The 41,830-nt window shown below is 54.8% G+C and carries 44 protein-coding genes, 1 other RNA gene and 1 pseudogene; 40 read left to right on the top strand and 6 right to left on the bottom strand.

The genetic code is table 11. The features are described from left to right. Window positions 1–117 precede the first annotated feature (117 nt). A complete protein-coding gene (locus B5F94_RS11600; protein ID WP_242965666.1) occupies window positions 118–570 on the bottom strand; it encodes a YhcH/YjgK/YiaL family protein in 453 nt (150 codons plus the stop codon). Window positions 571–730: 160 nt separating this feature from the next. Between B5F94_RS11600 and B5F94_RS11595 the strand changes: the two genes are divergently transcribed. The 6 genes from B5F94_RS11595 (at window position 731) to B5F94_RS11570 (ending at window position 5,592) form a co-directional block, all read left to right on the top strand. Then, window positions 731–1,438: an N-acetylmuramoyl-L-alanine amidase gene (locus B5F94_RS11595; RefSeq protein WP_087330292.1), complete on the top strand. Its 708-nt coding sequence runs from the start codon at window positions 731–733 to the stop codon at window positions 1,436–1,438. 52 nt (window positions 1,439–1,490) lie between these two features. Further along, complete coding sequence (radA, locus tag B5F94_RS11590; protein ID WP_087188761.1) at window positions 1,491–2,855, top strand: DNA repair protein RadA; 1,365 nt, start codon at window positions 1,491–1,493, stop codon at window positions 2,853–2,855. 177 nt (window positions 2,856–3,032) lie between these two features. Beyond that, entirely contained in the window at window positions 3,033–3,239 is a 207-nt protein-coding gene (locus tag B5F94_RS11585; protein WP_087188762.1) for a DUF1858 domain-containing protein, read from the top strand. Between the two features lie 54 nt (window positions 3,240–3,293). Continuing rightward, complete coding sequence (locus tag B5F94_RS11580) at window positions 3,294–4,007, top strand: tRNA (adenine(22)-N(1))-methyltransferase (protein WP_087330290.1); 714 nt, start codon at window positions 3,294–3,296, stop codon at window positions 4,005–4,007. After that, complete coding sequence (locus tag B5F94_RS11575) at window positions 3,995–4,792, top strand: Nif3-like dinuclear metal center hexameric protein (RefSeq protein WP_087269578.1); 798 nt, start codon at window positions 3,995–3,997, stop codon at window positions 4,790–4,792. Before B5F94_RS11580 ends, B5F94_RS11575 begins: the two co-directional genes overlap by 13 nt. 71 nt (window positions 4,793–4,863) lie before the next feature. Beyond that, window positions 4,864–5,592, top strand: a complete 729-nt coding sequence (locus B5F94_RS11570) for a YebC/PmpR family DNA-binding transcriptional regulator (protein WP_087269581.1) — start codon at window positions 4,864–4,866, stop codon at window positions 5,590–5,592. A 45-nt stretch (window positions 5,593–5,637) separates the two neighbouring features. Here B5F94_RS11570 and B5F94_RS11565 read toward each other — a convergent pair whose 3' ends face one another. Further along, the gene (locus B5F94_RS11565; protein ID WP_087330288.1) at window positions 5,638–6,276 is read right to left on the bottom strand and encodes a MerR family transcriptional regulator; all 639 of its coding nucleotides are present in this window, start codon (window positions 6,274–6,276) and stop codon (window positions 5,638–5,640) included. 107 nt (window positions 6,277–6,383) lie between these two features. Beyond that, window positions 6,384–6,834: RNase P RNA component class A (gene rnpB, locus B5F94_RS11560), an RNA gene on the bottom strand. A 117-nt stretch (window positions 6,835–6,951) separates the two neighbouring features. Here rnpB and murD point away from each other — a divergent pair. The 8 genes from murD (at window position 6,952) to ligA (ending at window position 16,143) form a co-directional block, all read left to right on the top strand. Next, window positions 6,952–8,343 carry a UDP-N-acetylmuramoyl-L-alanine--D-glutamate ligase gene (gene murD, locus B5F94_RS11555; RefSeq protein ID WP_087330286.1) on the top strand — a complete coding sequence of 464 codons (1,392 nt, stop codon included), beginning with the start codon at window positions 6,952–6,954 and terminating at the stop codon, window positions 8,341–8,343. A gap of 31 nt (window positions 8,344–8,374) precedes the next feature. Next, the gene (locus B5F94_RS11550) at window positions 8,375–9,388 is read left to right on the top strand and encodes a M42 family peptidase (protein WP_087330298.1); all 1,014 of its coding nucleotides are present in this window, start codon (window positions 8,375–8,377) and stop codon (window positions 9,386–9,388) included. Then, the gene (locus B5F94_RS11545; RefSeq protein ID WP_087330284.1) at window positions 9,385–10,410 is read left to right on the top strand and encodes a M42 family metallopeptidase; all 1,026 of its coding nucleotides are present in this window, start codon (window positions 9,385–9,387) and stop codon (window positions 10,408–10,410) included. The genes B5F94_RS11550 and B5F94_RS11545 overlap by 4 nt, the downstream gene beginning before the upstream one ends. 4 nt (window positions 10,411–10,414) lie before the next feature. Continuing rightward, the gene (locus B5F94_RS11540; protein ID WP_087330281.1) at window positions 10,415–11,413 is read left to right on the top strand and encodes a M42 family metallopeptidase; all 999 of its coding nucleotides are present in this window, start codon (window positions 10,415–10,417) and stop codon (window positions 11,411–11,413) included. A gap of 79 nt (window positions 11,414–11,492) precedes the next feature. Further along, window positions 11,493–12,740, top strand: coding sequence for an aminotransferase class I/II-fold pyridoxal phosphate-dependent enzyme (locus B5F94_RS11535; RefSeq protein WP_087330279.1), 1,248 nt, complete (start codon window positions 11,493–11,495; stop codon window positions 12,738–12,740). A gap of 50 nt (window positions 12,741–12,790) precedes the next feature. Then, window positions 12,791–13,468, top strand: a complete 678-nt coding sequence (gene yunB, locus B5F94_RS11530; RefSeq protein WP_087330277.1) for a sporulation protein YunB — start codon at window positions 12,791–12,793, stop codon at window positions 13,466–13,468. A gap of 61 nt (window positions 13,469–13,529) precedes the next feature. Next, the gene (locus B5F94_RS11525; protein ID WP_087330275.1) at window positions 13,530–14,219 is read left to right on the top strand and encodes a VanZ family protein; all 690 of its coding nucleotides are present in this window, start codon (window positions 13,530–13,532) and stop codon (window positions 14,217–14,219) included. Continuing rightward, a complete protein-coding gene (ligA, locus tag B5F94_RS11520; protein ID WP_087330272.1) occupies window positions 14,161–16,143 on the top strand; it encodes an NAD-dependent DNA ligase LigA in 1,983 nt (660 codons plus the stop codon). The genes B5F94_RS11525 and ligA overlap by 59 nt, the downstream gene beginning before the upstream one ends. A gap of 72 nt (window positions 16,144–16,215) precedes the next feature. Here ligA and B5F94_RS11515 read toward each other — a convergent pair whose 3' ends face one another. Next, window positions 16,216–17,130: a zinc ribbon domain-containing protein gene (locus B5F94_RS11515; RefSeq protein ID WP_087330270.1), complete on the bottom strand. Its 915-nt coding sequence runs from the start codon at window positions 17,128–17,130 to the stop codon at window positions 16,216–16,218. Between the two features lie 264 nt (window positions 17,131–17,394). Here B5F94_RS11515 and B5F94_RS11510 point away from each other — a divergent pair, with 264 nt between their 5' ends. From B5F94_RS11510 to B5F94_RS11475, 8 genes and pseudogenes are all read left to right on the top strand, one after another. Further along, the gene (locus B5F94_RS11510) at window positions 17,395–18,183 is read left to right on the top strand and encodes a type III pantothenate kinase (protein WP_087330268.1); all 789 of its coding nucleotides are present in this window, start codon (window positions 17,395–17,397) and stop codon (window positions 18,181–18,183) included. An 84-nt stretch (window positions 18,184–18,267) separates the two neighbouring features. Then, window positions 18,268–18,852, top strand: coding sequence for an ECF transporter S component (locus B5F94_RS11505; RefSeq protein WP_087330267.1), 585 nt, complete (start codon window positions 18,268–18,270; stop codon window positions 18,850–18,852). A 381-nt stretch (window positions 18,853–19,233) separates the two neighbouring features. Beyond that, window positions 19,234–20,133: a DUF6017 domain-containing protein gene (locus tag B5F94_RS11500; RefSeq protein WP_087330265.1), complete on the top strand. Its 900-nt coding sequence runs from the start codon at window positions 19,234–19,236 to the stop codon at window positions 20,131–20,133. Between the two features lie 6 nt (window positions 20,134–20,139). Next, window positions 20,140–20,628, top strand: a complete 489-nt coding sequence (locus B5F94_RS11495) for a PcfB family protein (RefSeq protein WP_016147945.1) — start codon at window positions 20,140–20,142, stop codon at window positions 20,626–20,628. After that, window positions 20,625–22,211 (top strand): annotated as a pseudogene (locus B5F94_RS11490) (type IV secretory system conjugative DNA transfer family protein); the annotation flags it as partial. The gene B5F94_RS11495 and the pseudogene B5F94_RS11490, both read left to right, overlap by 4 nt. Window positions 22,212–22,313: 102 nt before the next feature. Beyond that, entirely contained in the window at window positions 22,314–22,697 is a 384-nt protein-coding gene (locus tag B5F94_RS11485) for a TnpV protein (protein WP_075877599.1), read from the top strand. 14 nt (window positions 22,698–22,711) lie between these two features. Continuing rightward, window positions 22,712–22,894: a hypothetical protein gene (locus tag B5F94_RS11480; RefSeq protein WP_055149758.1), complete on the top strand. Its 183-nt coding sequence runs from the start codon at window positions 22,712–22,714 to the stop codon at window positions 22,892–22,894. 12 nt (window positions 22,895–22,906) lie between these two features. Beyond that, complete coding sequence (locus tag B5F94_RS11475) at window positions 22,907–23,209, top strand: hypothetical protein (RefSeq protein WP_015559844.1); 303 nt, start codon at window positions 22,907–22,909, stop codon at window positions 23,207–23,209. Between the two features lie 80 nt (window positions 23,210–23,289). On the opposite strand, the gene B5F94_RS11470 is transcribed toward B5F94_RS11475, so the two are convergent. Continuing rightward, window positions 23,290–24,138: a helix-turn-helix domain-containing protein gene (locus B5F94_RS11470; RefSeq protein ID WP_015559845.1), complete on the bottom strand. Its 849-nt coding sequence runs from the start codon at window positions 24,136–24,138 to the stop codon at window positions 23,290–23,292. A gap of 362 nt (window positions 24,139–24,500) precedes the next feature. Here B5F94_RS11470 and B5F94_RS11465 point away from each other — a divergent pair, with 362 nt between their 5' ends. From B5F94_RS11465 to B5F94_RS11410, 12 genes are all read left to right on the top strand, one after another. Further along, window positions 24,501–24,794, top strand: coding sequence for a hypothetical protein (locus B5F94_RS11465; protein ID WP_015559847.1), 294 nt, complete (start codon window positions 24,501–24,503; stop codon window positions 24,792–24,794). After that, window positions 24,778–25,083, top strand: a complete 306-nt coding sequence (locus tag B5F94_RS11460; RefSeq protein WP_015559848.1) for a hypothetical protein — start codon at window positions 24,778–24,780, stop codon at window positions 25,081–25,083. The genes B5F94_RS11465 and B5F94_RS11460 overlap by 17 nt, the downstream gene beginning before the upstream one ends. A gap of 494 nt (window positions 25,084–25,577) precedes the next feature. After that, window positions 25,578–26,822, top strand: a complete 1,245-nt coding sequence (locus B5F94_RS11450) for a serine/arginine repetitive matrix protein 2 (RefSeq protein WP_087330263.1) — start codon at window positions 25,578–25,580, stop codon at window positions 26,820–26,822. Between the two features lie 48 nt (window positions 26,823–26,870). Further along, the gene (locus B5F94_RS11445) at window positions 26,871–27,524 is read left to right on the top strand and encodes a CHC2 zinc finger domain-containing protein (protein ID WP_079697854.1); all 654 of its coding nucleotides are present in this window, start codon (window positions 26,871–26,873) and stop codon (window positions 27,522–27,524) included. Next, complete coding sequence (locus B5F94_RS11440; protein WP_087330261.1) at window positions 27,484–28,842, top strand: virulence-associated E family protein; 1,359 nt, start codon at window positions 27,484–27,486, stop codon at window positions 28,840–28,842. Before B5F94_RS11445 ends, B5F94_RS11440 begins: the two co-directional genes overlap by 41 nt. A gap of 267 nt (window positions 28,843–29,109) precedes the next feature. Then, window positions 29,110–29,277 (top strand): hypothetical protein, encoded by a 168-nt coding sequence (locus B5F94_RS16730; protein ID WP_204247491.1) that lies wholly within the window; start codon window positions 29,110–29,112, stop codon window positions 29,275–29,277. A 72-nt stretch (window positions 29,278–29,349) separates the two neighbouring features. Further along, complete coding sequence (locus B5F94_RS11435) at window positions 29,350–31,002, top strand: recombinase family protein (protein ID WP_075877594.1); 1,653 nt, start codon at window positions 29,350–29,352, stop codon at window positions 31,000–31,002. A 135-nt stretch (window positions 31,003–31,137) separates the two neighbouring features. Beyond that, window positions 31,138–31,350 carry a helix-turn-helix domain-containing protein gene (locus tag B5F94_RS11430; RefSeq protein ID WP_075877593.1) on the top strand — a complete coding sequence of 71 codons (213 nt, stop codon included), beginning with the start codon at window positions 31,138–31,140 and terminating at the stop codon, window positions 31,348–31,350. Continuing rightward, window positions 31,337–32,824 carry an Eco57I restriction-modification methylase domain-containing protein gene (locus B5F94_RS11425; protein WP_075877592.1) on the top strand — a complete coding sequence of 496 codons (1,488 nt, stop codon included), beginning with the start codon at window positions 31,337–31,339 and terminating at the stop codon, window positions 32,822–32,824. Before B5F94_RS11430 ends, B5F94_RS11425 begins: the two co-directional genes overlap by 14 nt. Further along, window positions 32,821–33,744: a BsuBI/PstI family type II restriction endonuclease gene (locus tag B5F94_RS11420; protein ID WP_075877591.1), complete on the top strand. Its 924-nt coding sequence runs from the start codon at window positions 32,821–32,823 to the stop codon at window positions 33,742–33,744. The genes B5F94_RS11425 and B5F94_RS11420 overlap by 4 nt, the downstream gene beginning before the upstream one ends. A gap of 49 nt (window positions 33,745–33,793) precedes the next feature. Continuing rightward, window positions 33,794–35,374, top strand: a complete 1,581-nt coding sequence (locus B5F94_RS11415; protein WP_075877590.1) for an ATP-dependent nuclease — start codon at window positions 33,794–33,796, stop codon at window positions 35,372–35,374. Next, a complete protein-coding gene (locus B5F94_RS11410; RefSeq protein ID WP_075877589.1) occupies window positions 35,359–36,483 on the top strand; it encodes a UvrD-helicase domain-containing protein in 1,125 nt (374 codons plus the stop codon). Before B5F94_RS11415 ends, B5F94_RS11410 begins: the two co-directional genes overlap by 16 nt. Before the next feature lie 408 nt (window positions 36,484–36,891). Here B5F94_RS11410 and B5F94_RS11405 read toward each other — a convergent pair whose 3' ends face one another. Continuing rightward, window positions 36,892–37,401, bottom strand: coding sequence for a GNAT family N-acetyltransferase (locus B5F94_RS11405; protein WP_087330260.1), 510 nt, complete (start codon window positions 37,399–37,401; stop codon window positions 36,892–36,894). Window positions 37,402–37,489: 88 nt separating this feature from the next. Here B5F94_RS11405 and B5F94_RS11400 point away from each other — a divergent pair, with 88 nt between their 5' ends. The 6 genes from B5F94_RS11400 (at window position 37,490) to B5F94_RS11375 (ending at window position 41,634) form a co-directional block, all read left to right on the top strand. After that, window positions 37,490–37,906 (top strand): MarR family winged helix-turn-helix transcriptional regulator, encoded by a 417-nt coding sequence (locus B5F94_RS11400; RefSeq protein WP_204247490.1) that lies wholly within the window; start codon window positions 37,490–37,492, stop codon window positions 37,904–37,906. Window positions 37,907–37,916: 10 nt separating this feature from the next. Next, window positions 37,917–38,102: a cysteine-rich KTR domain-containing protein gene (locus B5F94_RS11395; protein WP_087330256.1), complete on the top strand. Its 186-nt coding sequence runs from the start codon at window positions 37,917–37,919 to the stop codon at window positions 38,100–38,102. A 526-nt stretch (window positions 38,103–38,628) separates the two neighbouring features. Beyond that, window positions 38,629–39,069 carry an RNA polymerase sigma factor gene (locus tag B5F94_RS11390; protein WP_087330254.1) on the top strand — a complete coding sequence of 147 codons (441 nt, stop codon included), beginning with the start codon at window positions 38,629–38,631 and terminating at the stop codon, window positions 39,067–39,069. Beyond that, entirely contained in the window at window positions 39,050–39,301 is a 252-nt protein-coding gene (locus B5F94_RS11385) for a helix-turn-helix domain-containing protein (protein ID WP_087330252.1), read from the top strand. Before B5F94_RS11390 ends, B5F94_RS11385 begins: the two co-directional genes overlap by 20 nt. Window positions 39,302–39,686: 385 nt before the next feature. Beyond that, window positions 39,687–39,860 carry a transposon-encoded TnpW family protein gene (locus tag B5F94_RS11380; protein ID WP_087330250.1) on the top strand — a complete coding sequence of 58 codons (174 nt, stop codon included), beginning with the start codon at window positions 39,687–39,689 and terminating at the stop codon, window positions 39,858–39,860. A gap of 91 nt (window positions 39,861–39,951) precedes the next feature. Beyond that, entirely contained in the window at window positions 39,952–41,634 is a 1,683-nt protein-coding gene (locus B5F94_RS11375) for a recombinase family protein (protein WP_242965664.1), read from the top strand. Window positions 41,635–41,830 lie beyond the last annotated feature (196 nt).

Below are 41,830 nucleotides of genomic sequence, written 5' to 3'. Positions count from 1 at the left end.
GGGTAGCCCGAGAAAGAAATGCAGTCGGCAAACCTTTCGGGGCCCCTTAAGGGGCTTCGTCCGTATCAGGCCCTTATAGGGCCTACTCAAGCCTCCGGCTTAGCCGGAGGTTTTGACTCAGTTCAGCTTTACCTTGGCCACGATGACCTTCACAGGCACGGGGGACTCCAGGGCCACACGGGGGGCGTGGAGATCCTGGGGCCAGACGATGTAGAAGGTGCCGGGCCGGACGGTGAGGGTGTCCCAGTCGGTGGTGAAGAACTGGATATCAGGGGTGTACTCGCTGAGCTGCTTCAGGGGGGCGTCGGGCAGGGAGTAGCCCATGCCCTCGGTGCCGGATACCACATACTGAATATCGGCGTAGTCCCGGTGGCACTCCAGTTTGCAGTCGGCGGGGAGCTTGGTGTCCACGTCAAACCGGGTGGCGTACACGTTGTCGCCGTCGATGTCCACTCTCTGGCCGGGGGTCAGGGTATCCGGGTCCACCTTGGCCAGCCACTCCAGGGCCTGCTGGAACCGCTGGCCCAGACCGTAATACAGGGGCGCGTTTTTCATTTTATCAATGACCATTGGGCTCACCTCCATGGTTGTTGCTTCCATCTTAGCCCCTGGGCGGCAAAAAGGCAACAGAAATTTGGACAAGCCGGGCGCTTCATGGTAGAATAGCAGGGACAGTTTCTTCTATCCCGCCCCGCCGCCGCATATCCTTCCTTGAAAAGGGGGGAGCGGTATGAAGCGGATCGGACAGTGGGCCCTGCTGTGGGTGCTGGCTCTGGCCACCGCCGGTTATCTGGTGTTCTGGCCGGGAGGCACGGTACAGACCGCGGGGCCTATGGACAGCGGACGGCCTGTTCTGGTGCTGGACGCCGGCCACGGCGGGGAGGACGGGGGCGCGGTGTCTCTCACCGGCGTGCCGGAGAGCCAGATCAATCTGGCCATCGTCCAGAAGCTGGACCTGCTGCTGGGGCTGTGCGGCCAATCGCCGGTGGTGCTGCGGCAGGAGGATATATCTCTCCACGACTCGGAAGCGGATACATTAAGAGAGAAGAAGGTCTCTGACCTGAAAAACCGGGTGGCGATGGTGGAGGGGACGGAAAACGGGGTGCTGCTGAGCATTCATCAGAATATGTTCACCAACGCCAAGTACCACGGGGCACAGGTGTTTTACGCCCCCACCCAGGGGAGTCAGGAGTTTGCCGTCCACACCCAGGAGGCGCTGCGGCAGACGGTGGACCAAACCAATGAGCGCCAGGCCAAGCCCATCCCGGACACGGTCTACCTCATGAACCATATTACACGCCCTGCCATTCTGGTGGAGTGCGGCTTTCTGTCCAACCCGGAGGAGGAGGGCAAGCTGCGCTCGGAGGGCTATCAGCTCCAGCTGGCCGCCGCTCTCACCGGGGCGTGGCTGCAATATGAGGGCAATTTTACATCGTAACGCCGCCGTACAGGGCGGCTACACCAAAGAATAAAGGGAGGATCATCCACCCATGAAAGCAAAGACCATGTTTTACTGTACTGAATGCGGCAACGAGCTGCCCAAGTGGGCGGGCCAGTGCCCCGCCTGCAAGGCGTGGAACACCATTGTGGAGCAGCCCGCCGAGACCAAGCGGAAGAGCTCCGCGGCCGTGGCCACGGTGGGGGAGCGGCGGGGCAGCATCAAACCCCGGCTCATGGACGAGGTGGAGACCACCCGGGAGCTGCGGTTCCAGACCGGCATGAACGAGCTGGACCGGGTGCTGGGGGGCGGCGCCGTTCAGGGCTCCCTGGTGCTGGTGGGCGGCGCCCCGGGCATCGGCAAGTCCACCCTCATGCTCCAGATCTGCCAGAACCTATGTAAGTTTGCCAAGGTGCTCTACGTCTCCGGCGAGGAGTCCGAGCGGCAGATCAAGCTGCGTGCCGAGCGGCTGGGGGTGCGGGGGCAGGAGCTCTATCTGCTGGCGGAAACCAACCTGGACGACGTGGTGGAGGCGGTGACCGCCCTCCAGCCCGACGTGCTCATCGTGGACTCCATCCAGACCATGTACAACGGAGAGCTGTCCGCCGCCCCCGGCAGCATCGGCCAGGTGAAGGACTGCACCATGGCCCTGATGAATCTGGCCAAGGGCAGGGGGGTGACGGTGTTTGTCATCGGCCACGTCAATAAGGAGGGCTCCATTGCCGGACCCAAGGTGCTGGAGCACATGGTGGACTGCGTGCTCTACTTCGAGGGGGAGCAGCAGAACTCCTACCGCATCCTGCGGGCGGCCAAGAACCGATTTGGGGCCACCAACGAGATCGGCGTGTTCGAGATGGGGGACGCCGGTCTCACCGAGGTGCCCAACCCCTCGGAGATGCTGCTGGCCGGGCGCCCCCAGGACACCCCCGGCACCTGCGTCACCTGCGTCATGGAGGGGGTGCGGCCGGTGCTGGCGGAGGTCCAGGCCCTGCTGGCCCCCACCAGCTTCAACGTGCCCCGGCGCACCTGCAACGGCTTCGACTTCAACCGGGCCAACCTGCTGCTGGCGGTGCTGGAGAAGCGGGGCGGGCTGATGGTCAGCTCCTGCGACGCCTACATTAACGTCATCGGCGGCCTCAACCTGGACGAGCCCGCCGCAGACCTGGCTATGGTGGTGGCTCTGGCCTCCTCCTTCCGGGACCGGCCGGTGCCCGGCGACCTGGCCGCCATCGGGGAGGTGGGCCTCACCGGAGAGCTGCGGTCGGTAAACGCCCTGGGTCAGCGGCTCAGCGAGGTCCACCGGCTGGGCTTCACCAAATGCCTGGTGCCCCAGCGCACCGGGGCCAAGCTGGAGGTGCCCGACGGGCTCCAGCTCATCAAGGTCCGGAACATCCGGGAGGCCCTGGCCTTTTTATAAAGGAAGCCTTCCCCTGGGGGAAGGTGGCATTTGCGGAGCAAATGACGGATGAGGGGAAGGCCGGGTGAGTATCGAACCATCTCTCAGAATTTTTGGATAAAAAGCAAGTCTCTCTTGCAAAAAGGGAGAAAATCGGATATACTACCAATATCCTAGAAATTTGGAGGTATTCCCTTTATGGCTCAGATTACCAAAGATACCATCATCGGCGATATCCTGGACATCGCTCCCGAGACCGCTCCCATCTTCCTGTCCATCGGTATGCACTGCCTGGGCTGCCCCTCTTCCCGGGGCGAGACCGTGGAGGAGGCCTGCATGGTCCACGGCGTGGACGTGGACGAGCTGCTGGCCAAGATCAACGCCAGCGTGGGCGCTGCTCAGTAACAACCGTAAAAAAGGAGCGGTCAGACCGCTCCTTTTTTCGTAGGAGGTGAAGGGATGCGTCCCATGGAACTGACTCCCCGGCTGCGCTCGGTGGCCCGGCTGGTGCCCCAGGGGGCCAAATTTGCCGACATCGGCACCGACCACGCCTATCTGCCGGTGTGGCTCCTTCAGCGGGGGATCATCACAAAGGCTCTGGCCTGCGACCTGCGGCAGGGGCCTCTGGACCGTGCCCGGGCCACGGCGGAGAAATACGGCCTGACCGAGCAGATGGACTTCCGGCTGTGCGACGGCCTGGCGGGGGTGCGCCCCGGCGAGGCCGACACCATCGCCATCGCCGGCATGGGGGGCGAGACCATCGCCGCCATCCTGTCCGCCGCGCCCTGGACGTGGCGGGAGGACTGCCTGCTGCTCCTCCAGCCCATGAGCGCCCAGCCCCAGCTGCGGCTGTGGCTCCAGGAGCACGGCTACACCATTGCCCGGGAAATCCTGACCCGGGAAGGGGATACCATTTATACGACCTTCCAGGTAAAGGCCGGACCCATGCCGGAGCTCACCGCCGGTGAGCTGTGGGCAGGCCGGCAGAGCAGGGGGGAGGCCGACCCTCTGCGGAGCGAATACTTAAACCGGCTCATTGACCAGACCGGCCGGGCGGTGGAGGGGCTGCGCCGCTCCACCCGGAGCGCCGACGCCGGGCGTCTGGACGAAATGGAGCGGGCCCACCGGGGCCTGCTGGAACTGCGAGAGGAGTGGCTGTCATGGCAACCGTAAGAGAGATCTATCAGTATCTGGATGGGCTGGCCCCCTTTTCCCTCCAGATGGACTTTGACAACGCGGGCTTTCTGGTGGGCCGGGGGGACCGGACCGTGGACAAGGTGCTGGTGAGCCTGGACATCACCGAAGAGGTGGTGGCTGAGGCCGCCCAGCTGGGGTGTCAGCTCATTGTGTCCCACCATCCGGTGATCTTTTTCCCCGCCAAGTCGGTGACCGACGCCACCCCTGACGGGCGTATCCTGCTCTCTCTGGTGGAGCACAACATCGCCGCCGTGTGCGCCCACACCAACCTGGACGCGGTGTGTGGGGGCGTCAACGACGCTCTGGCCCGCAAGCTGGGTCTTACCAACATTGAGCAGCTCAAGCAGGACGGGGTGGATTCCTCCGGCCGCCCCTACGGCATCGGCCGGGTGGGCAACACCGCCGGAGTGCCCATGTACGCCCCCGCCTTCGCCGCCTTCGTGAAGGAGACGCTGGGGGCAAACGGGGTGCGCTTCGTGGACGCCCGCCGCCCGGTACGCCGGGTGGCCGTGGGCGGCGGCGCCTGCGCCGATATGCTCAAGGACGCTCTGGCTCTGGGCTGCGACACCTTTGTCACCGCCGATGTGAAGTACAACGGCTTCCTGGACGCCAAGGCTCTGGGGGTCAACCTCATCGACGCCGGCCACTATCCCACCGAGCAGGTGGTGGTGCCTGTGCTGGCCAAGTGGCTGACCGACGGCTTCCCCAAGGTGGAGGTGCTCACCACCCAGACCCATAAAGAGGTGTTTTCCTACCTGTGAGGGCTTGTCAAGCCACAGAAAAAGTGATAAACTAGATGCGCTGATTTTCGACGAGAAGGGAACGAGTACCAATGTCAGGACATTCCAAGTGGCATAATATTCAGAAGACCAAGGGCGCGGCCGACGCCAAGCGCTCCCAGATCTTCACCAAGATCGCCCGCGAGATGATCGTGGCCGTCAAGACCGGCGGCAGCGGCGACCCCAACAACAACTCCCGCCTGGCTACCGTTATCGCCAAGGCCAAGGCGGCCAATATGCCCAACGACAACATCAAGCGCACCATCGATAAGGCTCTGGGCTCCGGCAACACCGACAGCTACGAGAACGTGGTGTATGAGGGTTACGGCCCCTCCGGCGTGGCCGTCATCGTGGACGCCCTCACCGACAACCGCAACCGCACCGCCCCCGAGGTCCGTCACCTGCTGGACAAGTACGGCAAGGGCCTGGGTGCCACCGGCTGCGTGTCCTGGTCCTTTGACCGCAAGGGCGTCATCATCATCGAGAAAGAGGACCTGGACGAGGACACCGTCATGATGGACGCTCTGGACTGCGGCGCCGACGATATGCAGGTGGAGGACGAGGTCTTTGAGGTGTACACCGATCCCGATTCCTTCGGCACTGTGCTGGCCGCCATGGAGGAGAAGGGCTACACCTTCGTTCAGGCCGCCGTGGAGATGGTGCCCCAGAACTACGTCAAGCTGGAAAATGAGGACGACATCAAGAACATGGAGAAGCTCATTGACCTGCTGGAGGACAACGACGACGTTCAGAACGTCTGGCACAACTGGGATCAGGGCTGAGTTTATAAAAAAGGAGCCTGCCGCATTTGCGGCAGGCTCCTTTTCTCATGGAATATATTCCAAATGCCGGCAGATCCATTTGCCCGCCTTGCTGCCCAGCACCAGAGCGATGGGCAGGGGGATCACAACAAAGAGCAGGACAAAGACCAGCGGATTCCAGGCAGCGGCTTGCAGCAGGACAGAGTAATCGGAGAAGTGATCCAGCAAAAAGACGTAGAGCCGCAGCATAAGATAGGCCGCCTCCAGCATACAGACCGCCTCCACGCCGGTAACCCAGCTGTTGGGACTTCCATGGACCCGGTCGGACTCCGGGATGGGACGGCCCTTGACCTCCCGCTCCAGCAGGGCGGCGTAATCCTCCAGGCCGCTGGCCTGGGCGGTGTCGGTGAAGCGCAGCTTGTCGTAGGCGTCTATGGCCGCCTGGAGCCGCTGCCGGAGGGAAAAGGCCGCCCCGGAGGCGTTCTTCTGAAAATCCTCGATCATGGCGCGGATCTCCTCCAGGGTGAAGCCCGCCTTCCGCAGGGTGGAGATGGCTTTCAGCCGGTCCACGTGGTTAGGGGAGAAGTCCAGCCAGGTCCGTCCGCCCCGGCGCTGGGCCAGGGGAACCACCAGTTTTTCCTGAACGTAGAACCGCGCCGCACGCTCTGTCAGCCCGGTCTGGGCGCATACTTCCTTCATTTTCATGGGCCATCCCTCCTTGGGTAAGGACAGTTTACCATCTGACGTAAGGGAAGAGTCAAGGGATTTTGCAAAAAAAGATGGCCCGGAGCTGCACGCTCCGAGCCGCCGTATCTGCAAGTAAGCCTGTAAGCCGGGTTCTGTCCTTTAAGACAGCCATCTATCTCGACGCACCGTTGCCGGTACGCTCAAGCCGCCTCCCCGGGACGGCCGGGCCGGCCTATTGTCCCTCCACGGCGTTGCTCCGGATAGAGTTTACAGCGATGGACGCTTGGCACGCCATCGGGTGAGCTCTTACCTCGCCTTTCCACCCTTACTGGCCGGTCGCCTCCATCTGAAGGCGGTCCTGTTCCTAGTTTCGGAAAATGGGTGTATCACGTCGGCCTGCGGCCGCCGTGATGCATCCGCCTCCACATGGAGGCAACCGGCCAGCGGTCTATTTCTGTTGCACTTTTCCTAGGGTCGCCCCCGGCGGGTGTTACCCGTTATCCTTGCCCTATGGAGCCCGGACTTTCCTCACCCACGGGCCTTTCGCCCCGCAGGCGCGGCTGTCCAGCTTGCTTGCCCGACTATTTTACGCTATCTTGCCCGGATTGTCAAATCAAAAGCGCTCAGCGTTTGCATTTTCTCTTCAGGTGGGATATAATAAATTGGTTAAACTATGAAAAGGGAGGAACTGTTATGAAGCGTTCCACCATACAGGAATATCTGGCGGGTCTGAAGGGCAAGCGGGTGGCCGTCATCGGCATCGGCGTGTCCAACACCCCCCTGATCAAAATGCTGCTGCGGGCGGGTGTGAAGGTCACCGCCTGCGACAAAAAGCCCATGAGCGCCTTCGCCGGTCTGGCCGAGGAGCTGGAGAGCCTGGGCGCCACCCTGAAGCTGGGGGAGGACTACCTGGAGGACCTGGACTTTGAGGTCATCTTCCGCACACCCGGTATGCGGCCCGACCTGCCCCAGCTGGTGGCCGCTCAGCAGAAGGGGGCCATCCTCACCTCTGAGATGGAGGTCTTTTTCCAGGTCTGCCCCTGCCGCACCATCGCCGTCACCGGCAGCGACGGAAAAACCACCACCACCACCATCATCGCCGAGCTGCTCAAGGCGGCGGGGGAGACCGTCTATGTGGGCGGCAACATCGGCAAGCCCCTGCTGCCCGACGTGGACGGCATGGAGCCGGGGGACATCGCCGTGCTGGAGCTGTCCTCCTTCCAGCTGATGACCATGGACCGGAGCCCCAACATCGCCGTGGTCACCAACCTGGCCCCCAACCACCTGGACGTCCACAAGTCCATGGAGGAGTACATTGAGGCCAAGGAGAACATCTTCCTCCATCAGAGCGAACAGGATCTGCTGGTGGTCAACGCCGACAACGAGATCACCCACGGCTTTGCCGGGGAGGCCCAGGGCCGGGTGGCCATGTTCAGCCGCCTGTCCGAGCCCGCCCGGGGCGCCTTCCTGCGGGATGGGGCGATCTGGGTCCGCAACGAGATGCACGAGCGCCCGGTGCTGCCGGTAGCCGACATCCTGCTCCCCGGCACCCACAACGTGGAGAACTATATGGCGGCTATTACCGCCCTGGACGGCCTGGTGCCCGATCCGGTGGTGCGGGACTTCGCCCAGAAGTTTGCCGGAGTGGAGCACCGCATTGAGCTGGTGCGCACCCTGAACGGTGTGAAGTACTACAACGACTCCATTGCCTCCAGCCCCTCCCGTACCATTGCCGGCCTGCGCTCCTTCCACCAGAAGGTGATCCTCATCGCCGGCGGCTACGACAAGCACATCCCCTTCGACGTGCTTGGCCCTGAGATCATCGGCCATGTAAAGGAATTGTTCCTCACAGGCGATACCGCGGAGAAGATCAAGGCCGCCGTGGAGAACTGCCCTGATTATCTCCCCGCCGCCCTGCCCATCACCGTCATTGACGGCTTTGAGGAGGCGGTACTGGCCGCCCACAAGGCCGCCAAGCCGGGTGACGTGGTGATCCTGTCTCCCGCCTGCGCCTCCTTTGACAAGTTCAAGAACTTTATGGAGCGTGGCGCCGCCTTCAAGAAGATCATTTATGGATTGTCATAAATAGCCTCATAAGGAGGAGTTACATTTGGATATGAAAACTGTGCTGGAGACCCTGTGCGGCTGCACGGCGCCCTCCGGCTTTGAGACCCCGGCGGCACAGGCCGCCCAGGCCCTGCTGGCCCCCCTGGTGGACGAAACCAGCATCGACCGCATGGGCAACCTGATCGGTGTGCGCCGCTGCGGCAAACCGGACGCCGGGAAGGTTCTGCTGGACGCCCATCTGGATGAGATCGGCCTCATCGTCACCGGGGCGGAGGAGGGTTATCTCCGGTTCCGCACCATCGGCGGGGTGGACCCCCGGATGCTGCCCGGCCGGGAGGTGACCATCCTGACCCAGCCCCCCATGGTTGGCATGGTGGCCAGCCCCGGCCCCGAGCAGGACGACGAGAGCAAGTCCGTGCCCATCGCTGAACTGGTGATAGACGCCGGTCTGACCCAGGAGCAGGCGGAACAGCTGGTGGGCACCCCCATGGTGTACCGGGGCTCCTGCTTCCCTCTGGGGGAGGACCAGATGTGCGGCAAAGCCATGGACGACCGATCCTGCTTTGCCATTCTGCTGCGCTGCATGGAGCTGCTGAAGGATAAGGAACTGGACATGGATGTGTACGTTATGGGCTCCACCCGGGAGGAGGTCTCCGGTGTGGGCGCCACCGTGGGCACCTGGGCGGTACAGCCCGACTGCTGCATCGCCGTGGACGTGACCCACGGCCGCACCCCCGACGGCCCCGCTGACAAGACCTTCCTGCTGGGGGGCGGCCCCGCCATCGGTGTGGGCCCCAACATGGCCCGCTGGATGACCCAAAGGCTGCTGGACAAGGCACAGGAAAGGGAAATTCCTTTCCAGCAGGAGGTCATGAGCGGCCACACCGGCACCAACGGCTGGGAGATGCAGATCAGCCGGGAGGGCGTGGCCACGGCGGTGCTGTCCCTGCCCCTGAAATATATGCACAGCCCCATTGAGGTGCTGTCTCTCACCGATCTGGAGCACACCGCGGCCCTGCTGGCCGCCTTTGTGGAGGATCTGGGAAAGGAGGGGCAGCTGTGAAGGAACTGCTGAGAAGACTGTGCGCCCTGCCCGGCGTGTCCAGCTGGGAGGACCAGGTGCGGGACTGCGTGATGGAGGTGGCCGGTCAGTACGCCACCGAACTGCGGGTGGACGCCATGGGAAATGTGATTGCCTTTAAGGAGGGCGCCAAGGCCACCGGCAACAAGCTGCTGCTCACCGCCCATATGGACGAGGTGGGCCTGATGGTGCGCGCCATCACCGACGAGGGCTACCTGAAATTCGACACGGTGGGCCACATTGACCGCCGGGTACTGCTGGGCAAGCGAGTGCTGGTTGGGCCCAGGCTGCTGCCCGCCGTGGTGGGCTTGAAGGCCTACCATCTGGTGAGCCGGGACGAGGAGAAGAACGTCCCCAAGCTGGACGAATTCTACCTGGACATTGGAGCCAAGAGCAAGGAAGAGGCGGAAAAGCTGGTCCGTCTGGGCGACGTGGCCGCCTTTGACAGCACTCCTGAGCTCTTCGGGAACGGCCTGCTGAAGGGCCGGGCCCTGGACAGCCGCATCGGCTGCGCCGTGCTGCTGTGGCTTATGCGGGAGGAGCTGCCCATGGACTGCACCTTCGTGTTCACCGCCCAGCAGGAGGTGGGGGCAAGAGGTGCCTTCGGCGCCGCCTTCTCGGTGCAGCCGGAGATTGCTCTGGTGCTGGAGGGAGCTCCCGCCGCCGATCTGGCCGGGGTGCCCGCCCACAAAAAGGCCTGCGCCCTGGGCAAGGGCGCGGTGCTCCCCATCATGGACAAGGGCGTTATCGTGGACCGGAAGCTCTTCGAGACCCTGCGGAAGCTGGCGGAGGAGCGAAACATCCCCTGGCAGCTCCGGGAGGCCACCACCGGCTCCGGCGACGCCATGGCGGTCCAGCGGGCCGCTTCCGGCGTGCGTACGGCGGTGATCGCCGCCCCCGTGCGCTACCCCCACACCCCTGCCACCCTGGCCAGCGCCGAGGATATCGAGGCCATGCTCCAGCTGACCCGGGCATTCATCAACCATCTGTCCAAGGAGGACTGACCATATGGATATTTTAGAGATCATGCAGGCCCTCAACGCCTGCCACGGCCCCTCCGGCAACGAGGGCCAGGTGGCTGCTGCCATCCGGACCCTGGCCGCCCCCTATGTGGACGAGATCACCACCGACGCTTTGGGCAACCTGATCTGCCACAAGCAGGGCACCGGCCCCCGGGTGATGTTTGCCGCCCACATGGACTCCATCGGCTTCATCATTACCCACATCGACGAGCATGGCTACCTGCGCTTCGGCCAGGTGGGCGGCCTGTCTGCCCACGACCTGCCTGGCACCCCCGTCCGGTTCCGCAACGGCACCCGGGGCGTGGTGGCGGTCCAGGGAAAGGTGGAGCCCAAGGACTGGAAACTGGATCACCTTTACATTGATATCGGCGCCAAGGATCAGGCCGATGCCAAGGCCATGGTGCAGGTGGGGGACACCGCCGTATTTGACACCACTCCCTTTGTCAGCGGCCGCAAGATTTTCTCCCCCTATCTGGATGACCGCATCGCCTGTGCCATCCTGCTCTCCGCCATGGAGCGCATCAAGCACGCCGGCAACGACCTGTACTTCGTCTTTACCGTTCAGGAAGAAGTGGGCCTGCGGGGCGCCCGCACCGCCGCCTACGGCATCGCCCCTGACTACGGCATCGCCGTGGATGTGACCGACTCCGACGACATCCCCGACGCTCCCCACGAGTGCTCCAGCGTGGCGGGGAAGGGCGCCGCCATCAAAGTGATGGACAGCTCGGTCATCTGCCACCCGGCAGTGGTGAAAACCCTGGAGGATCTGGCACAGGCAAGGAATATTCCTTACCAGCGGGACATCCTCCGCTTCGGCGGTACCGACGCCGGCGCCATCCATCAGAGTCGCTCCGGCGTGTACACCGGCGGGATCTCGGTGGCCACCCGGTACGTCCACACCCCCATGGAGGTGGCCGACCTGGACGACATCGAGGCCTGCGTGGCCCTGACCGCCGCCTTCGCTCAGGCCAAGCTGGAGGCGTAATTTCTCTGAAAATGGTGGGGCATCTCCGACGTCCCGCCAAACCCACAAACCATAGATAGAACAGGATGGATCAAGGAAAATGTCTTTACAGATCAGCGACAAAGTAAAAGCCCTGGCGGCGCAGGCCCAGGCCGACCTGGCGGAGCAGTTTGCCCGCATCGACGCCATCGCCGAGGAGAACACCCAGAAGGTGCTGGCTGCCTTCCAGAAGCACCGGGTGGCTGAGGCCCACTTCGCCGGTACCACCGGCTACGGCTACGACGATCTGGGCCGGGATACCCTGGACCTGATCTACGCCGACCTCTTCCACACCGAGGACGCTCTGGTGCGGGTGCAGTTTGTCAACGGCACCCACGCCATCTCCTGCGCCCTCTTCGGCGCCCTCAAGCCCGGCGACATTCTGGTGTCCGCCGTGGGCGCCCCCTACGACACCATGCTGGGGGTTATCGGCGTGGTGGACAAGGGCCCCGGTTCCCTGAAAAGCTACGGCATCGAATACAGGCAAGTAGATCTGGTTGACAACGCCCCCGACCCGGTGGGGCTGGCGGAGGCCGTACGTGACCCCCGGGTGAAGGCGGTGCTCATCCAGCGGTCCCGCGGCTACGCCACCCGTGCCTCTCTGTCAGTGGCCGAGATCGGCTCGCTGGCCAAGGTGGTCAAGGACAACAACCCCAACGCCGCCGTGCTGGTAGACAACTGCTACGGCGAGTTCGTGGAGACCATCGAGCCCACCCAGGTGGGTGCCGATCTGGTGGTGGGCTCCCTCATCAAAAACCCGGGCGGCGGTCTGGCTCCCACCGGCGGCTACATCGCCGGACGCCATGACCTCATTGAGGGTGCCGCCATGCGGCTCACCACCCCCGGCATCGGCAAGGAGTGCGGCTCCACCTTTGGGGCCAACCGCAGCCTCTATCAAGGACTTTTCCTTGCCCCCCACACCACCGCCCAGGCCGTCAAGACCGCCGTCTTTGCCGCCCGGATCATGGAGCTGCTGGGCTACCAGGTGGAGCCCGCCTCTGACGCGGTGCGCCACGACATCATCCAGATGGTCCATTTCGGCTCTCCCGAGCCCCTGAAGAAGTTCTGCAAGGGCATCCAGTTCGGCGCTCCCGTGGACTCCTACGTCACCCCCGAGCCCTGGGATATGCCGGGCTACGACTGCCCGGTCATCATGGCCGCCGGCGCCTTCATCCAGGGCGCTTCCATCGAGCTGTCCTGCGACGCCCCCATGCGGGAGCCCTACACCGCCTACTTCCAGGGCGGCCTCACCTATGAGAGCGGCAAGGCCGGCGTTATGCTGGCGGTAGAGGAACTGCTCAAGGATTAAGGCATAGGACGAACCGGCCCCCGCATAGCCTGCCCTGAGGGGGTGAGGCCATGAGGCGGTCCTTGCGGATGTGGTCCCCCCGCCGCAGATTCCATGTCCGGCGGCGGGGGGGAGGCCTGCTGCTGGCGGCTGCGGTGGGGATCGGTCTGGCGCTGCTGGTGATCTGGCTGCTGGACGCCGCCCTGCGGCCCGCTGTCACCACCCTGGCCACCGTTCAGGCCCAGAACAAGATCACCGGTATCGTCAACGACGCGGTGACTGCAACCCTGGCCGACCAGGGAGTGGCCTACGCCGACCTGGTGACGGTGGAGCGGGACGAGAGCGGCAAGGTATCCCTGCTGGCGGTGGACTCTGTCAAGCTGAATACCTTGCGTACGCAGATCCTGCAAGAGGTTCTGGAACAGGTGGAGGGACTGGACGCTCAGGAGCTGGGGGTGCCGCTGGGCAGCCTCACCGGCTTCTCCACCGCCTCCGACTGGGGGCCCACGCTGCCAGTGGGTGTACTGACGGCGGCGGTACCCAAAGCGGAGTTCTCCAACCGGTTTACCGCCCAGGGCATCAACCAGACCCTGCACCAGATCATGCTGGACATTACAGTGGAGGTCACCCTCCTCATCCCCGGCGGGCGGGCAGAGACCAGCGTCACCGCTCAGGTGTGTGTGGCCGAGACCCTGCTGGTGGGGGAGGTGCCAGACACCTATCTGGGGCTGCCCGCTGCCGGTTCGTAAGAAAAGCGTAAGACACGGCCTCTTTTCCCTGTGGTATGATAAGGGAAAAGGAGGCGATTGTATGGACGACCTGCTGTGGTATCTGGAGATTACGCTGGATTATATCAAACAGATGCTGCCCTGTATGGCCATAGCCGCGGGCTGTTTTCTGGCCCTGCTGCATCACAGAAGGCGGGGGCTGTACCGCCGGGGGCTGCAAAGTGGCGTGGTGCGGGAGATCGGCCTCTTGGCGTTTGTGCTCTTCTGCGCCGGACTGGCGGCCCTGACGGTGTTTCCGTCCAACTTCTGGACGGTATCCCACTGGCAGGAGGCCTTTCAGGGGCTGCGGCCCTTTTTCCCCATCACGCCCCTGAGCGAATCGGTGCAGTATATCGGCTGGACACCCACCCTGTTCCGGGGAGACAGACTGGGTGCGTGGGGCTTCTACATGGTGCTGGCCAACGCCCTGATCTTTGTGCCCATCGGCTTCTTTGCCAACCTGCTGTGGCGGAAACCCCGGTGGTGGAAGGGGCTGGTGGTGGGCTTCTGCGTGTCCCTTACCATCGAGTTTTTACAGCTGTTCGTCAACCGCTCCACCGATGTGGACGACCTGATCCTCAACACCACGGGGGCTTTCCTGGGCGGGCTCATTGCTCTGCTGCTGGGCAAGCTGGCCCCCAAACTCACCCGAAAATTCCAAGTGGAGGTCCGCCATGGACGAGAAACAGGAGATCCAAAGCCTGCGCCGGGAGCTGGAGCAGGCCAACTATGAATATTACGTGCTGGACAACCCCAGCATGAGCGACTACGACTTCGACCACAAGCTGCGCCGCCTGGAGGAGCTGGAGGCCAAGTACCCCGAGCTGGTGACCCCCGATTCGCCCACCCAGCGGGTGGGTGGCAAGGTAGCCGACGGCTTCGCCGAGGTCCACCACCGGGTCCCCCTGGAGAGCCTCCAGGACGTGTTCTCCTTTGAGGAGCTGGCCGACTTCGGCCAGCGGGTCCAGGACGCCCTGACAGGCGGGGTGGAGTACGACGTGGAGCCCAAGGTGGACGGGCTGTCGGTGGCGCTGGAGTACGAGAACGGCCTCTTTGTCCGGGGCGCCACCCGTGGTGACGGCCAGGTGGGGGAGGACGTGACCGAGAACCTCAAGACCATCCCCTCCATCCCCCTGCGTCTGCCCGAGGCGCTGCCCTCCCTCATCGTCCGGGGCGAGGTGTTTATGCCCAAGAAGAGCTTTGAGCAGCTCAATGCCGACCGGGAGCTGCGGGGCGAGGCCCTCTTTGCCAACCCCCGCAACGCCGCCGCCGGTTCTCTGCGGCAGCTGGACCCCAAGATTGCCGCCTCCCGCAAGCTGGACATCCGGGTGTTCAACGTCCAGTGGGCCGAAGGCAAGACCTTCACTACCCACACCGAAACCCTGGAATACTTGCAGGAACAGCGCTTTAAAGTAATTCCCCATTACACCTGTCATTCCATCCAGGAGGCGGCGGAGCGCATTGCCGCCCTGGGGGACGGCCGGGAGGAGTTCCCCTTTGACATCGACGGCGCTGTTGTAAAGGTAAATAACCTTGCAGACCGAACCACCCTGGGTTCCACCGCCAAATTCCCCCGGTGGGCCGCCGCCTACAAGTATCCCCCCGAGCAGAAGGAGAGCGTGGTGGAGGACATTGTGGTGCAGGTGGGACGGACCGGTGTCCTTACGCCCAAGGCGGTTATAAAGGCGGTACGCCTTGCAGGTACTACCGTCACCAATGCTACCCTCCACAACCAGGACTTCATCACCGAGAAGGACATCCGCATTGGGGACACGGTGCTGGTTCAGAAGGCGGGGGAGATCATCCCCGAGATTGTGTCGGTCATTAAGGACAAGCGCCCTGAGGGCACGGTACCTTATCATCTGCCCGACCACTGCCCGGTGTGCGGGGCTCCCGTGGCCCGGGATGAGGACGGGGCCCACATCCGCTGCACCGGCGCCGAGTGCCCCGCCCAGCGGCTGCGGCACATCGTCCACTTCGCCAGCCGGGACGCCATGGACATCGAAGGTCTGGGCCCCGCCGTGGTGGAGAGCCTGGTGGGTGCGGGACTGGTGAAGGGTCCCGGCGACCTGTACAGCCTTACCGCCGACCAGGTGGAGCCTCTGGAGCGGATGGGCAAGAAGAGTGCGGAAAACCTGATGGCGGCCATTGAAAAGTCCAAGTCCGCCGGGCTGGGACGGCTGCTCTTTGCCTTCGGCATCCGGCAGGTAGGGCAGAAGGCGGGCAAGGTGCTGGCCGGGCGCTTCGGCACCCTGGACGCCCTCATGAACGCCGGGGAGGAGGCGCTCACCGCCGTGCCTGACATCGGCGGCATCACGGCCAAGAGCCTGCTGGACTGGTTTGCCAATGACCAGAGCCGCCACCTCATTGAGGCCCTGCGGCAGGCGGGGGTGTCCTTCGACAGCACCGAGGCCCCGGTGGGGGACAAGCTGGCGGGCAAGACCTTCGTACTCACCGGCGCCCTGCCCACCATGGACCGGAAGGAGGCCGCCGCCCTCATCGAAGCCCAGGGGGGCAAGGTGAGCGGCTCGGTGTCCAAAAAGACCAGCTATGTGGTGGCGGGGGAGGCCGCCGGGTCCAAGCTGCAAAAGGCCAACGACCTGGGCATCCCGGTGCTCACCGAGGAGGAGCTGCTGGCTCTGCTGGGACAGGAATAAGACAGAAAAGGGTTCCGCCCGTACTAAATTTAGTACAGGCGGAACCCTTTTTTCAGGCCTTGTAACGCCAGTTTAGGAGCTTGTTCGGTTCTGCTTCTTCTTTTCTCTGATCAGCGCAGCCAGCAGAATTATGACACCAAACAAGTATCCGAAGGACAACGCACCGATCGATACCATTCCGAGACTCAATTGGTAAAAACAAAAAACCATAAGAATCATGCTTCCAACAATAACAACTGCCGGGAAGATAAGCGTGCCAACAGGTCCCAGACGTCTGGTTCCGGCATAACAGAACAAGCAATAAACGAGAAACCGACGCAAAAACATCCAGGTAAAGTATTGTTCATATGCAGTGTTGAAATAATGGAGGATTTCTGCGGGCATTCCTTGTTCCATAGCAAGCATATGCCCCGGCACCATGTGCGCAAGCACCAAAGACCAAATGACAAGTCCAATCCCAACAATCAAGTAATGGATTCCTTTTTGTCTTACCGTATTGCTGCGAAGAAGCAGAAACCATATCAACAGTCCCCAAAGCCACAATGCGTTTGCTCCATAGGTGTTTTCGATAGAAGGAAAAACAGACGAAGCATAGAAAGACGATATGGCACCATATTGTCCCATAAATTGTTCTGCGAAAATGAAAACAACCCTAAATCCCAGATTTCTCATCCCTTCCAATAGCAGAACTGCTATGGGCATACATAATGCACTAAGCTCTATTCTCTCTGGCTTAATGCACTTTGTGATCCATAAAACGAAAACCACAGCCAATCCCAGACCGGCAAATGCCCAGGAGACGAGTGCTCCCGTGATATTACTGACTGCAAAAAACAGCAATAGTGTGATAGGGAGCGCCCACGAATTTCTCCCTTTGGCTGGTAACTGCTTCCCACATTTTCCGCAAAATACTGCATCTAATCCGGCGGGAGCACCGCACTGTGGGCAAAATGACCCTGGTTCGGGAATACCGGTTTGTCCTCTCATCTCTTTGCTTCCTCCATATCTCATATCGATTGAATGGGCACCTTTTAATATCCACAAACTTACACAATTACCCTTATATAGGATACTCTTAAAGTGCGAATGAATCAAGTATATTGCTGAATTCCTTCCTGTTTCGCTAAGCATATTGACCCGTGGGGCTCCGGCGGCGGTTTTGTTCGCCAACCGCCGCCCTTGACGCTCCGGCCCAAAACTGCTACAATATTTTGGATCCTGATCACCAAGGAATAGAAGGGAGCGGGCGGCATGGTGCTGGCGGTAGACGTAGGTAATTCCACCACCACGGTAGGTCTGTTTAACGGGGAGGGCAAGCTGCTCTTCCGGGCCACCCTGGAGACCTCCCGGAACAAGACCCGGGACCAGTGCGCCATTGACCTGCTGGGCGTGTTCGGACTCTACGGCGCCGACGTGAAGGCGGTGGATGGGACCATCCTGTCCAGCGTGGTGCCCCCCCTTACCGCCGTCTTTACCGACGCCCTCACCCGGCTCACCGGAAAGACCCCCATGGTGGTGGGGCCGGGCATCAAGACCGGCCTCAACATCAAGGCGGAGATCCACAACCAGCTGGGCAGCGACATCGTGGCCTCGGCGGTGGCGGCCATTGCCGCCTATCCCAGCCCCATTGTCATGGTGGACCTGGGTACCGCCACCTCGGCCTCCCTGATCGTGGGCAGCGTGTACGAGGGATGCGTCATCATGCCGGGCCTCACCCTGGCGCTGGAGGCCATGTGGGACCGGGCGGACGCCCTGCCTCCCATTTCTCTGGAGACCACCGCCCCGGTGGAGCTGCTGGGCCGCACCACCGAGGAGGCCATGCGCTCCGGCGCTCTCTACGGCCACGCCGCCATGCTGGACGGCGTCATCGACCGGATGGAGGCGGCGGCGGGCAGCCCCGTCACTGTAGTGGCCACCGGCGGCAGCGCGCCCCGTATCCTGCGCTACTGCAAGCGCACCGTCCACTACGATGCCGACCTGGTGATGCGGGGGCTCTACCTGCTCCACCAGAAGAACAGCCGGAAGCCCAGGAGGGCCTGACCTGGTACTCAACGGCACATTGCCGTGGGTAAATATAAGTGCGCTGCATCCTCAGACAGGAGCGGCAGCAGGAGGTAAGTAACCATGAGAGCAAACGAAAAAACCAGACGCCTGACCGGACTGGCCTTAATGACGGCCATCATCGTGGTCCTGCAGGTAGTCGCCAGCTTTGTCAAGTTCGGCCCCTTCTCCATCACTCTGGCCCTGGCCCCCATCATCATCGGCGCGGCCCTGTACGGCGCGGGCGCAGGCGCCTGGCTGGGCGCTGTGTTCGGTGTGGTGGTGCTCATCGCCTGTATTGCAGGCTGGGACTACGGCGGAAACGTCCTCTTTACCGCCAACCCGCTGCTCACCGCCGCCCTGTGTATTGTCAAGGGCGCTGCCGCCGGCTTTGTGTCCGGCCTGGTGTTCCGGGGCCTGTCCCGCCGCTCCCCCATGGGAGCCGCCATCACCGCCGGTATCGTCTGCCCGGTGGTCAACACCGGCATTTTCATCGTGGGCCTGACCCTGTTCTTCTACGACATCCTGGTGGCCTGGGCCGGTGGTACTGACTTGATCTACTACATCATCTTTATCATGACCGGCGTCAACTTCCTGCTGGAGCTGGCCATCAACCTGGTCCTCAGCACGGTGATCGTCCGGGTGGTGGGGGCCAGAAAGCGGTCCTGACATCCCAATATGCAAGCGGGCGGCCTTCCCCGCCTCCTAATAAGAAAACATGAGATAGTCCAGTAAAATCAATGTTTTCAGAGGCAAGGAACACGATGTGAAGTCAAAAATTTTAATACTGGCAGGATAAAGGGTGCTGATGTGAAATATCAGCACCCTTTTCCTGTCCCAAACGCCATAGGAAATCCTATGGCGTTTTTTACTTTCCATCAAGTACACGGAAACTGTATTGAAAGGGGTGAGAAATCGAAGGTATTTCTTCATGTAGGAAATGCAAATCAAGTGTCCATAGGTTTTCCCACATGGAAAAGCAAATGGGCACAGAATTGAATTTTTTCCGAAAACGAACACTTTTCCAGACCGCCGGAGGGAGGTGAGATTATGGCGGTATTTCGCATTGAGAAAACCCGCGACTACACGGTCATGGCAAACCATCATCTGCGGAACACGGCACTGTCGCTGAAAGCGAAGGGGCTGCTGTCCCTCATGCTATCCTTGCCAGAGGATTGGGACTACACCACCAAAGGCCTTGCCCGGATATGCCGGGATGGAGTGGACAGCATTTGTGCTACGGTTCGGGAGCTGGAAGATGCGGGGTATATTATCCGTGAAAGAGTCCGTAATGCCAACGGGCGGCTCGGCAGCATCGAGTACACGATCCTGGAGCAGCCCAGGCCACCGGAACCTAAACCGGGAAAACCTGAACGGGAAAATCCAGTTCAGGTAAAACCAGTCTTGGATTCTCCTGTCTTGGGAAAACCTGAACAGGAAAACCCCGCACAATTAAATACTAAAGGATCAAGTAACCAAATATCAAATACTGATTCATCAAGTACGGAAGGATCAAATCCTATCCAATCAAGCCCCCAAACCCCCGCAGGGGGCAACAGGGCTGGACGGGACTGGATGCGGGAGCGAGAGAACTATCGGGAACTGATTTTGGAGAATATCGAGTATGACTATCTATGCCGAGATGACCGGCTGGATCGGGATATGCTGAATGAATTGGTGGAGCTCATGGTGGATACCGTCTGTTCCCGCAGGGAGACGATCCGCATTGCCGGGGACGACTATCCGGCGGAGGTGGTGAAATCCCGGTTCCTGAAGCTAAACAGTTCTCACATCGAGTATGTGTTGGACCGTATGCGGGAGAACACCACCTATGTCCGCAATATCAAGAAATATCTGCTGGCTGCCCTGTATAACGCCCCGGCCACCATCGACAGCTACTATGCGTCCCTGGTGAACCACGACCTGTACGGCAGCGGAGAAAGGAGGTAATCACTCATGCAGGAAGAAGTCACCCAGCGCACCGTTGCCCTCTGTGTGGAGGCCACCAAGCTCTCCGCCGGGATGCTGCAACAGGCCATGAAAAAAGTGCTGGACGAGATGCAGAAGGGCGTGACCGGCCACAAGACCAAGCTGCACCACGGCAAGCAGACCCTCCGGCAGCTTATGAAGCACAACACCGGCGTTTCAAACATCGAGATCACCGACCAGAACATCCGGGCCTTTTCCGCCACCGCCAAGAAGTACGGCATTGACTTCGCGCTGAAAAAGGACACCAGCGGCGATATACCCCGCTACCTGGTGTTCTTCAAGGGCCGGGATGCCGACGTTATCACGGCAGCCTTTCGGGAGTTCTCCGCAAAGAACCTGGAGAAAGAGAAAAAGCCCTCCATCCGCAAGGAGCTGGAGCAGGCGAAACAGCAGTCCAAAGCCCAGCACCGCCAGCGGGAGAAGGTCAAGACCAAAGACCGGGGTGTGGAATTATGACGGTTGACTGGAAGAAAAAGCTGATCCCCAACCTCCCGTATCTGCTGTTCGTGTATCTCTTTGACAAGCTCTGCCAGGCGGTGCGCCTTGCGCCCGGCCTTGACGCCTCTGAAAAGTTCCTGCATTTGAGCCAGGGCTTTACGGAGGCGTTTTCTTCTGGGCTGCCCAGCCTGCATCCGCTGGACCTGCTGGTGGGCATTGCCGGGGCGGTCATTGTTCGACTGGCGGTGTATGCCAAGAGCAAGAATACAAAGAAATATCGCAAGGGCATTGAGTACGGAAGCGCCCGGTGGGGCACAGCGGCGGATATTGCCCCCTATGTCGATCCGGTCCCCGACTGGAACATTCCTCTGACCCAGACGGAAAAGCTCACCATGTCCAGCCGACCGAAAAATCCCAAGTACGCCCGGAACAAAAACATCCTGGTTATCGGTGGCAGCGGCAGCGGCAAGACCCGGTTTTTCGTCAAGCCCTCCCTCATGCAGATGCACAGTTCCTATGTGGTCACCGATCCAAAAGGACAGCTTTTGTCCGAGGTGGGGACCATGCTACGGCGGGGCGCCCCCAAGCTGGACGAGAACGGAAAGCCTATGCGGGACACCCGCGGGAAGGTCATCTATGAGCCGTACCGAATCAAGGTCCTCAACACCATCAACTTCAAAAAGAGCATGAAATACAACCCCTTCGCCTACATCCGCAGCGAAAAGGATATTTTGAAGCTGGTCAATGTCATCATTGCCAACACCAAAGGCGACGGAGAAAAATCCTCGGAAGATTTTTGGGTGAAGGCCGAGCGGCTTTTGTACTGCGCCCTGATCGGGTACATCTGGTACGAGGCGGAGCCGGAAGAAAAGAACTTCCTCACGCTGCTGGAGCTCATCAACGCATCGGAGGCCAGAGAGGACGACGAGGAATTTCAGTCGCCCGTGGATATTCTGTTCGCCAAGCTGGAGAAGGAGCACCCGGACCACTTCGCTGTGAAGCAGTACCGCAAATTCAAATTGGCTGCCGGCAAGACCTTGAAATCCATCCTGATTAGCTGCGGCGCCCGCCTTGCCCCCTTCGATATTGCGGAGCTGCGGGAGATCATGTCGGACGACGAACTGGAACTGGACACCCTGGGCGACCGAAAAACGGCGCTGTTTCTCATTATGAGCGATACGGACACCACCTTCAACTTCGTTATCGCCATGCTGCAAAGCCAGCTATTCAATCTCCTTTGCGACAAGGCGGACGACGTGTACGGCGGCAGGCTGCCCGTCCATGTGCGGTGCCTCCTGGACGAGTTCGCCAATATCGGGCAGATACCCAACTTCGACAAGTTGATCGCCACCATCCGGAGCCGGGAAATCTCGGCTTCTATTATTTTGCAGTCCCAAAGCCAGTTAAAGACCATCTACAAGGACGCCGCGGATACCATTGTGGGCAACTGCGACACCACCTTGTTTTTGGGAGGCAAGGAGAAATCCACCCTGAAAGAAATCTCGGAGCTGCTGGGCAAGGAGACCATCGACAGCTTCAATCAATCCGAGAACCGGGGCAGCCAGGTTTCCCACGGCCTCAACTATCAGAAATTAGGAAAGGATGTGCCATAATTCATGGTGACGAGTTCAGTTGCCTTGAATAACAGATGGACAGGGACACGATCAACTGGATTCGGACAAAATCGAATACAGGAGGTCGATATGGAAGAATTAAGAAACCGTATCCATGATGACAGCAACGGTCTGGACTACATTCTTGTCGGCGATTACTACATACCAGACCTGAAGCTGCCGGAGGAAAGCCGCCCCATCGGTAGGTGGGGCCGGATGCACAAGGCATATCTGCAAGAACACCGCTCCGGCCAGTACAATGACCTGCTTCTGTCGGGAAAACTCTGGACGTATCTTGCCGACCTGAACGAGCAGGCCGCTGACCGGCTGGCGTGTATCATCTCGCAGATGCAGGCGGCGGAAGGTGTTACCGAGGAACTGAAAGCCCGTGACCAGCTTGCCTGGGTCGGAGCCATGAACAGCATCCGCAGCCGGGCAGAGGAAATCATCCGGTCTGAGATGATTTATGTTTAAGGAGGTGCATGTCTATGAGATACCGTATCGAATATGCTGATGGACGCTGCTGTAACTTTGCCAATGGCAGGGCTGACCTGCTGGAATGGCTGAAACTGCTGAAGCAAGAGGAAATCTCCGACATCCGCAAAGTATATAAAAGCGGTGTGTCGGATTCCGTCCTGGAAACATACCGGAATTATATCCGTCCAGCATAAGGAGGGCCGCTTATGGGGACAGATATTGAAAAACTGGTTGATTTGATGATTCAGGAGAGGATGCAGAGCCAGTTTGCTAAGTGGCGGGAGGCAGAAACCGGCAAGGAGAAAAAAGCTGACTACCTTCGACTGGAAACCGAGTATCAAAAAGCGGTCAGCGCATTATCCGAGGAACAGAAGGACGCTGTAAAGAATTATTGCGATTCCATTTTCGATTCCGGCGCAGAAAGCGAATGCTTCTTTTACCGGCTGGGCCTTAAAGATGGCATCCGGCTCTGGAAGTTTATGAAAAAGCTGATGAAAACGGTCAGCTAACGGATGTACAACAGCATATTTTATTCCGCCCGCAAACGGGTCGAAAGCCGTCCAACGGTACAGGTTGGGCGGCTTTTCTGTTACCTGCGTTTCTTGCGTTTGGGCGCATAGTACGGCTGCGGCTTGACCTTCCCCCTCATGTTGTTGGGATTTTTGAGCATCTTGGACAGGCTCAGTATCCGCAGGAACGCCGAAAAGTCCTCCGAGGAAATCTTCTCAAATGGTATCTGCATCCTGTCACAAAATTCATGGATTACCATTTCCTCCTGGCTGCCCTGTTCAAGTGCCTGCTCAAACTTTTCCTTGACGTCATCCAGCGTGGGCTGTGGGTCGGCGGTGGTCTTGTCCTTCAGGTGAGCTTCCCGTATATCCTGGACGATGTTATCCAGGTCATCGTGCATGACGTGGCTGTAAAAGTCGCTTTCCTGCACCTGCCCCAGTTCCAGCGTCCGCACATAGAGGTCATCTTCTCCGGGCGCATATTTGCTGAGGACGGTCTGCCGGGTGACCTCCATCACCAGATTCATCTGCTCCACCCGCATATTGGCGATCCGGTCGATACAGATTTCCATATCCACCATCAGCCGCCGGAAGTTTGGGTGTGTAGCCAGTTCGCAGAGAAGCCGGTTGTTAATCTTACCACTCCGCAGAAGTTCAATCATCTCATCGTTCAAATGGAGCGACTGCACATCGGCGTTGGGAACCTCCTTGTTATCGGTCAGCCCCATCAGATAGTCGGCGGACACGCCGTAAAAATCCGCCAGTGTCGCAATCGCAAACGGGCTGATGTCCTTATAGTCATCGCTTTCATATTTTCCCAGCGCCGATCTGGACAGGCCGGTCTGCTCCGCCAACTGTTCCAGCGTCAGGTGTTTGTCCACCACCCGCAAGTCTTTGAGCCGCTCCGGGATTGACAGCTTTGTGTACATCCAATGCCCCCTCTCTCGTTATCGTTTTTTCAGTGAATACACCTATTATAGCACGATTCCATAAGCGTGGAAATATGCGGATTTCGAGCGTTTTTCCAACGTCTTGGATATACGGGAGCAGCCCCCTTTTTTCGGTAAACTGGTTCTTGCAGACAGGCACTGAACCTTGAAAATCGAATGACCGGCTGCAAGGGGTATGACCTCCGGGAAAGTGACGCCAGGACAGAAATCGAGCGCACCAAAGAGGCCGATACGCCGGGAGAAATTCCGGGTAGGAGCGGCTTGCAGGCAGACCGGCGGACAGAAACAAGTTTATCATGCGGGACGTAAGGCTCCGCAGCAAAGAAATGGAGGAAATCATTATGAAACTGAGCATGAAGGAAAAGAAGATTCTCTATGCTTTCGCCTGTCCCAGCCACCACAATACGGTGACACGGCTGAAATGGCTGACGGCCCTGACGGTTGACCCGGAGGCCAAACGCCGGATGCTGGGGCTGGCCCGGAAGGTGGAGACGGAGGTGGACGAAAGCTGGTACGAGGATTTTTACCATCATCTGCGTATGGAGATGGACGAGTACCGCCGTCTCAAGCGCAGCCTGCGTGTGCTGAAATCTTACAATGATTATGAGGAGGATTTATATGAGGAAGCTGTCTAAATATGAGAAAGAAACCATCATCAACTGGAACGAGGCGGAGAACCTTGCCAGCGTCTACACCTTCAACGTCAGCTTGAAGCGCAGGCTGGCGGAGTTCAGCCGGAAGTATCCGCTGCTGTGCCGGTTGGAGCGCAGTACGCCGGAGGGGAGCGTGACCTATGTGCTGGACAAGTCCCGGCTGTCGATCCGGCTCATCCCGCCTTACAGCGAGGAACGGAAAGCCGCCGCCAGCGCCTATGCAAAGGAGCATGGTTTTCAGGTGGTGACGGCAGAAGAAAAAATCGCCTGAAATCGGGGCGATTACGGTCAAAATGCCGGGTCTGCACTCGGTGTTTTGACCGGCAATCCCCGCAGGCGTATTCCGTATCCACTTCCCGCTGATGAGCGTAAATGTGTGGATGCGGAGCCGGTGAAACTGGCGGAAACCGCTTCTGCGGTGGAAGCCAGCTTCGCCGGAGCGGGAGTACAGAGGGCGGCAGGCCCTTTGTGGCTGGGTGCAGGGGCGGCAGCGCACTGCTGGGGTCAAGGGGTGCGGGTCGCCAGTGGCGACCTTTGCAGCAAAGCTGCAAAAGCACCGACCGAGGCGGAAGCCGAGACCAAAGCCCATTGGCAGGTTAAGGGCGGCAGCCATTATCGGGTCAAGGGCGAAGCGCCTTGCCCAGGGAAAGTTGATGCCTGCGTCAACTTGTACTGGGTATTACCTGACGCAAAATTCGCAGGATTTGCGGCTTCGCCGCCCCTTCCCCGGCCCCAGAACATCTTCGCAGGAAGGAGGAAATCTGTTTGAAACTGACACGACACAATGGACGCTCCGGCAAGCATGGCACCTATAATCCCCGCCACAATGACCGCCGGTTCGATGTGGAGAACAGCGAACACATTGACGCAGAACGGGCAAGGCAAAATGTCTACTGGGACTGCTACCGGGGCTTTACGACACACGAGTTCCGGGAGAACCCGGAGCAGCCGGATTTCAGCTTTGAGGAAATCGAGCGGATGTACTACTACGAGCATTACGGCGGCCATGTGGAGGCCCAGAACGCCCGGAATGAGAAAACCCGGCACACGGAGCGCAACCGCACCGTGGAGGACTTGCTGAAAAACAACAAGACCTGCCCGGAGGAAAGCATCTACCAGATCGGCACGATGGGAGAATCCGTCCCGCCGGATACGCTCTTTTCCATTGTCAATGAATTTTATGAGGAATTTGAGCGCCGCTTCGGTTCCCATATCCACATCTTAGACTGGGCGCTCCATCTGGACGAGGGGACGCCCCACATCCATGAGCGGCACGTCTTTGACTGCGAGAACCGCTACGGGGAGCTGTGCCCCCAGCAGGAAAAGGCGCTGGAAGAACTTGGCATCCCTCTCCCCAACCCGGAGAAGCCCAAAGGCCGGAACAACAACCGCAAGCAGACCTTTGATGCGGTCTGCCGGACGATCCTGTTTGACATCGCCAGACGGCATGGGCTGCATCTGGATCAGGAGCCGTCCTACGGAGGGCGGGACTATCTGGAAAAACAGGATTATATCCTGATGAAGCAGAAGGAGCAGCTTGCGGCGCAGGAGCAGAAGCTGGAAGAACTGACGCTCAAAATCGAGGACGTGGAGACTCTGTTAGATGATGTTTCCGATGCGGCCTATGACAAGGCGGTGGAGGTCGTGACCGATACCGTCCGGCAGGAGACACACAAGGAAGATATTCGTCTGGTGGAAGAATCGAAAAAATGGGTGCTTTCGCCGGAACGGAAAGCCCCGAAAAAGGAACGTGAGTATGCCGCTGAGCGTCTGGATGGGGTCATTACCAAAATCAAAAACGCCATGCAGCACGCTCTGGCAAAAATCCAGCGGACGCTGATGCAGCCGGAGGTCAAGCAGTTCGGGAAGGAGCAGGTCAAGAAGAAAGCCAAAGAATCCATTATGGATATGCTGGCAAAGGCAAAGATCAACGCTGACCGGGATAACCGGGAGCGTTGGGAACGGGAGGGGCGGATTGCCCCTACAAAGAAACAGGATATGGAGTTGTAAGGCATCTGATTTTCTGCGGAAAACGGGTGCCTTTTTCTCTGTCTGGAGGTGAGAAAATCGAATGTGTTTGAAGCGGTAAAGCAGGCTGTCCCCACAAGGCAGGCTGCGGAATCTTACGGAGTGCAGGTCGGCAGGAACGGGATGGCCTGCTGTCCCTTCCATGATGACAAACATCCCAGCATGAAGGTTGACCGCCGGTTCCACTGTTTCGGCTGTCAGGCGGACGGGGATGTGATTGATTTTACCGCCCGTCTGTTCGGGCTGAACAAAAAAGAGGCGGCCTTGAAGCTGGCGGAGGATTTCTCGGTCAGCTTTGACGCCAAAGGCCATGACCCGCCCCGCAGGAGGCCGGTCAAACGGAAAATCAGCGAGGAACTGCGCTACCGGCAGGCGGAGCAGAAATGTTTCCGGGTGCTGTGTGATTACCTGCATCTGCTGGAACGCTGGGAGAAGGAATATGCCCCGCAGACGCCGGAGGAAACATGGAACCCGCTGTTTGTGGAGGCCCTGCAAAAAAAGCCGTACACCGAGTATCTGCTGGATATTCTTTTGTCCGGCAGTATGGAGGAACGGGCCTGCGTGGTCGCTGAATACGGAAAAGAGGTGAGGAAGATTGAGCAGCGAATATCAGAGTTTACCGCCAGCCACCCGGCAGGCCGCCATGAGCGCAGCCGAAGCCTTAGCGCCGGAGCAGAGCGTTGACGAGGTTAGGGAAAGCCTCTCCGTCACGGAGAAGGGTCAGCCTGCCAATACCATCGGCAACTGCCGGACAGTGTTCTGCCATGACCCACTGCTGCGTGGGGCAATCCGGCTGAACCTCCTGACTGACCGGGTGGACATCGTGCGGGATTTGGGCTGGCGCAGGAACACCAGCGCCTTGACGGATACGGATGTGAAGTATCTGCTTCTCTATTTTGAGCAGAACTACGGCCTGACCAGCGAGAAGAAAATGACGGCGGCCCTGTCCATTGTGGCGAATGAGAACTGCTACCATCCCATACAGGACGTGCTGAACGGCCTTGTGTGGGACGAGACGCCCCGCATCTGCTCCTGTCTCCATCACTTCTTAGGTGCGGAGGTCAGCGACTATGTGGAGGAAATGTTAAAGCACTTCCTGCTGGGCGCGATCCGGCGGGTGTTTTCTCCCGGCTCCAAATATGAGGAAATGCTTTGTCTGGTGGGTGGACAGGGGGCTGGCAAGTCCAGCTTCTTCCGCCTGCTGGCGATCCGGGACGAGTGGTTCAGTGACGACCTGAAAAAGCTGGATGATGACCGGGTGTTTTTGAAGCTGCAAGGCCACTGGATCATCGAGATGTCAGAGATGCTGGCGACCAGCAGCGCCAAAAGCATTGAGGAAATCCGCTCGTTCATCAGCCGCCAGAAGGAAACCTACCGGACGCCCTACGAGGCCCAGCCCAAAGACCGGCTGCGGCAGTGTGTGTTCGGCGGTTCTTCCAACACGCTGGACTTCCTGCCCCTTGACCGGGCCGGGAACCGGCGTTTCCTTCCCATCATGATTTACCCGGAGAATGCGGAGGTTCACATTTTGGAGGACGAGGACGCTTCCAGGGCCTACCTGTTGCAGGTCTGGGCGGAGGCCATGACGTTTTACCGCAGCGGCCACTACTCCATGAAATTCAGCAAGTCCATCCAGCGGCAGCTTGTGGAGGTGCAGAAGGATTTCATGCCGGAGGACACGGAGGCCGGACAGATACAGGGCTTTCTGGAACACTACACCGGCAGCATGGTCTGCTCCAAACAGCTTTTTAAGGAGGCGCTGGGCCACACCTACGATGAACCGAAGCGGTGGCAGCTTCACAATATCAACGAAATCATGAACACGGTGGTGACAGGCTGGAAGCCATTCTCCAATCCGAGGATGTTCACCGGATATGGCAGGCAGAAGGGCTGGGAACGGGAGGTTTCCGGCAACGAACTGCCCGGCAACGAAGATGAATTTGTGGAACTGAGCGAGGAAGAATGCCGCCAGTTGGAGCTTCCGAAGGAGTGGATTGCCTGAAAATGGCGGTCTGTTGCCGGGATAGTTGCCAGTTGGTTGCTGGGTTCGTTGCCGGGGATTTCCCTGTCTGGATACGGGAAAAGCCAGTAAATAAGGGATATTTTAATCATTATCTTTATCTTCGGCAACGAAAGCAACGAGATTTTTCAAGAAAATTCACAAAGTAAGATTTACAGGCCAGACGGTAGTTTACAGGTTTTTGGAGGTTCGTTGCCGGACTTCGTTGCCGGTACTGCCGTCCGGCCTGTCTCTCTATGGAGGTAGCCTATGGAAAAAAGCAAAAATCAGAAGAATAAAGTCCGTTTTGTGGTGGTGCGGGAGTTCTCCGGGGAGAAATCCATGCGGGAAGCCTTTGAGCAGCTGATCGAGCGCCAGACCTGCGAACACTTCGAGGAATGGCTGGAACATCGGGAAATGGCGGAGAATGCTGCGTAAAAACGGTTGATTCAGGGGCAGGGACATGGTACTATAATGGTATCGTGTCCCTGTTCATAGAAGGAGAACGCTATGAGCAGGAAAAAACAAGTCTATGAGAAAATCACCGCTCTCTACTGCCGTATCTCTCTGGATGACGGCGGCGACAATGAGAGCATGAGCATCAGCAACCAGAAAATCATGCTCCGGGACTTCGCTGAAAAGCATGGAATGTTCCAGTATGAGTATTATGTGGATGACGGCTATACGGGCCGCAATTTCAACCGCCCTGCCTTCCAGCGCATGATCGCTGACATTGGGGCAGGGAAAATCGGCTGCGTCATCACGAAAGACCTATCGAGGCTCGGCAGGAATTATATCGAAGCCGGAAGCTATATCGAAATCTTTTTCCCCAAACACAATGTGCGCTATATCGCCGTCACGGACGGTGTGGACAGCCTGACCCGTCAGGAAATGGACATCACGCCTTTTAAGAATATCCTGAACGATATGTACAGCCGGGATATTTCCAAAAAGGTGCTGGCGGGACGCATGACCCGTTCCCGGCAGGGAAAGTTTTGCGGCGGGCAGCCGCCTCTTGGCCTGATGCGTGACCCGGAGGACAAAGGGCATCTGATCCTTGACCCGGAAACAGCGCCGGTGATCCGAAAAATTTATGATATGGCACTGGACGGCTGGGGCTGTATGCGGATCGCAAAGCAGCTCATGGATGATAAAATCCCCATCACCAGAGTAAAAAGCAATACAGAATGTGACGTGAACTACTATTCATGGGGGAGCGCAAGGATCAGCCATATCCTGCGGAATCCCTTTTATAAGGGCGCACATCTTGTCTGCCGGACACATCAGAAAGGCATCCGCTCCAACACCTATGACATTATCCCCCGTGAGGAATGGGAGGTCATTGAGGGCTGCCATGAGGCGATTGTGACGCCGGAAGAATGGGAACAGGTGCAGGAAATCATTGACCGCAGGCCAACCATTATGAAAGGCAACGCCTGCCCCTTCTATAACCTGTTCCACGGATTGGTTTACTGCGCCACCTGCGGGAAGTCCATGCAGGTGCGGTATGAAAAAGTCGGCAGAACCGGGAAGAACCGTTTCACCGGCGAGATGCGTGAGCCGATTGATAAGGCATACTATATCTGCCAGACCTACAACCGGCTGGGCAAAAACGCCTGTACCAGCCACAAGATTGAGGCAAGGGATTTGTACAATCTGGTGCTGAAGGATATACAGGAATTGGCGGAGCAGGCCATGAAGGACGCCGATGCGTTCTACCAGCGGCTCAGCAGCCGGATGGAGCGCCGGTATCTGGTGGACGCTTCCCAGACAGAGAAGGAACGGAAACGGCTGGAAGCTCGGAATCAGGAAATTGACGGGATGGTTTTAAGCCTGTACACGGATAAGGCAAAAGGCATCCTGACCGAACAGCGGTTTATGAAGCTGACGGCGGCGCTGGAACAGGAGCAGGAAGCCAACCAGAAACGCCTGCACGATCTGGCGGTGATGCAGAGCCGGGCGGATGCCCAAGAAAGCGAAGTCCGCACCTTTATCAAGGAAATCCGGCGCTATGCCGCCATTGAGGAACTGGACGAGGCGATACTGAACCGGCTTATCAGCAAAATCCTGATTGGCGAGGTCAAGAAGGTGGACGGTCAGAAGGTGCAGGAGGTCAGGATCGTGTATAACTTTGTCGGGGAAATCCCGGAGATTGCAGCGTAACGGTTTACCTCACCTCTCTTGTTGAGAGGTGAGTTTTTTTGCGTTCGAGACTCATGATATTATGAGATTATCTTGAATGTTCATGCACATCATGTTACAATAGTCACGAATTCAAGAGCGAATGGAGATTTTGTCATGTTGGTTAGTTATGATAAGCTATGGAAAATACTAATAGATAAAAAAATGAATCGGACTGACCTAAAGGAGCACGCGGGGATTAGTTTTAATATACTTGCCAAAATGGGACGCAACGAATTTGTATCGATGGAAAGTCTCTATAAAGTATGTACGGCACTGAACTGTGATATTGGCGATATAATGGAGTTTACAAGCAATGAACAAGATTGATTATGTCGTAACCTCGACAACAAAGTATATCGAGCAAATGACTAAAGCCCAAAGAAAAAAATACGGACAATTCTTTACAAGTAAAGAAACTGCTGTGTTCATGGCAGAATTATTTGACTTACAATCTGCCTCTGGAACTGTTTCGATTCTTGATCCTGGTGCTGGCTCTGGTATTCTTTCGACTGCATTGATTGAGCGAATGCTGGATGTCGCTGCGATTACTAAAATCAAACTGGTTTGCTATGAGAGTGATACTAATATTTTGGAGTTGCTACGTTCAAACATGGATTGGGTGTGTGCTCATGCTTCAAAGCCAATAGAGTATGAAATTGTGGCGGATAACTATATCCTTTCACAAATGGCAGACTATAATCATATGTTGTGGGAATCGCCTAATCCACCCAAATATGACTATGTCATTGGCAATCCTCCATATATGAAGATCCCAAAAGATGCACCGGAGGCCTTAGCAATGCCGGATGTCTGTTATGGAGCGCCGAATTTATACTTTATCTTTGCTTCAATGAGTCTATTCAACCTTAAAAGCGATGGAGAAATGGTATATATCATTCCCCGCTCTTGGACTTCGGGCGCCTATTTCAAAAAATTCCGTCAAAAGTTTTTAGATGAGGGTGCCTTAGAGCATATCCATCTATTTGTAAGTCGTGATAAAGTATTTGAAAAAGAAAGTGTGCTGCAAGAAACCATCATTATCAAGGTGAAAAAGGCAAAAAACAAACCTCAAAATGTCACAATAACGACTACACAAAGTAATGCTGATTTTTCCCAAAAGACAGTGTTCCATGCCCCTTATGATACGGTTGTGAACGGCAAGGATCAATATGTGTATCTGGTTACAAATGCTAAAGAAGTCGAAACTTTAGAGAGACTAAACCGATTGCCTAATACTTTACCTAGCATTGGTCTTAAAATGAAAACTGGCTTAACGGTCGATTTCCGAAATCGTGAGGCATTACGAGATCATGCGGAAGCAACGGCTGTTCCATTATTTTATTCTCAACATATAAAAAACGGAAAAGTTGAGTTCCCGATTGGCAAAGAACATGAATATCTCGTCACCGAACAAAATGGGCTTTTACAAAAAAATTCAAACTATCTTTTTGTAAAAAGGTTTACAGCCAAAGAGGAACATCGAAGACTTCAATGCGGAATTTATTTAGCTCGTAAGCATCCTGAATACAGAGAAATCAGCACACAAAATAAGATTAATTTTATTTGTGGATTGCATGAATTATCTGAGTGTGTGGTATACGGTTTATATGTACTATTTAATTCCACTCTATATGATTGCTATTATAGAATTCTGAATGGATCTACGCAGGTAAACTCTACTGAAATAAACTCGATGCCAGTGCCGCCAATGAACACGATTGAGGCTATGGGTAAAGCGCTGATTCGTAGTAAGGATATGTCAGAAGCCTCTTGTGACAACATTTTAAGGAGCTTTATATGAGTAAATTAACAGATGCAAAAGAAATTTTGAATGCACTACAAGTCCCTGCAAAACAGCAAAATGGAATGTGCTGCTGTGTATTGCTTGCTATGGCAGGCCTAACGGAAGACATCCCCTGGTCGGATGCCACAAATAATTGGATTCGGATACATGATGTAATTGCTTTTGCCAATAGCCATTATGGAATGACTTATGCAGAGAACAGCCGAGAAACTTTTCGCAAGCAGGCGATGCATCACTTTAGAAACGCTGCATTTATTGAGGATAACGGTAAAGCAACAAATAGCCCAAATTATCGCTATCGTCTGACGAACGAAATGTTGAGACTGATTCAAAGTTTTGGACAGGATATGTGGGAGCAACAGTTGACCACATTTCTAAAAAACCATGACTCGCTTATTGAGTTATATGCTTCTAAGCGATCTATACAGAAGATGCCAGTAAAGATTAATGGGGCAGATTTCACTTTCTCACCAGGAAAACACAATCAGCTCCAAAAAGCAATCATCGAAGAATTTGCACCTCGTTTTGCACCGAATGCCGAGTGTCTCTATATCGGAGACACTATTGAAAAGGACTTGGTTAAAAATGAAGCCAAACTATGGGAGTTAGGATTTTCCATTACGCTGCATGATAAAATGCCGGATGTTGTTCTGTATTCCGAAGAAAGAAACTGGCTCTATTTTATAGAGGCGGTAACATCTGTAGGGCCTATGGAGCCGAAGCGTATCAAAGAAATTGGTGAAATGACCAGCGGCGTAACAGCTGGGAAAATCTATATTACTGCTTTCCTGGACTTCAAAACATTTAAGAAGTTTTCTGAAACGCTTGCTTGGGAAACAGAGGTTTGGATTGCTGACATGCCGGATCATATGATTCACTTGAACGGCGACAAGTTCTTAGGGCCACGAGAAAAATAACACTCTGTTGACTTAGATTAAAATGGTGGGGAGGGACGTTAAACATCGGATGAACTACATAAAATTATTGCACATAGAGGGCTTCAAGAAATTTGTCTCCCTTGATGTGCCGTTTAATGAACATATGAATATTCTTGTTGGCGAAAATGAGGCTGGAAAAAGTACGATTTTGGATGCTCTAAAAACCGTACTGAACCAGCAATATCGAACCGCAGATAAATCTGTATTGCGAGATTTATTTAATGCACAGATGGTTGCTGAATTTCGTGCAAATCCTAGCGTCAATACTCTACCTAAAATCTATATTGAAGTAGAATTGGTGCTTGATCCGCAAGAAAAAAATGCTTCATACTTTTACGGAGAGGTGTATGGGCGGAGGCAGCAGCAGACCGAGAAGTACGGCATTCGCTTTGAATGTAAGTATGACGAAGAACTCGGCGTTGGTATGGAGCAATCAATCTTAGAGGGTAAAATTCCTTATGAGTACTATGCTTTGACATGGACAACCTTTGCTAACCGCCCATACCAGATTATCAAAAGACCGCTAAACTTCTTGTCAATTGACACAACTAACGGTGCGGCAGCTTCATCATTTAATTATTACAACAGAACTCTATTTACAAGTAGATACGATGAAGCAACCAGAGCAAGAGCAAAAAACGAATTTCGTTCCAAATTAGAGGATGTTCTTGAAGCTGCTAATTTACCGCCAATCAGTGAGAACAGAAAATTCGGTATAGATAGTAAGAAGGTCGTCTTGGAAACTATTCTTTCTGTGTATGAGGACTCTATTGCCTTAGAAAATCGTGGTAGCGGAATGGAGAGCCTTATTAAGACGCAAATTGCTCTATCCAGAACGAGCGGTTTAGATGTCATTCTGATGGAGGAGCCAGAGAATCATCTTAGCTTTTCGACCTTGCAAAAAATGCTTCAGGAAATTTCTGGCCAGCAGGACAATTCGCAGATAATTTTAGCCACTCATAACAATATGATTGCCAGTCGGTTAAATCTAAATAATGTTTTGTGGATCACTTCAGATGGTGTTAAGACACTGGCAAATGTAGATGAAGATGTAGCAAAATTCTTTGTGCGAGCAGATGATAATGCCTTTTTACAATTACTGCTGTCCAAAAAGGTTTTTCTTGTTGAAGGGGCGACAGAATTTCTCCTTCTCCCTATGTTCTACGAACAAATCACCGGACGTGCTATTGAAAAAGATAGTGTTTCTATAATTTCTTGCAATGGTATTTCTTATAAGCGATACCTTGAGATTGCAAAAGCTACCGATAAAAGAATTGCAGTTATTACCGATAATGACGAAGAACCTTTCAGAATTGAGGAAGCTAATGCCTTTAATCGATCCAATAATTTGCAACATATTTTTATGGGGGCTACGACAGATGAGTGGACATGGGAAGCCTGTATTTATAAAGTAAATAAAGATGCTTTGGATGAAATGATTACTGTTCAGGCAGGAGCAGAGTATAAATTTCATGGTAAAGATTATGGCGCTGTATTAGGAAAAATGTTAAACCATAAGGTTGATGTTGCCTATCAGATGCTAACCTCGAATACCACATTTGTGGTGCCGCAGTATATAAAGGATGCAATCGGATGGCTAAGCGAGTAATTTTGGCAGTAGCTGGTGCGGGGAAAACCTATCACATTTGCCATGAGATAGATCCCCAAAAGCGAAATCTCATATTGGCTTTCACTCACGAAAATATTCACAACATCCAAAAAGAGCTTTATGATGCTTACAAGTGTATGCCGGAGTTAACAACTGTGGCAACATTTGATTCATTTGTTTATCATGAATTGATACTTCCTTATGAACCGAGCATAGGGGAGCATTTTGGACAGCCTGGGTTTGTTAGCTGTGGAATTTGTATGATAGACCCTCCGCCTCAAAGAATAAAAACTAAAACAGGAAAATCCATTGCGAATCCGCTTTATGAGCCCAAAGATCAACTTGCACACTATATTACGGACAGAAAACAGTATTACTGTGCTACTTTATCGGAACTGGCCTTACAGGTGAAGAAAAAGCGAGAGTCACTTATAAAGAGAGTGGCAGCAAGACTGAATATGTTTTATGACTGTGTGCTGATAGATGAGTTTCAGGATTTTCGGGAGCATGACTATGATTTGATTATAGCATTGGCGAAACAACTGAACGATGTTGTACTTGTCGGTGATTATTATCAGCACTCCGTTTCGGCAACTAATAATTCTGGAAGACCCTTTAAGAAAAAGTCTGTAGATGTCAGCTATGATGAATTTATCGGTGAGTTGGAACGTGCGGGATTTGAAGTGGACATAACCACTCTGGATAAATCCAGACGTTGCTCTACAGAAGTGTGTGAATATGTAAGCAACAAACTTGGCATCGAAATTATGTCTTTCGGTACAAATCCCGGATCGGTAATTTGGGTAGATGAAAATGCGTCACGCGTACTCGAAGATCCGTCTATTATAAAATTGGTCTACAAAGGTGCGTCACGTTACACGTTCAGGGCAATGAATTGGTCGTACTCTAAAGGAGATACTGTAGATGCGGCTTGTGTAATTTTAACAGATGATTTTGAAAAATTGGCTGATGACAGTTTTTCAACAAACCGTATCTCTGTTGTAACCCTTAACAGGCTATATGTTGCAATGACACGAAGTCGTGGCAATTTATATCTGATGCGCTTTTCGACTTTCAAAAAAATCCGCGATTCATACATTAAAGTATAAGGGTTTTAGCTGCTGCTAACAATTAAAATCCTTACGTTTATACCTTACAAAAAATTCATATAGAGTACATATTGCACAAAAAGGCAGACACTATTGAAGATGAATTTCTTTGATAGCGTCTGCCTTTTTTGAATTCATCACTTGACATTGTGGCAAAGAGCTGATGACCCAGGACGAAATCGCGGTGATGGACGGAGGCAAGTGTAAAATCGTACAATGGTACAGGTCTTTTTGCCATTATTCATTCACCCTATTACATTCTACTGTTCACCTTTCTTTTTGGATATGTCTATATAATTCATATAATTAGCTTAAATAATTCCTTGTATTCAAGAGAAAAATCATAGGATGAATTGAAAAATAATAAGAAAAAAATAACAGCCGGGTAGTTAGTCCGGCTGTTAATGATTAGAGTATTCTTTTAGAATATCGAACTTCAAGTAGTTTTACTCCAATTTCAATTTCTTTAGAATTACCATCTAACTTAAATCCATTTCTTTCATAAAATCTTTTTGCTCGAAGATTATTATTTAATACCCATATTGTAATTTCGGAAAAACCTAAATCTTTTAATCTGTTTATGCAAAATTGAAATCCTTTTTGTGTGGTTTCGGTTCCCCAAAAATCCGGGTGAAAATAAATTGAATATATCTCTCCAATATAATCGGGCATATTCTTCTCGTGTGATTTAGCTAATGACGCAATTCCTGCTGGACGATCATCGACTTTGAATAAATAATACTCCTCTAAAGGATTTTTCAGTACGTCCAAAAAAATCTTTGCTCGATTTTCTGGTGTAAAAGTTTTAATTATTTCATCTGGTATTATTCCTGTATATGCTTCTTGCCATGAGCAGGAATGAACATACCCCATATCAAACGCAAATTCTTTTGTTGCTCTAATAACTTGGAAATCCATAAAAATATTTCATCTCCTCTTGACAATGTAGTACGATAATCGTATTATTATAGTACGATTATCGTACCATATAGAGAGGTGAATGTCAATGGATAAAGTTCAGGCTCTAAACGAGCTTTGGCATATAGTTGGTATGCGTATGAAAAGCGAAATGTACAGTGGAAAATATCCAGCAATACTTAGTATCTCCATGATAGAATTAAGCATTTTGGAAACTGTCGAACGCAATCCAAATTGTATGATGAAAAAAGTTAGTGAACTATTGGGGTTGCCTAAAAGTACATTAACAAGTGCGGTGAAAAGACTTGAAGCGAAAGGATATTTGCGGAGAAGTCAAAGCGATAGCGACAAACGCGCCTACAATTTAGAACTAACAGAATGGGGAGCACAAGCCCAGACGGAACATCGTGAAATTGAAAAGTCGATATTTGAAAACTTGTTACAGCAACTTAATACAGAAGAAACAAGTATTTTTCTCGAACTTTTCACAAAAGCAGTAAATTAGAGGGCAGAACATGGAGAACATATGGTTGCTGTGTCCTGTTTGCAAAAACAAGACACGAATAAAAGTACGAGGAGATACAGAACTTATAAACTTCCCTCTGTATTGCCCTAAATGTAGGCAAGAAACGCTAATCAATGTAAAACGACTGAATACAACAGTTATCAAAGAGCCAGACGCACAGACGCAGAGCCGATAACACGCTGATCAAAATGCGGTTATCGGCTCTTTTTTTTTTGACAACTGCTTGCGCTGTACGATTGCTGGTTAAGCGGAAAAATCTAACCGCTGCTATTAGTCTGTGTACGGTTGCAGACCGGAAAGCGGCGGTTTTGAATAATCAATCAAAGCCGCCGTTTTCCTTTTTGAAAAAATTAGGTTGCGGGGGTGTGTTAAAGTCGCCCTTTTTTGAGGATACGGCGGTATCTGGGAGGTATCGCCGTGTCCATTTTTATTTGTAACAACCCGCCTAATACTTTGCGGTCAAAAAAAGCTATGCCCCGCCAGCGGGATATTCCGGCTATGAATATGAACTGTTAATACACCTGAATACTTCGTACATTTCTTTTGCGCCCGTCCGCGTTTTGCGGACGGGCGCATTTTGCATTTCTCAAAAGTTTTTTCAAAAACTTTGCTTTTCCATTTGGCACAAACACGGTACGTCCGTGGAAGGCAGCCGAAAGGGGATAAATAACCCGCCCCCGGGAACGAGAGGGGGTGAGAACATGGATTACCCTGCTCGGTTTGAATGGCAGACAAGATGTGAGTTTAATGCGTACTGCAAACGCACGTTACGCAACGAACTGATCGACGCCTGCAGGGAACGCAAAAGCCGCAAGCAGCACGAAGTGAGCTTTGCAGACCTTACCCCGCACGAAGAAAAGCAGCTTTATACCGTTGACAGATATTTTGTAAACGAGGACGAAGAAGCCTTTTACGCGGGCGGTTTGAAGATCACCGCAAAACTGCTTGCCGAAGCTCTGCACACCCTGCCGAACGAAAAACGTCAAGCCATATTGCTGTACTACTTTTTCGACATGACAGATGTTGAGATTGCGGAGTTGATGAAAGTACCCCGCAGCACAGTACAGTACCGCCGGACAAGCTCTTTTGAACTGCTAAAACGATACTTGGAGGAACGCGCCGATGAATGGGACGAATTGTAACACCGACGAGCGCGGCTTATTGCCCTACCCGGTCATTTTAGCCGCCACAAAGGGCGACCCGGAAGCCATGAGCATTGTCATGCAGCACTACCAAAGCTACATAGCCCACCTGTCTATCCGAAAAATCCGCGACGAGCGCGGCAACAACTATTACGGTATAGACGAGGATTTACGGGAACGGCTGCAAGCAAAGCTCATGCGGGCTGTCCTATCCTTTAGGGCAGAAAAGTAACGCAAGCGTCCCCCTTTCCGCTTGGCGCAAATCTGCTCATTTGTACCTTGACAAAGAAAGCCTTCGGGCAGCATAAGGCAGACGGATACGATCTGTTGTGTGGAGCCGGTCGGCCGGTGCGCCATGACCCTGTTGCAAGTCCGCAGGACGGGACCCCTACCAAACAGGTGAGCGACAAAACCAGGCCGCGAAACAGGTGTGGCAGCTTGTGGGCGAGGATGCACAGACAGGATAATGAGACTCCCGCGTTGAACGCCCTCAAAGCATTGCGCGGCGCACCCATCAGCATGGGCCGGGGTGAGATTCCCGTGGAGCTGCGGCCAGCAGCCATCCGTTTTCTGCCTCTTTTATGGTTTTTATGTAATGGCATGAAAGGGGCCTTATTATGCAGAAAATTCAATCTGAAAATAAATATGCCCCGCCTATGCGGAGCAAAAAGAAGATCGGCAACACAACCTTTATCGTCAATTCCTTTTTCCCTCAAAAGGGAAATCAGACGATTGCCTCCAAACTGGAGAACCTGATAAAAGCCGATGTTCAGAAAGAAACTGTGACTTGAAAACCTCCTAACAGGCAGACAGGGAAAAGAAAGCGCGGTATAATGAAGTTGGACTTCAATATCGTGTTTGACTGCCAGATAGGAGGTATTTATGTATTATCAGTCAAACACCGCTGCCGCGCTTCAATTCCCTTACACGGCTATGAGCTCCGAAGAACTTACGGCTTTGTATTGTCGCTTATCCCGTGACGATGAATTGCAGGGTGACAGCAATAGTATTGTAAACCAGAAAAAAATCCTGGAAAAGTATGCCCGTGAGCATGGATACAGCAATTTCAAATTCTATGTTGATGATGGCATCTCAGGTACGACCTTCAACCGCCCAGGCTTTCAGCAGATGATTGCAGACATTGAGGCTGGCCTTGTCAAGAGGGTCATCATCAAGGATATGTCGCGTTTCGGACGTGATTATCTGCAAGTCGGCATGTATACGGAGATCATGTTTCCCGAACATGATATTCACTTTATTGCGGTGAATGATGGTGTAGACAGCACTCAGGGCGACAACGAGTTTACGCCCTTCCGCAATATCATCAATGAATGGTACGCCAAAGACACCAGCAAAAAAATCCGTGCCGTTATGAAAGTGAAAGGCAATGCGGGGGAGCATTTGGCTACCATGCCTCCGTATGGATACATGAAATCGTCTGATGATAAAAAGCAATGGGTGAAGGATGAAGAAGCGGCCCAGGTGGTTTATGAAATCGGTCTTTATATCATGGACGGATTGGGACCCTCGCAGATCGCAAGAAAGCTGACGGAAAGAAAAATCCTTACTCCGGCTGCTTACTATGAGAGTAAAGGCAGGACGACCAATGTCACAAAGAAAGGTTCTCCTTATGCCTGGGATTCTTCTACGATTGCCGACATCATGGACCGCTGGCGTGAATACCTGGGGCACACAGTTAATTTCAAAACCCGCAAAAAATCCTACAAGAGCAAAAAGACCCTTCTCAATCCAGAAACCGAGTGGAAGATTTTTGAGAATACCCATGAAGCCATCTGGACAGAGGCGATTGCCGATGCAGCAAGGCTTGCAAGGCAGACGCGGCGCCGACCCACAAAGATGGGAGAAATGGGGATGTTCTCCGGCATGATGTTCTGCGCCGACTGCGGCTCCATCATGTATCAATGCAGAGCAACCAATTTCCGGCGCGATCAGGAATATTACCTGTGTTCGGGCTATCGGAAAAGCCGTGACGTATGCGGGCAGACACATTCCATCCGAACTGTTATCCTGGAGGAATTGGTTCTGCAAAATCTGCGTGAAATTGTTTCCTTTGCATCACAGCGCAAAGACGATTTTGTAAAGATGGTTATGGATGCGGATATGCACCAACGTAACCGAGGTTTGGCAAAGCGGAAGAAAACATTGGCTGATGCTGAAAAGCGGATCGCAGAACTGGACACCATTTTCAAGCGGCTCTATGAAGATACCATTTCGGGAAAACTTTCTGACGAGCGTTTCCAAAAGCTCTCCGCTGACTACGAGAAAGAACAGCATCAGCTTCAAGAGTTAGCGGCTGTCCTCCGTGGTGAAATCGAAGCAGAGGAACAAAAAAGTGCCAATGTGGAAAGGTTTCTCTCCGTTGTAGAACGGTATACGGAAATTCCCGAATTGACCCCATGTATCTTGCATGAGTTTGTCGAGAAGATCGTTGTCCATGCTGCCAGCGATCCGAAGGGCAAGAAGCGCACCCAGGAAATTGACATCTACTATAAGGGCATTGGAGCCCTGGAAGTATCCAAAGTCACTTCATCAAGGCAAGAATGAGAAAAACGGCATAGCCGAAGCTATACCGTTTCTCTCTTGCCCCACGATGTTTTCTTATCGGGAGACACCTTTCGGGCCGCCCTTTTTTGTATAAAGAAAACCACTCGCTAGGCGAGTGGTTCAAAAAAGCCTAAGGCGATGAAAAAGATAAAAAAACTCCCTTTGCTATAATAGGAGTGCGGTCTGCCAACTGCAC

This window comes from Flavonifractor sp. An4, assembly GCF_002161755.1.
Taxonomy (GTDB): Bacteria; Bacillota; Clostridia; order Oscillospirales; family Oscillospiraceae; genus Flavonifractor; species Flavonifractor avicola.
This window is presented reverse-complemented; position numbering and strand designations above follow the sequence as displayed.

Excerpts from the sequence above, each read along its gene's own strand:
- B5F94_RS11440 (WP_087330261.1), top strand. The coding sequence starts at position 27,484 with ATGAGCGCAGCCGAAGCCTTAGCGCCGGAGCAGAGCGTTGACGAGGTT.
- B5F94_RS11540 (WP_087330281.1), top strand. The coding sequence starts at position 10,415 with ATGGATATTTTAGAGATCATGCAGGCCCTCAACGCCTGCCACGGCCCC.
- B5F94_RS11585 (WP_087188762.1), top strand. The coding sequence starts at position 3,033 with ATGGCTCAGATTACCAAAGATACCATCATCGGCGATATCCTGGACATC.
- yunB (WP_087330277.1), top strand. The coding sequence starts at position 12,791 with ATGAGGCGGTCCTTGCGGATGTGGTCCCCCCGCCGCAGATTCCATGTC.
- B5F94_RS11400 (WP_204247490.1), top strand. The coding sequence starts at position 37,490 with ATGGATAAAGTTCAGGCTCTAAACGAGCTTTGGCATATAGTTGGTATG.
- B5F94_RS11470 (WP_015559845.1), bottom strand. The coding sequence starts at position 24,138 with ATGTACACAAAGCTGTCAATCCCGGAGCGGCTCAAAGACTTGCGGGTG.
- B5F94_RS11575 (WP_087269578.1), top strand. The coding sequence starts at position 3,995 with ATGGCAACCGTAAGAGAGATCTATCAGTATCTGGATGGGCTGGCCCCC.
- B5F94_RS11425 (WP_075877592.1), top strand. The coding sequence starts at position 31,337 with ATGAACAAGATTGATTATGTCGTAACCTCGACAACAAAGTATATCGAG.
- B5F94_RS11485 (WP_075877599.1), top strand. The coding sequence starts at position 22,314 with ATGGAAGAATTAAGAAACCGTATCCATGATGACAGCAACGGTCTGGAC.
- ligA (WP_087330272.1), top strand. The coding sequence starts at position 14,161 with ATGGACGAGAAACAGGAGATCCAAAGCCTGCGCCGGGAGCTGGAGCAG.
- B5F94_RS11480 (WP_055149758.1), top strand. The coding sequence starts at position 22,712 with ATGAGATACCGTATCGAATATGCTGATGGACGCTGCTGTAACTTTGCC.
- B5F94_RS11415 (WP_075877590.1), top strand. The coding sequence starts at position 33,794 with ATGAACTACATAAAATTATTGCACATAGAGGGCTTCAAGAAATTTGTC.
- B5F94_RS11565 (WP_087330288.1), bottom strand. The coding sequence starts at position 6,276 with ATGAAAATGAAGGAAGTATGCGCCCAGACCGGGCTGACAGAGCGTGCG.
- B5F94_RS11380 (WP_087330250.1), top strand. The coding sequence starts at position 39,687 with ATGCAGAAAATTCAATCTGAAAATAAATATGCCCCGCCTATGCGGAGC.
- B5F94_RS11385 (WP_087330252.1), top strand. The coding sequence starts at position 39,050 with ATGAATGGGACGAATTGTAACACCGACGAGCGCGGCTTATTGCCCTAC.
- B5F94_RS11375 (WP_242965664.1), top strand. The coding sequence starts at position 39,952 with ATGTATTATCAGTCAAACACCGCTGCCGCGCTTCAATTCCCTTACACG.
- B5F94_RS11505 (WP_087330267.1), top strand. The coding sequence starts at position 18,268 with ATGAGAGCAAACGAAAAAACCAGACGCCTGACCGGACTGGCCTTAATG.
- B5F94_RS11405 (WP_087330260.1), bottom strand. The coding sequence starts at position 37,401 with ATGGATTTCCAAGTTATTAGAGCAACAAAAGAATTTGCGTTTGATATG.
- B5F94_RS11580 (WP_087330290.1), top strand. The coding sequence starts at position 3,294 with ATGCGTCCCATGGAACTGACTCCCCGGCTGCGCTCGGTGGCCCGGCTG.
- B5F94_RS11600 (WP_242965666.1), bottom strand. The coding sequence starts at position 570 with ATGGTCATTGATAAAATGAAAAACGCGCCCCTGTATTACGGTCTGGGC.
- B5F94_RS11550 (WP_087330298.1), top strand. The coding sequence starts at position 8,375 with ATGAAAACTGTGCTGGAGACCCTGTGCGGCTGCACGGCGCCCTCCGGC.
- B5F94_RS11420 (WP_075877591.1), top strand. The coding sequence starts at position 32,821 with ATGAGTAAATTAACAGATGCAAAAGAAATTTTGAATGCACTACAAGTC.
- murD (WP_087330286.1), top strand. The coding sequence starts at position 6,952 with ATGAAGCGTTCCACCATACAGGAATATCTGGCGGGTCTGAAGGGCAAG.
- B5F94_RS11510 (WP_087330268.1), top strand. The coding sequence starts at position 17,395 with ATGGTGCTGGCGGTAGACGTAGGTAATTCCACCACCACGGTAGGTCTG.
- B5F94_RS11430 (WP_075877593.1), top strand. The coding sequence starts at position 31,138 with ATGTTGGTTAGTTATGATAAGCTATGGAAAATACTAATAGATAAAAAA.
- B5F94_RS11515 (WP_087330270.1), bottom strand. The coding sequence starts at position 17,130 with ATGAGAGGACAAACCGGTATTCCCGAACCAGGGTCATTTTGCCCACAG.
- B5F94_RS16730 (WP_204247491.1), top strand. The coding sequence starts at position 29,110 with ATGGAAAAAAGCAAAAATCAGAAGAATAAAGTCCGTTTTGTGGTGGTG.
- B5F94_RS11395 (WP_087330256.1), top strand. The coding sequence starts at position 37,917 with ATGGAGAACATATGGTTGCTGTGTCCTGTTTGCAAAAACAAGACACGA.
- B5F94_RS11500 (WP_087330265.1), top strand. The coding sequence starts at position 19,234 with ATGGCGGTATTTCGCATTGAGAAAACCCGCGACTACACGGTCATGGCA.
- B5F94_RS11595 (WP_087330292.1), top strand. The coding sequence starts at position 731 with ATGAAGCGGATCGGACAGTGGGCCCTGCTGTGGGTGCTGGCTCTGGCC.
- B5F94_RS11525 (WP_087330275.1), top strand. The coding sequence starts at position 13,530 with ATGGACGACCTGCTGTGGTATCTGGAGATTACGCTGGATTATATCAAA.
- B5F94_RS11570 (WP_087269581.1), top strand. The coding sequence starts at position 4,864 with ATGTCAGGACATTCCAAGTGGCATAATATTCAGAAGACCAAGGGCGCG.
- B5F94_RS11465 (WP_015559847.1), top strand. The coding sequence starts at position 24,501 with ATGAAACTGAGCATGAAGGAAAAGAAGATTCTCTATGCTTTCGCCTGT.
- radA (WP_087188761.1), top strand. The coding sequence starts at position 1,491 with ATGAAAGCAAAGACCATGTTTTACTGTACTGAATGCGGCAACGAGCTG.
- B5F94_RS11535 (WP_087330279.1), top strand. The coding sequence starts at position 11,493 with ATGTCTTTACAGATCAGCGACAAAGTAAAAGCCCTGGCGGCGCAGGCC.
- B5F94_RS11495 (WP_016147945.1), top strand. The coding sequence starts at position 20,140 with ATGCAGGAAGAAGTCACCCAGCGCACCGTTGCCCTCTGTGTGGAGGCC.
- B5F94_RS11410 (WP_075877589.1), top strand. The coding sequence starts at position 35,359 with ATGGCTAAGCGAGTAATTTTGGCAGTAGCTGGTGCGGGGAAAACCTAT.
- B5F94_RS11460 (WP_015559848.1), top strand. The coding sequence starts at position 24,778 with ATGAGGAAGCTGTCTAAATATGAGAAAGAAACCATCATCAACTGGAAC.
- B5F94_RS11475 (WP_015559844.1), top strand. The coding sequence starts at position 22,907 with ATGGGGACAGATATTGAAAAACTGGTTGATTTGATGATTCAGGAGAGG.
- B5F94_RS11435 (WP_075877594.1), top strand. The coding sequence starts at position 29,350 with ATGAGCAGGAAAAAACAAGTCTATGAGAAAATCACCGCTCTCTACTGC.
- B5F94_RS11390 (WP_087330254.1), top strand. The coding sequence starts at position 38,629 with ATGGATTACCCTGCTCGGTTTGAATGGCAGACAAGATGTGAGTTTAAT.